The sequence below is a fragment of the Amycolatopsis sp. NPDC058278 genome (assembly GCF_042881395.1).
Classification (GTDB): domain Bacteria; phylum Actinomycetota; class Actinomycetes; order Mycobacteriales; family Pseudonocardiaceae; genus Amycolatopsis.
Genome location: NZ_JBHVXZ010000073.1, coordinates 1 through 50,166, shown reverse-complemented (window position 1 = coordinate 50,166; position 50,166 = coordinate 1). Strand labels below are relative to the sequence as shown.

General features: G+C 69.3%; 30 protein-coding genes and 2 pseudogenes. 11 read left to right on the top strand and 21 right to left on the bottom strand.

From position 1 onward, the window contains the following. From ACFVYA_RS31710 to ACFVYA_RS31695, 4 genes are all read right to left on the bottom strand, one after another. The coding region (locus ACFVYA_RS31710) for an SDR family NAD(P)-dependent oxidoreductase (RefSeq protein WP_387050221.1) at positions 1 to 13,011 on the bottom strand (13,011 nt) is incomplete at its 3' end. 33 nt (positions 13,012 to 13,044) lie between these two features. Continuing rightward, the gene (locus ACFVYA_RS31705) at positions 13,045 to 18,525 is read right to left on the bottom strand and encodes an SDR family NAD(P)-dependent oxidoreductase (protein ID WP_387050220.1); all 5,481 of its coding nucleotides are present in this window, start codon (positions 18,523 to 18,525) and stop codon (positions 13,045 to 13,047) included. Positions 18,526 to 18,769: 244 nt separating this feature from the next. Then, entirely contained in the window at positions 18,770 to 19,513 is a 744-nt protein-coding gene (locus tag ACFVYA_RS31700; RefSeq protein ID WP_387050218.1) for a thioesterase II family protein, read from the bottom strand. A gap of 84 nt (positions 19,514 to 19,597) precedes the next feature. Beyond that, the gene (locus ACFVYA_RS31695) at positions 19,598 to 20,983 is read right to left on the bottom strand and encodes an FAD-binding protein (protein WP_387050216.1); all 1,386 of its coding nucleotides are present in this window, start codon (positions 20,981 to 20,983) and stop codon (positions 19,598 to 19,600) included. Positions 20,984 to 21,369: 386 nt separating this feature from the next. Here ACFVYA_RS31695 and ACFVYA_RS31690 point away from each other — a divergent pair, with 386 nt between their 5' ends. Continuing rightward, a complete protein-coding gene (locus tag ACFVYA_RS31690) occupies positions 21,370 to 22,617 on the top strand; it encodes a cytochrome P450 (RefSeq protein WP_387050214.1) in 1,248 nt (415 codons plus the stop codon). Positions 22,618 to 22,668: 51 nt separating this feature from the next. On the opposite strand, the gene ACFVYA_RS31685 is transcribed toward ACFVYA_RS31690, so the two are convergent. From ACFVYA_RS31685 to ACFVYA_RS31660, 6 genes are all read right to left on the bottom strand, one after another. Continuing rightward, positions 22,669 to 23,322 (bottom strand): TetR/AcrR family transcriptional regulator, encoded by a 654-nt coding sequence (locus ACFVYA_RS31685; RefSeq protein WP_387050223.1) that lies wholly within the window; start codon positions 23,320 to 23,322, stop codon positions 22,669 to 22,671. A gap of 577 nt (positions 23,323 to 23,899) precedes the next feature. After that, positions 23,900 to 24,109: a hypothetical protein gene (locus ACFVYA_RS31680; protein WP_387050212.1), complete on the bottom strand. Its 210-nt coding sequence runs from the start codon at positions 24,107 to 24,109 to the stop codon at positions 23,900 to 23,902. Further along, positions 24,106 to 30,042, bottom strand: a complete 5,937-nt coding sequence (locus ACFVYA_RS31675; RefSeq protein ID WP_387050210.1) for a PA14 domain-containing protein — start codon at positions 30,040 to 30,042, stop codon at positions 24,106 to 24,108. The genes ACFVYA_RS31680 and ACFVYA_RS31675 overlap by 4 nt, the downstream gene beginning before the upstream one ends. Positions 30,043 to 31,799: 1,757 nt before the next feature. Then, complete coding sequence (locus tag ACFVYA_RS31670) at positions 31,800 to 31,934, bottom strand: hypothetical protein (RefSeq protein WP_387050209.1); 135 nt, start codon at positions 31,932 to 31,934, stop codon at positions 31,800 to 31,802. Beyond that, positions 31,935 to 32,249 (bottom strand): hypothetical protein, encoded by a 315-nt coding sequence (locus tag ACFVYA_RS31665; RefSeq protein ID WP_387050207.1) that lies wholly within the window; start codon positions 32,247 to 32,249, stop codon positions 31,935 to 31,937. 13 nt (positions 32,250 to 32,262) lie between these two features. Next, positions 32,263 to 32,775, bottom strand: coding sequence for a DinB family protein (locus ACFVYA_RS31660; protein ID WP_387050206.1), 513 nt, complete (start codon positions 32,773 to 32,775; stop codon positions 32,263 to 32,265). A gap of 119 nt (positions 32,776 to 32,894) precedes the next feature. Between ACFVYA_RS31660 and ACFVYA_RS31655 the strand changes: the two genes are divergently transcribed. Further along, positions 32,895 to 34,133 carry an MFS transporter gene (locus ACFVYA_RS31655; protein ID WP_387050205.1) on the top strand — a complete coding sequence of 413 codons (1,239 nt, stop codon included), beginning with the start codon at positions 32,895 to 32,897 and terminating at the stop codon, positions 34,131 to 34,133. Between the two features lie 4 nt (positions 34,134 to 34,137). Here ACFVYA_RS31655 and ACFVYA_RS31650 read toward each other — a convergent pair whose 3' ends face one another. The 3 genes from ACFVYA_RS31650 to ACFVYA_RS31640 form a co-directional block, all read right to left on the bottom strand. Further along, a complete protein-coding gene (locus ACFVYA_RS31650) occupies positions 34,138 to 34,842 on the bottom strand; it encodes a cation transporter (RefSeq protein ID WP_387050204.1) in 705 nt (234 codons plus the stop codon). Further along, positions 34,839 to 35,180 (bottom strand): ArsR/SmtB family transcription factor, encoded by a 342-nt coding sequence (locus ACFVYA_RS31645; RefSeq protein ID WP_387050202.1) that lies wholly within the window; start codon positions 35,178 to 35,180, stop codon positions 34,839 to 34,841. The genes ACFVYA_RS31650 and ACFVYA_RS31645 overlap by 4 nt, the downstream gene beginning before the upstream one ends. A gap of 180 nt (positions 35,181 to 35,360) precedes the next feature. After that, positions 35,361 to 37,496, bottom strand: coding sequence for an FAD-dependent oxidoreductase (locus ACFVYA_RS31640; protein WP_387050201.1), 2,136 nt, complete (start codon positions 37,494 to 37,496; stop codon positions 35,361 to 35,363). A 96-nt stretch (positions 37,497 to 37,592) separates the two neighbouring features. Here ACFVYA_RS31640 and ACFVYA_RS31635 point away from each other — a divergent pair, with 96 nt between their 5' ends. The 4 genes and pseudogenes from ACFVYA_RS31635 to ACFVYA_RS31620 all read left to right on the top strand — a co-directional run. Further along, positions 37,593 to 38,288, top strand: a complete 696-nt coding sequence (locus tag ACFVYA_RS31635; RefSeq protein WP_387050199.1) for a helix-turn-helix domain-containing protein — start codon at positions 37,593 to 37,595, stop codon at positions 38,286 to 38,288. Beyond that, the gene (locus ACFVYA_RS31630; RefSeq protein ID WP_387050197.1) at positions 38,281 to 38,937 is read left to right on the top strand and encodes an arsenate reductase ArsC; all 657 of its coding nucleotides are present in this window, start codon (positions 38,281 to 38,283) and stop codon (positions 38,935 to 38,937) included. The genes ACFVYA_RS31635 and ACFVYA_RS31630 overlap by 8 nt, the downstream gene beginning before the upstream one ends. 31 nt (positions 38,938 to 38,968) lie before the next feature. Then, positions 38,969 to 39,688, top strand: coding sequence for an aquaporin (locus ACFVYA_RS31625; protein ID WP_387050195.1), 720 nt, complete (start codon positions 38,969 to 38,971; stop codon positions 39,686 to 39,688). A 94-nt stretch (positions 39,689 to 39,782) separates the two neighbouring features. Next, positions 39,783 to 40,148: pseudogene (locus tag ACFVYA_RS31620) on the top strand (low molecular weight phosphatase family protein); the annotation flags it as partial. A gap of 111 nt (positions 40,149 to 40,259) precedes the next feature. On the opposite strand, the pseudogene ACFVYA_RS31615 reads toward ACFVYA_RS31620, so the two are convergent. Both ACFVYA_RS31615 and ACFVYA_RS31610 read right to left on the bottom strand, forming a co-directional pair. Further along, positions 40,260 to 40,685 (bottom strand): annotated as a pseudogene (locus tag ACFVYA_RS31615) (arsenic resistance protein); the annotation flags it as partial. Between the two features lie 15 nt (positions 40,686 to 40,700). Beyond that, positions 40,701 to 41,117 carry a hypothetical protein gene (locus ACFVYA_RS31610; RefSeq protein WP_387050192.1) on the bottom strand — a complete coding sequence of 139 codons (417 nt, stop codon included), beginning with the start codon at positions 41,115 to 41,117 and terminating at the stop codon, positions 40,701 to 40,703. A 218-nt stretch (positions 41,118 to 41,335) separates the two neighbouring features. On the opposite strand from ACFVYA_RS31610, the gene ACFVYA_RS31605 reads away from it, so the two are divergent. Then, positions 41,336 to 41,629 carry a hypothetical protein gene (locus tag ACFVYA_RS31605; protein ID WP_387050190.1) on the top strand — a complete coding sequence of 98 codons (294 nt, stop codon included), beginning with the start codon at positions 41,336 to 41,338 and terminating at the stop codon, positions 41,627 to 41,629. Between the two features lie 64 nt (positions 41,630 to 41,693). On the opposite strand, the gene ACFVYA_RS31600 is transcribed toward ACFVYA_RS31605, so the two are convergent. The 6 genes from ACFVYA_RS31600 to ACFVYA_RS31575 all read right to left on the bottom strand — a co-directional run bounded on the left by ACFVYA_RS31600 (position 41,694) and on the right by ACFVYA_RS31575 (position 46,023). Continuing rightward, entirely contained in the window at positions 41,694 to 42,098 is a 405-nt protein-coding gene (locus ACFVYA_RS31600; protein ID WP_387050188.1) for a ribonuclease domain-containing protein, read from the bottom strand. A gap of 124 nt (positions 42,099 to 42,222) precedes the next feature. Then, the gene (locus ACFVYA_RS31595) at positions 42,223 to 42,954 is read right to left on the bottom strand and encodes a sulfite exporter TauE/SafE family protein (RefSeq protein WP_387050186.1); all 732 of its coding nucleotides are present in this window, start codon (positions 42,952 to 42,954) and stop codon (positions 42,223 to 42,225) included. 184 nt (positions 42,955 to 43,138) lie between these two features. After that, positions 43,139 to 44,548, bottom strand: a complete 1,410-nt coding sequence (locus tag ACFVYA_RS31590) for an ATP-binding protein (protein ID WP_387050184.1) — start codon at positions 44,546 to 44,548, stop codon at positions 43,139 to 43,141. Continuing rightward, complete coding sequence (locus tag ACFVYA_RS31585) at positions 44,545 to 45,216, bottom strand: response regulator transcription factor (protein WP_387050182.1); 672 nt, start codon at positions 45,214 to 45,216, stop codon at positions 44,545 to 44,547. Before ACFVYA_RS31585 ends, ACFVYA_RS31590 begins: the two co-directional genes overlap by 4 nt. A 106-nt stretch (positions 45,217 to 45,322) precedes the next feature. After that, positions 45,323 to 45,715: a PepSY domain-containing protein gene (locus ACFVYA_RS31580; RefSeq protein ID WP_387050181.1), complete on the bottom strand. Its 393-nt coding sequence runs from the start codon at positions 45,713 to 45,715 to the stop codon at positions 45,323 to 45,325. An 86-nt stretch (positions 45,716 to 45,801) separates the two neighbouring features. Then, a complete protein-coding gene (locus tag ACFVYA_RS31575) occupies positions 45,802 to 46,023 on the bottom strand; it encodes a hypothetical protein (protein ID WP_387050180.1) in 222 nt (73 codons plus the stop codon). 307 nt (positions 46,024 to 46,330) lie between these two features. On the opposite strand from ACFVYA_RS31575, the gene ACFVYA_RS31570 reads away from it, so the two are divergent. The 4 genes from ACFVYA_RS31570 to ACFVYA_RS31555 all read left to right on the top strand — a co-directional run bounded on the left by ACFVYA_RS31570 (position 46,331) and on the right by ACFVYA_RS31555 (position 50,044). Beyond that, entirely contained in the window at positions 46,331 to 46,918 is a 588-nt protein-coding gene (locus ACFVYA_RS31570; RefSeq protein WP_387050178.1) for a Chromate resistance protein ChrB, read from the top strand. Further along, positions 46,915 to 47,337 (top strand): YkvA family protein, encoded by a 423-nt coding sequence (locus ACFVYA_RS31565; RefSeq protein WP_387050177.1) that lies wholly within the window; start codon positions 46,915 to 46,917, stop codon positions 47,335 to 47,337. Before ACFVYA_RS31570 ends, ACFVYA_RS31565 begins: the two co-directional genes overlap by 4 nt. A 568-nt stretch (positions 47,338 to 47,905) precedes the next feature. Further along, positions 47,906 to 49,489: a hypothetical protein gene (locus ACFVYA_RS31560; RefSeq protein WP_387050175.1), complete on the top strand. Its 1,584-nt coding sequence runs from the start codon at positions 47,906 to 47,908 to the stop codon at positions 49,487 to 49,489. 84 nt (positions 49,490 to 49,573) lie between these two features. Further along, the gene (locus ACFVYA_RS31555; RefSeq protein WP_387050173.1) at positions 49,574 to 50,044 is read left to right on the top strand and encodes a hypothetical protein; all 471 of its coding nucleotides are present in this window, start codon (positions 49,574 to 49,576) and stop codon (positions 50,042 to 50,044) included. The last annotated feature ends 122 nt before the right edge of the window (positions 50,045 to 50,166 follow it).

The window sequence follows — 50,166 nt, the reverse complement described above, 5'->3', positions numbered from 1 at the left end:
ATACGTCGCCAAAACCGCCTGCGCCTCAATCGGATCACCCAACCGAGTCCCCGTCCCATGCGCCTCCACAACATCCACATCGGACGCCGACAGGCCCGAGTTCTCCAGTGCCCGCAGGATCACTCGTTGCTGGGACGGTCCGCTGGGCGCGGTCAGCCCGTTCGAAGCACCGTCGGAGTTCACCGCCGAACCACGCACCACGGCCAGCACCGGATGTCCGTCCCGGCGAGCACGCGACAGTCGTTCGACCGCCACCACCGCAACGCCCTCCGAGAGCCCCGTGCCGTCGGCGGTGCCGGCGAAAGCCTTGCACCGGCCGTCCGGAGCGAGCCCGCCCTGACGGGAGATCTCGATCAGCCCGGCCGGCGTGGACATCACCGTCACGCCGCCCGCCAGTGCCAGATCGCATTCGCCCGACCGCAGTGCCTGGGCCGCCAGGTGCAGGGCCACCAGCGACGACGAACACGCCGTGTCCACCGTGACTGCCGGCCCCTCCAGGCCGAGCAGATACGCCACCCGGCCCGACAGCACGCTCGCCGAGTTGGTCGCGAGGTAACCGCTTCCCTGCTCCGGGTTCTGCATGACCATCGTGGCGTAGTCCTGGCTGCTGAGCCCGGCGAAGACGCCGGTGGCGCTTCCCTTGAGCGCCGACGGGTCGATGCCGGCCCGCTCGAACGCCTCCCAGGAGGCCTCCAGCAGGAGCCGCTGCTGCGGATCCATCGCGGCGGCCTCGCGCGGGGAAATGCCGAAGAAACTCGCGTCGAAGTACGCCGCGTCCGCCAGGAACCCGCCGTGCCGGGTGGTGGCTGTACCGACGCGGCCGGAGTCGGGGTCGAACAGCGCCGGCAGATTCCAACCGCGGTCGGCCGGGAACGGCGAGATCACGTCTCCGCTGTCAAGGAGCAGTGCCCAGAGCTCATCGGGAGTGCTCACCCCGCCGGGGAGCCGGCACGCCATGCCGACCACCACCACGGGATCGTCGTCGAACGCCTCGGCCCTGACCTCTGCCACCGCGGCGGCCGCGGCGCTCCGGCCGGTGAACCGTTCCGTCAGGTGGCCGGCCAGATCGGCCACCGTGGGGTGGTCGAACACCGCGGTCGCGGGGAGCTTCAGGCCGGTCGCGGCACTCAACCGGTTGCGGAGTTCCACTGCGGTCAGGGAATCGAACCCGAGGTCCTTGAAGGCCCGCCGCGGGTCGATCGCGTCCGCCGATTCGTAACCCAGCACGGTGGCGACGTGAGTGCGAACGAGTTCGACCGCACTCCGCGAGTCCCAGCGGGCCGGCCTCGCCCCGGCGGACCCGCCGGGCTGCCCGGCGAACGCCCGCCTCCGGTCCGGCCGGACGAGGCCACGCAGCAACGGTGGCACCTTCCCGCCGGCTGTGCGGCTCATCGGGGCCGGCACCAGTACCGCGGCCCCCTCCTCCTGCGCCGCGTCGAACAGCGCGAGGCCCTCGTCTGTGCTCATCGGCCGGAAACCGAACTCGTTGACCCTGGCCAAGTTCCGGCCGGTCACCTGCCCGGTCATCGCGCTGCGGTCGGCCCAGAGACCCCAGGCGAGCGAGACCCCCGGACGACCTTCGGCCCGGCGGCGGCGCGCGAGGGCGTCGAGGAAGGCGTTGGCAGCGGCGTAGCCGGTTTGGCCGGGGCTCCCGAGCGTCCCGGCAACCGACGAGAACAGCACTAAGGCGGCAAGATCCATCTCGCGTGTGAGCTCGTCGAGCACGAGTGCCGCGTCCACCTTCGGCCGCAAGACCGCTTCGAAGCGCTCCGGGGTCTGCGCCTCCAGCACACCGTCATCGACTACGCCTGCCGCGTGCACCACGCCGGTCAGTGAGAGACCGTCGAGCACGGTGGCGGCCGCCTGTCGGTCCGCCATGTCTGCGGCGACCACCCTCACCGTCGCCCCCAGCCCGGTCAGCTCTTCCTGAAGAGCTGACGCGCCGGGCGCCGCCGGCCCCTGCCGGCTCACCAGCACCAGATCGGTCACGCCGCGGCGCACCAGGTGCCGGGCCACGTGGCTACCCAGCACCCCGGTGCCCCCGGTGATCAGGACGGTGCCGCCGGCCATCGCGCGCGGAACCGTCAGCACCACCTTCCCGATGTGCCGGGCCTGCGCCACGTACCGGAACGCGTCCCGGATCCGGCGGATGTCCCAGGCCTTCACCGGCAACGGCCGCACCGCCCCCTGCGCGAACAGCTGCAGCAGTTCGCGCAGGATCTCGCCGATCCGGTCCGGTCCGGCCTCGCTCAGCTCGAAAGCCCGGTAGCGCACCGATTCCGGCGCCCTGACATCGGTCTTCCCCATCTCGATGAAGCGTCCGCCCGGCCGCAGCAACCGCAGGGAGGCATCGATGAACTCCCCCGACAGGGAGTTCAACACCACGTCCACCGGGGCAAAGACCGACGCGAACTCCGTCGTGCGCGAGGACGCGATCCGGGCGGTCTCCACGCCCAGCTCCGCCACGGCAGAGTGTTTGGCCGGGCTCGCCGTCGCGAAGACCTCACACCCCCAGTGCCGCGCCAGCTGCACTGCAGCCATCCCCACCCCGCCCGCGGCGGCGTGGATCAGCACCGATTCGCCCCTGCCGGCACCACCGAGATCACGGAGCCCGTAGAACGCCGTCAGGAACACGACCGGTACCGAAGCCGCCTCGGCGAAGGTCCACCCACCGGGCATCCGCGCCACCAACCGCGCATCGGCGACGGCCCGGGCACCGAAGGCCCCGCCGAACAGGCCGAAGACCCGATCGCCCGGGCGGAGCCCATCGACGCCGGCACCCACTTCGAGGACGACACCGGCACCCTCGCTGCCCAGCGGGCCCGGGTCCCCCGGATACATCCCGAGCACGCTGAGCGGATCCCGGAAGTTCACCCCGCACGCCCGGACCTCGATCCTGACTTCACCGGGTTCCAGCGCGCGCTCGGCTTCGGGAGCGGGCACCACCTCGAGGTTCTCGAGTGTTCCCTTGCCGGTCGCCTCCACCCGCCACGGCTCGCTCGGCGGGATCCGCAGGCCGGTGCGTACGCCGGCGAGCCGCGGCAGCAGAAGGTCCCCGCCGCGGACTGCGACCTCCGGTTCACCGACGCCGAGCGCCCGCGGCAGCGCAGCCACCGAATCCGCACGGTCATCCAGGTCCACCAAGGCGAACCGGCCGGGATGCTCGTTCGCCGCCGAACGCACGAAGCCCGCTACGGCAGCGTGCGCGAGCTCCCGCATCTCGTCACCTTCGGTCGCCGAGACCGCCCCTCGGGTGAGCACGACGAGACGGCCGCGCGCGGATCCGGCCAGCCACGACTGCGCCAGCTTGAGCACTCGGACGGTCTCGTCGGCTGCCGCAACACCGGTGCGGAGGCCGACCAGCACATCGCCGTCGCCATCGTCGCCGATGCGTTGCGTCGCCACGTCGATCCCCGCGGACCGGAGCAAGCCGGCCACAGCCGAATCGCCCTCGAGCACGACGCATCGATCCGGTTGGGCGGCCCCGGCTCCGGTGGCGATCCAGTCCACTGCGTACAGGCCGTCGCTGTTCCGGGTGGCGGCGAATCGCGCCAGGTCCGCCGGGCGCAGCGCGAGTGACGCCACCGAGAGCACCTCGAACCCGTCGCTGTCCGCCGCAGTCATGCCGAGCGTGCCGCCGGGTCCGGGCCGGAGCCGCACCCGCAGTTCCGATGCCCCCACCGCGTGCACGGTCACCCCGCTCCACGAGAACGGCAACCGCACCTCCTTCTCCTCGACCGCGAGAAGCAGGGGTTGCAAAGCGGCGTCCAGCAAGGCGGGGTGCACGGTGAACCCGTCGACGCCGACGTTCGCCGGCAGCGCCACCTCGGCGAAGATCTCCTCGCCGCGCCGCCACACGGCACGCACCCCCTGGAAGGCGGGACCGTACCGGTAGCCGGCGTCATCGAAGCGTTCGTAGGCGGTGGACACGTCGACCGGTTCGGCCGCGGGTGGCCAGTCCGCTGCCCACTCGGCGGGACTGCTGCCGTCCTGGCCGGGCGCCAGCTGCCCGTCCGCAAGGCGATGCCAATCACCGCCCGCGCCGGTTGCCGCATAGAAGGTGCAGGCCCGCTCTCCGGAGTCGTTCGGAGAGCCGAGGGTCACCAGCAACTCGTGGGCTTCCCCCTCCGCCAGAACCAGCGGGGCGTGCAGATTCAGCTCGGTAAGGTGCCGGCATCCCGCGCTTTCGCCGGCCCGCAGCGCCAGTTCGACGAACAGAGCTCCCGGCACCAGCACGGTGCCCGCGACCATGTGGTCGGCAAGCCACGGCTGTGCTGCCGTGGACACGCGCCCGGTGAACACCCAAGCACCGGTGCCGGGATCGGTCACCCCGCGATCGAGGAGGTCCGCGCCGGCCGTGGCCGGTTCGAGCCAGAACCTGGTGCGCTCGAACGGGTACGTGGGCAGCTCGACGTGCCTGCCGCCTTCGGTGACCCGGCTCCAGTCGACGACGCAGCCTGCGGCGCACACCTCGGCGAGCGAAGTCAGCAGCCGGGTGTGGTCGTCCTCGTCCCGGCGGAGGGTACCGACGGTGGTGACCGCGGCACCGGCGGTATCGGCGGTCTGCTCGACTCCGGTGAGCAGGACCGGATGCGGGGACGATTCCACGAACACCGAGTGCCCGTCGTCCAACGCCGCGGAGACCGCCCGTTCGAACAGGACCGTCTCACGCAGGTTGCGGTACCAGTAGTCCTCGTCGAGGCCATCGGTGTCGAACAGCGCGCCGGTCACCGTCGAGTAGAACGGAATCGAGCTTCGGCGCGGCCGGACCTCGGCCAACGCCGTCCGCAACTGCTCTTCGAGTGCCCCGACCTGAGGTGAATGCGAGGCGTAGTCCACCGCGATCCGCCGCGCCCGCACACCGTCCGCCGTCCAGCCGGCCAGCAGCTCGTCCAACACCTCGTCCGCTCCGGATACGACGACGGTTTCAGGGCCGTTCACGGCCGCAACCGAAACCCGCTCCGGTACGGCGGTCACGGGCAGCGAGACCGACAACATCCCACCCTTGCCCGACAACGACTCCGCCACGAGACGACTGCGGACAGTGACGATCCGGACCGCATCTTCCAGGCCGAGCGCACCCGCGACGTACGCCGCCGCGACCTCCCCTTGTGAATGCCCGATCACTCCGTGGATCACGACGCCCGCGGCACGCCACACCGCGGCCAGCGACACCATCACCGCGAACAGAACCGGTTGCAGCACCTCCACCCGGTCCAGGTCGGCCCGGGTACGCAGGATCTCCCGCACCGAGAAGGAAACGTGCTCGGACAGGGCCTTGTCACATGCCGCGAGCTCCTCGGCGAAGACCGGCGATCTGTCCACCAGCCCCGCCGCCATTCCGATCCACTGCGAGCCCTGACCGGGGAAAACCAGGACCACGCCCGGCGCGGTGGCCGCCGCGCCGGTCACGACCCGAGGTGCCGGAACGCCTGCAGCGACCGCCGCGAGGCCCTTCAGCAGCGGGGCCCGGTCGTCACCCAGCACCACCGCCCGGTGCTCGAAGACCGGCCGCGCACCGAGGGCGCGCCCCACATCGGCGGGCGTCAGCTCCTCGTGCGCCGCCACGTACTCCTTCAGGCGCCGAGCGAGTTCCCGGGTTCGCTCGGCCGACTTCGTCGACAGAACCCAGGGCACCGCCCGTGACGGCGTTGCTTCGGCGACCGGCTCCTCGTCGGCCGCCTCCAAGATCAGGTGAGCGTTCGTCCCGCTGATCCCGAACGCCGAGACCGCCGCCCGACGGCGGCGGCCCGCCGGCCACGCCACCGCTTCCGTCGCCAGCTCGACGGAGCCTGCGGACCAGTCGACCTCGGGCGTCGGCTCGTCCACGTGCAGCGTGCGCGGGATGACCCCGTGCCGCATCGCCAGTAGCACCTTGATCACGCCGGCGATCCCGGCGGCAGCCTGCGTGTGCCCTATGTTCGACTTGACCGACCCCAGCAACAGCGGGGTTTCCCGGTCGCGTCCGTAGGTCGCCAGCAGTGCCTCGGCCTCGATCGGGTCACCCAGCCGTGTACCGGTACCGTGCGCCTCCACGACATCGACATCGGCCGGTGAGAGCCCGGCGTCGGCCAGCGCCCGCCGGATTACCCGCTGCTGGGACGGGCCGTTCGGCGCCGTGAGCCCGTTCGACGCACCGTCGGAGTTCACCGCCGAACCGCGCACCACGGCCAGTACCCGGTGGCCGAGCCGCCGGGCGTCGGAAAGCCGCTCGACCACCACGACGCCGGCTCCTTCGCCCCAGCCCGTCCCGTCCGCTGCCGCCGCGAACGGCTTGCACCGGCCGTCGGCGGCCAAACCGCGCTGACGCGAAAACTCCACGAAGCCCATCGGGGTCGACATCACCGTTACGCCACCGGCGAGTGCGAGGTCGCATTCGCCCGCTCGCAGTGCGCGCACGGCCAGGTGCAGCGCAACCAGCGACGACGAACACGCCGTGTCCACCGTGACGGCCGGTCCTTCGAAGCCGAGGGTGTAGGCCACCCGGCCGGACACCACACTCGCGGAGTTGGTGGCCAGGTACCCGTCACTGCGCGCGGGATTGCCGGCGAGCACAGCGGAATAGTCCTGGCTGCTCAGGCCAGCGAAGACACCGGTGTCGCTGCCTTTCAGCGACGCCGGGTCGATCCCCGCGCGCTCGAGGGCCTCCCAAGACGTCTCGAGCAGAAGTCGCTGTTGCGGATCCATCAGGGTGGCTTCGCGGGGCGAGATGCCGAAGAAAGCCGCGTCGAATTCGGTGGCCCGGTCGACGAAACCACCCACCCGGACGTAGGACTTGCCCACGCTGTCCGGATCGGCGTCGTACAGGCCGTCGAGGTCCCAGCCGCGGTCGTCCGGGAAGCCGGACATCGCGTCACGGCCGTCCGCCAGCAGCTGCCAGAACCCTTCCGGATCGGACACCCCGCCGGGGAAGCGGCAGGCCATGCCGACCAAGACCACTGGATCTTCCTCGGGCGGCGGCGCTGTCACCGCCGGGGCGAGCTCGTCCGCGCCACCGGCGATCCGGTCGACGAGGTAGGCCGCGAGCCGGGCGACCGACGGGTGGTCGAAGACGATCCCCGCCGGGAGCCTCAGCGACGTGGCATCGGCGAGGCGGTTGCGCAACTCGACCGCGGTGAGCGAGTCGAATCCGAGTTCCTTGAACGCCTTCTCGGACGAGAGCTCCTCGTCGGCACCGTGGCCCAGCACCGTGGCCGCGTGTTCGCGCACCAGATCCAGCGCCCAGCGCAACTGCTCCGCGCGGGACAGCCCGGACAGACGCGGCTGTGCGCCGCCTGCGCGGGCGCGCGACGCGCGGGTCCGTGTCGGTGCTCGGCGGAGGAGGTCCCGTACCAGCGGGTGGTCCCCGGCCGGGTCGATCCGGCCTGCGACGAGAACCGGCCGACCGCCGGCCAGCGCCCGGTCGAACGACCTCAGCCCTTCCGCGGCACTCATCGGGCGAAACCCGGTACCGGCCAACCGGGCCAGGTCCTGGCCCGCGAGCCCGCCGGTCATCTCGCTACGGTCGTCCCAGAGCCCCCACGCCAGGGACAGCGCCGGCGCTCCGGCAGCCCGCCGCCGCTCTGCCAGCCCGTCGAGTAACGCGTTGGCGGCCGCGTAGTTGGCCTGTCCGGGGGCGCCGAAGGTCCCGGCGGCCGAGGAAAAGACCACGAACATGGCGAGATCCAGCCCGCGGGTGAGCTCGTCGAGCAGCACGGCGGCGTCGACCTTGGGCCGGAAGACCCGGTCGACCCGCTCTGCGGTCAGCGACCCCAGCACCCCGTCGTCGAGCACCCCTGCCGCGTGCACCACCCCGGCCGGCGAGTACGCGGCCAGGACCTCGGTGACCGTCTTCCGGTCGGCCATGTCCGCCGCGACGACGCGGACCCGGGCGCCGAGACCGGTCAGCTCGTCCCGCAGCGCCGCGGCGCTGGGCGCGTCGGAGCCGCGACGACTCACCAGGACGAGGTCGGTTGCGCCGCAGCCCACCAGGTGCCGGGCCACGTGACCGCCCAACACGCCCGTCCCGCCGGTGATCAGCACTGGACCACCCGGCAGCGCCGCCGGCACCGTGAGCACGATCTTGCCGATGTGCTTCGCCTGTGAGAGGTACCGCAGCGCTTCCACCGTCTGCCGGACGTCCCACACCGTGATCGGCGTCAGTTCGAGGACGCCCTGCTCGAAGAGGTCGAGCACCTCGTCCAGGAGCTCCCCGATCCGGTCCGGCCCCGCCTCTCCGAGGTCGAACGCCCGGTACCGGATCGAAGAACCGGGGCTACGGACGTCGGTCTTGCCCATCTCCACGAACCGCCCACCGGGACGCAGCAGCCGCATCGACGCGTCGACGAACTCCCCCGAAAGCGAGTTCAGGACCACGTCCACCGGGGAGAAGGCGGCCTCGAACTCCAACGTCCGCGACGAAGCGATGCGTTCCCCCGCGACGCCCAGGCCGACAACGGCCGGCTGCTTCGGCGGGCTCGCCGTCGCATACACTTCGCATCCCCAGTGGCGCGCGAGCTGCACCGCGGCCATGCCGACGCCACCGGCCGCGGCATGGATCAGAACCGACTCACCGGCCTGCACACCCGCAAGATCCTGCAGGGCGTAGTACGCCGTGAGGAACGCCACCGGCACAGAGGCCGCTTCCGCGAACGACCACCGATCCGGGATCGGCGCGACCATGCGAGCGTCGGCGATCACGCAGTCGCCGAACGCCCCGGTGAAGACACCGAAGATCCGGTCGCCCACCGCGAAGCCCGTGACGCCGGGACCGACCTCGGCCACGATTCCGGCGCCCTCGCTGCCGATCACCTTTTCCCCGGCGACGAGGCCGAGCCCGACGATGGCGTCCCGGAAGTTCACTCCGGCTGCCCGCACCTCGATCCGCACCTCGCCGTCCGCGAGCGGCCGCGCGGACTCCGGCGCCGGTAGGACCGCCAGGTTCTCCAAGGTCCCGTGCCCGGTGACGTCGACCCGCCAGTGCCGGTGCGCCGGCAGCCGGAGGGCGGGCGCCGGACGGGCCAGCCGCGGGGTCAGCACCTTCCCCGCCCGGACGGCGAACTGCGGTTCGCCCGACTGCACGGCCGCGCGCAACGATCGCGCAGAATCCGGGTGAGCGTCCACGTCGGCCAGCACGAACCGGCCCGGGTGCTCGCTCTGCGCGGATCGCACCAGCCCCCAGATCGCGCTCCCGGCAAGATCGCCCACCACGTCCCCGGGTGCGGTCGCCACCGCACCGCGGGTGACGATGACGAGGCGCCCGGCCTCGGTGTCCGCCCACGTCTGCAGCAGTTCCAGCACCCGCGCCGTTTCACCATGCACGGACGCGGCGCCGGCGGAACACACGACCACGGCTTCCGCGTCCCTGGGTGCCGCCACCGGCTCCGCCTTCAGGCCCGCTGCCACGAGGCCGAGCACATCGGCACCCGCGAGAAGCCACTTGCCGGAGTCACCGCCGGGTACGTCGACCGGCCGCCACACGAGTTCGAACAAGGTGTCCGCAGCCGAGGAGTCCGTCGCGGCACGGATCTGTGCCGGGTCGAGCGGGCGTGCCAGCACGGAATCCACCGTGATCACCAGCGAGCCGCCCGGATCGGCGGCGGCGAGGGAAAGCGTGCCATCGGCGGTGGGAGCCAACCGGACCCGGAGCTCGTCCGCGCCGAGAGCGTGCACCGAAACCCCGCTCCACGAAAACGGCAGCCGCACGGACTCCGGGCGGTCCACCGAATCGAGCAGGACCGGGTGGAACGCGGCGTCGAACAGAGCGGGGTGAACCAGCTCGCCGGCCTCCCGGACGCCGTCCGGCAAAGCAACGTCGGCGAAAGTTTCCGTTCCCCGGCGCCAAACAGCGCGCATGCCCCGGAACTGCGGGCCGTAGTCGTAGCCAGCTTCCGCGAACCGATCGTAGGCGTCCTGGACTTCTACCGGCTCCGCACCGGCGGGCGGCCAGCTCACGGCCCAGTCCGGCGCCCCGGGTGCTGCGAGCCCGGGCGCCAGCACGCCTTCCGCATGGCAGGTCCAGCCACCACGACCGGAATGGATGGTGACCGGCCGGCGGCCGGTTTCATCGGCGCCGCCCACTTCGACCCGCACATCCAGCGTCTCGCCCTCGCGCACGATCACCGGTGCCCGCAGGGTCAGCTCCGCCAGTTCACCGCAGCCCGCGTGGGCGCCGGCCCGCAGCGCCAGCTCCACCAGCGCTGTCCCGGGCACGAGCACCGTGCCCAGCACGGCGTGATCGGCCAGCCAGGGCTGTGCTTGCGGCGAGATCCGGCCGGTGCAGAGCCAGCCCCCGGAGCCGGGAAGCTCGACCGCGGACTCGAAAAGCTCACCACCACCGCCGTCGCGGGACAGCCAGTACCGCTTGCGCTGGAACGAATACGTCGGAAGCTCGACGCGCGCGCCCCCGCCCGTGACCCGCGCCCAGGCCACCGTCGCCCCGGCTGCGAACACCGCTCCCAGCGAGGTCAGGAACTGGGTGGCATCGTCGTGGTCCCGCCGCAGCGTGCCGACCACCGTGGCCATTACCCCGGCCACGTCGAGTGTCTCCAGCATCGCCGGCACGAGCACCGGGTGCGGGGACACCTCGACGAAGATCTGCTCCCCGAGCGCGCGGACGGCGTCGGCGAAGCGGACGGGCTCACGCAGGTTCCGGAACCAGTAGTCCGCACCGAGCTCGGCCGTGTCCAGCAAGCCGCCCGTCACCGTCGACGCGAACGGGATGGATCCCGGTCGCGGCCGCAGGACGCCCAGCGCTTCTTGGAGCCGTCCGGCCAGGACGTCCACCTGATCGGAATGCGATGCGTAGTCCACGGCGATCCGGCGGGCGCGTACGCCTTCGGCCACCCAGTGCGCGAGCAGTTCGTCCAGTGCCGGGTCCGCCCCGGACACCACCACCGACTCGGGACCGTTCACCGCCGCGACGCACGTACCGTCGGGCAGCGCGGCGCGCACGGCTTCGACTGGCAGCGCGACGGAAACCATCCCACCCCGGCCGGACAGCTCCGCGCCGACCAGCCGGCTGCGCACGGCCACGATCCGCGCCGCATCCGCCAAGGACAACGCACCCGCCACGTAGGCTGCCGCGACTTCACCCTGCGAATGGCCCACCACGCCGGTGACGCGGACGCCGGACTCCCGCCAGAGCGCAGCGAGCGACACCATCACGGCGAACAGCACCGGCTGCACGACGTCGACCCGGTCGAGGCTGGCGCCGTCCCGGATCACCTGCAGCACGGAAAACGGGAAATGCGCCGACAAAGCCGCGTCACACGCCGCCAGCTCGGCGGCGAAGACCTCGGAGGAATCCAGCAACCCGGCCGCCATACCCGGCCACTGCGAGCCCTGCCCGGGGAACACCAGCACAACCCCATCGCGGGCGGTGTGCCGCGGTGTTGCCACCGCAAGGCCTTCGAGGCCCTGCAGCAATGTCTTCCGTCCCGTGCCGAGCACCACGGCCCGGGACTCGAACACTGCCCGAGTCGAGGCCAAGGAGAAGGCGACGTCCTCGGGACGCAGCCCGGGATGCGCCGCGGCGTGGTCCCGGAGCCGATCGGCCTGGGCGCGCAAAGCTTCGGCGGACTTCGCCGACAGGACCCAGGGAACGACACCGGTCACGAGCGGGGCTGAGACGCTCGCTTCGGCGTCGATGGACGGCGCTTCCTCGAGCACCACATGAGCGTTGGTCCCGCTGATCCCGAACGACGAGACCGCCGCTCGCCGCGGCTGTCCCGTCCGGGGCCACGACAGGTGCTCGCGGGCCAGCTCGACCGCGCCGGCCGACCACTCGACGTGTGAGGTCGGCTCGTCGACGTGCAGGGTTCGCGGCACCTCTCCGTGGCGCATCGCCATGACCATCTTGATCACGCCTGCCACCCCGGCGGCAGCCTGAGCGTGTCCGATGTTCGACTTCAGCGAGCCGAGCAGCAGCGGGTGCCGTCGCTCCTGCCCGTAGGTGGCGAGCAAAGCCTGAGCCTCGATGGGGTCCCCGAGCCGTGTTCCGGTCCCGTGGGCTTCGACGACGTCGACGTCGGATGCCGCCAGCCGAGCGTCTGCCAGCGCCTGCCGGATCACCCGTTCCTGCGCCAGGTCGTTCGGTGCGGTCAGTCCGCTGGAGGCCCCGTCTTGGTTGACGGCCGTGCCCCGGACCATCGCCAGCACCGGGTGCCCGTGCCGGACCGCGTCGGAAAGCCGCTCGAGCAGCAGCAGCCCGACGCCTTCACTCCACGCCGTGCCGTCCGCCGCCTCAGCGAAGGACTTGCACCGGCCGTCGGGCGCCAGTCCGCGCTGCCGCGAGAACTCCACGAACGTCGACGGCGACGTCATCACCGACGCCCCGCCGGCCAGCGCCAGATCGCTTTCGCCGGACCGCAGCGAACGCACCGCCAGGTGCAGCGCCACCAGCGACGAGGAGCAGGCGGTGTCGACTGTGACGGCCGGGCCTTCGAGGCCCAGTGTGTAGGCCACCCGTCCCGATGCCACGCTCCCCGCGTTCCCGCTGACGAGGAGCCCCTCCAGGTCTGCGGGACGTTCGGGGAGCCCGGCCGCGTAGTCGTAGTACATGATTCCGGTGAAGACGCCCGTGGAGCTGCCGCGCAACGACCGCGGATCGATCCCGGCCCGCTCCAGCGTCTCCCAGGAGACCTCCAGCAGCAGCCGCTGCTGCGGGTCCATCGCCGTGGCCTCGCGTGGCGAGATGCCGAAGAAGCCGGCGTCGAAATCTCCCGCGTCGTGGAGGAAGCCACCCTCGCGAACATAGGACTTGCCCACACGGTCGGGGTCCGGATCGAACAGTCCCTCGAGGTCCCAGCCCCGGTCGGTGGGGAAACCCGAGATCGCGTCCCGCCCGGCAGCGACCAGGTCCCACAGTTCGCCGGCGGAACCGACCCCGCCCGGCAGCCGGCAGCCCATACCGACGATCGCCACCGGCTCGGCGGCGGCGTCGACCGCGTGCTGGTGCAGTTCGCGCAGCCGCTCGTTCTCTTTGAGCGACGCGCGCAAGGCCTCGACAAGGCGGCCGTCTGCTTCGGTCACTGCTCCCCCAGTTCTTGCCTCAGCAGGTGTCTGTCATCTCTCCAGCGCCGCGCGAATGAGTTCGTCGGCGCTCATCTCGTCCAGCTCGTTCGGTCCGGCCGCAGGGCTGCCGGTCCGGCCCGCAAGCGCGAGGAGCGTGTCCAGCAGCCCGGCTCGGCGCAGCCGGTCCACCGGAATGTCCGCGAGGAAGCCGGCCAGCTCCTCGTCCTGCGCGGCGGGACCGGCGGCCGGCCCCAGCTCTTCCGCGAGGTGCGCGGCCAGGTGCGTCGGCGAGGGGTAGGTGAATACCACCGTCACCGGCAGCCGGATCCCGGCCGCGGCGGCCAGCCGGTTGCGCAGCTCCACGGCCTTCAGCGAGTCGAACCCGAGGTCCTGGAAGCCTCGGTCGGCGCCGATCAGCGTGGGTTCCGCATAGCCGAGCACAGCGGCCACGTGCTCGCGCACCAGATTCACCAGCACGGGCTCTCGTTCGGCCTCGGGCAGTGCCGCCAGGCGAGCACGCAGGTCCGGACCGCTGCCGCCGACCGTACGCGGTGCCGCCGTGGCCCGGCGGGTCAGCGGGCCTGGCGCCATCCGAGGGAGCGCCAGGAGATCCAGTCTCGCCGGTACCACGAGAGACCGCGTTACCGAGTGCGCCCGATCCAGCAGCCGAAGGCCGTCTTCGGTTGACAGCGGGGTCACCCCGGAGCGGGTAAGGCGTGCGACATCCTCGTCTCCGAGATGACGAGTCAGCTCGCCACGTCTTGCCCAAAAGCCCCAGGCGAGGCTGGAGCCGGCGAGACCACGGGCACGCCGATGTGCGGCGAGCGCGTCCAGGAACGCGTTGGCCGCCGCGTAGTTGCCCTGCCCGGCGGTGCCGAGCAGGCCCGCGAGCGAGGAGAACAACACGAACGCGGAGAGCTGGCGCCCGGCCGTCAGTTCGTGCAAGTTGACCGCGACGTCCACCTTGGCTCTGAAGACACCGCGGATCCGCTCCGGAGTCAGGGAGTCGAGTGTTCCGTCATCGAGCAGACCCGCGGCGTGCACCACGCCGGTCAGCGGGTGCTCGGCCGGGATCTCCCCGAGCACGCGCGCGAGCGCCGCCCGGTCGGCCGCGTCACAGGACGCGAGGCGGACCGATTCGGCTCCGGCCGCGACCAGTTCGTCCCGCAGTTCCCCGGCGTCCCCTGCCCGGCGGCCGACGAGCACCAGGTGGGGCACGGCATGTTCGGCGACGAGATGCCGGGCGACTTCGGCTCCCAGCGCACCGGTACCGCCGACGATGAGGACCGTGCCCTGCTTCGGCCAAACCGGCGGTGAGCTCTCCCCGACGGGCAGTCGCCGGAGCCTGGGCACCAGCGGGACGCCGCGCCGGAGCGCCAGCTGGGGTTCGCCGGCGTGGAGGGCGGCGGGCAGGGCACGAACCGAGGCGTCATCGTGATCGACGTCGGCTAGCAGGAAGCGGCCGGGGTGCTCGGTCTGCGCCGTGCGGATCAGGCCCCACGCAACGGCTTGTGCAGGATTCTCGACGCTGTCGTCGGCTGAAGCCGCCACTGCACCCCGGGTCACGACCAGCAGCCTCGCCGACGGGGGGTGGTCCCCACACCACTGCTGGACGAGTTCCAGCACTCGTTCGCCGACATCCTGTGCGGTGTCCGAGCCGAAAACCGGCGCCGTGGTAAGGGAAACGATCGTTAAGTCAGCCGACACCGACGTGACCTCGGCTCCGGCGTGGACGATGGCTTGTGCTACTCCGAACGGGTCGCTGCCCACGACCTCCCACCGCGTGAAGACTTTGTCGGCGGCCCCGTGTTCGAGCCATTCGACGGCGTACAGGTCCTCTGTTCCGGACGTTCCGAGTGCGGCGGTGTCGATTTCCCTTGCTACCAGCGAATCCACGGACAGTACCGGGCGACCCGAACCGTCCGCTGCTTCCACTGCGCAACCGTCCCCGCCGCCGGGGATCAGCCGCACGCGAAGTGCTTTGGCGCCGACCGCATGCAGGGAAACGCCTGTCCAGGTGAACGGCAGGCGGATCGGCCCCCCGTCGAGCATGCCCATCGTCCAGGCGTGCAAGGCGGCATCCAGCAGCGCCGGGTGGACGCCGAACCCGTCCGAACCCGAGACGGGCAGCGCCACCTCGGCGAAGATCTCCCCACCGCGTCGCCAAGCCGTCCGCAACCCGCGGAACGCAGGACCGTATTCGTAGCCGCCTGCCGCGAACCGCTCGTACACGTCAGCGACTTCGACGACCTCTGCGCCAGGCGGTGGCCACGTCATCGCCCAGCTGTGCTGGGCCGCCGGCGTTGTCGCGCCGAGCGTGGCACTAGCGTGCTCAACCCAATCTGGCTCTTCGCCCTCGACGCCGGAGTAAACGGTGGCTCGTCGTTCTCTCGTCACCACCACGCAGATCTCACGCGTTTCGTCCTCGCGCAGCACCATCGGTGTGTGGAGGACCAGTTCTTCAACTCGCGGCCATCCCGCTCGTTCACCTGCCCGGAGCACCAGCTCGGCCACCATGGATCCGGCCGCGAAGACCGTTCCCCGCACCGCGTGGCCGACGAGCCAAAGGTGTGTTGCCCAGGAGACACGGCCCCGGAAGACCCATTCACCGGAGGCCGGCGAGCGCACGCCTCTGTCCAGCAGAGGACCCGCTTCTCGGTGCTCAAGCCAGAACCTGGTGCGCTGAAAGGCATAGGTCGGCAGGTCGACGACGTTCGCCGGGGGCAACACGGCGTCCCACCGGATCCGCTGGCCGCTGACGTGCACGGTAGCAAGCGCTTGCTGGAATGCGGCGACGTCTTCTACGTTCCGGCGCAGCGATCCGACGACCGTCGCCGGCACTGGGGTCTCGGCGAGGATCTGTTCGATCGGCATGACCAGCACCGGATGAGGGCTCACCTCGATGAAGGTGCCGAACCCCTGATCCGCGAGCGCTCGAACCGCGCGGTGGAAGGCGACGGGCTCGCGGAGGTTGCGGAACCAGTAATCCGCATCCAGTGCTTCGGTGTCGAGGAGGTCGCCGGTCACCGTCGACCAAAACGGAAGCACGCCTCGCCGGGGCTTCACCGCCGCCAGTGCCCGACGCAGACGATCCTCCAGCGCGTCCACCTGGACAGAATGGGAGGCGTAGTCGACCGCGATCCGGCGTGCCCTGACTCCCTCGGTCTCCCATTGCGCCAGCAACTCCGCCAGTGCTTCGTCCGTACCGGAAACGACCACCGAATCCGGGCCGTTCACCGCGGCGACGCCGGCTCCGGGCCAACCCGCGAGCCTGCCCCGAACAGCGGCTTCGGGGAGCGAGACGGACACCATCCCGCCCTTGCCGGACAACGACTCCGCCACCAGGCGACTTCGCACGGCGACGATCCGCGCCGCATCTCCCAGGCCGAGCGCCCCGGCGACGTACGCCGCCGCGACCTCGCCCTGCGAATGCCCCACCACACCGGCGACACGCATCCCGGCCGCGCGCCACATCGCCGCCAAGGAGACCATCACTGCGAACAGGACCGGCTGCAGTACCTCCACCCGCTCCAGTTCCAACCTGCGCTGGAGCACGTCCCGCACCGAAAACGGCACGTACCGGGCCAGCGCCTCGTCACACGCGGCAAGCTCGCCTGCGAAGACCTCCGAGTCCTCCAGCAGACCCGCCGCCATGCCCGCCCATTGCGACCCCTGCCCCGGAAACACCAGCACGGCCCCGTGCCGTTGCGGCAGGGCGGCTCCGAGAACGACCGCGGCGTCGGGTACGCCAGCCTCGATCGAGGTCAAGCCGTTCAGTAACGACTCCTTGTCGTGCCCCAGCACCACCGCGCGATGTTCGAAGTCACTGCGGGTGGTGGTCAGGGACAACGCGATATCCGCCGGCAGGAGCTCCGGCCGGTCCCGCACGAATTCCCCGAGGCGTGCAGCCTGGGCGCGCAGAGCCTCGGCCGAGCGCCCGGACAGCACCCAGGGCAGAACACCGCCGGGTCCCGTCGATGGTGGCGAAGCCGGCGTGTCGTCCGGTGCCTGCTCCAGCACCACGTGCACGTTGGTACCGCCCGCCCCGAAGGAGGAAACCGCCGACCGGCGTGGCCGCCCTGTCTCCGGCCACGCCTTGCCCGCGGTCAGGAGCCGGGCCGATCCTGCCGTCCAGTCCACCTTGGGCGTCGGCTCGTCGACGTGCAGGGTCTTCGGCGCCCAGCCGTGGCGCATGGCGAGGATCATCTTGATCACGCCGGCCACGCCGGCCGCCGCCTGGGTGTGTCCGATGTTCGACTTCACCGATCCCAGGAGGAACGGTGTGGTCCGGTCTTGCCCGTAAACGGCCAGCAGCGCCTGTGCCTCGATCGGGTCGCCCAGCTTCGTGCCGGTGCCGTGCGCTTCCACGACGTCGACGTCCGAACCCGACAGCCCCGCGTTGGCCAGTGCCTGCCGGATCACGCGCTGTTGGGCCGGGCCGTTGGGAGCGGTCAGCCCGTTGGACGCGCCGTCCTGGTTGATCGCCGACCCACGGACCACAGCGAGGATCCGATGCCCCAGCCGACGGGCGTCGGAAAGCTTCTCCAGCAGGAGGAAACCGGCCCCTTCGCTCCACCCGGTTCCGTTCGCAGTTGCGGCAAATGCCCTGCACCGTCCGTCCTCGGCGGTCGCCCGCATTTCGCTGAACGCGATCGGCAGCGCCGGGGTGCACATGACGGCGACACCGCCGGCCAGCGCCAGCTCGCATTCGCCGGAGCGGAGTGACCGTGCCGCCCAGTGCAGGGCCACCAGTGAGGAGGAGCAAGCGGTGTCCACGGTGACGGTCGGCCCCTCGAGGCCGAGGGTGTACGCCACCCTGCCGGACGCCACGCTGTTCACAGTGCCCAGGAAGAGAGAGCCCGCGGTGTCTTCCGGCGCATTGACGACGCCCGGCCCGTAGTCCTGGGTGGAGACTCCGGCGTAGACCGCGGTACGACTGCCTCGCAGAGCTCGCGGATCGATGCGCGCGCTTTCGACGGCCTCCCAGGCAGTCTCGAGCAGCAACCGCTGCTGCGGGTCCATAGTGAGCGCTTCCGATGGGCCGATTCCGAAGAAGGGTGCGTCGAAGTCGGCGCAGGAGTGCAGGAACCCACCCATACCCGAGTACGGCTTGCCGGCCAGTTCCCAGCCGCGATCAGCTGGTGGTCCCGAGATCGCGTCCACTTCACCGGCCACGAGCCGCCAGAACTCGTCAGGCGACGCGACCCCGCCGGGGAGGCGACAGGACATACCGATGATCGCGACTGGCTCGCCACTGTCCATCTGAACGGTAGTGGCAGCGCTGCTTTCCAGACCGGACAACCGCCGGCCCAGGTACCTGGCGACGCCCGCGGGAGTCGGGTAGTCGAACACGAGGCTGGCGGGCAAGGACACTCCCGACCTGGACGACAACCGCGCGACGAGTTCAGCCGCCCGCCGGCCGCGGATTCCGAAGTCTTGGAAGCTCTTGTCCACGTCGACTACGACGGAGTCCCGCCCCCCAAGAAGAGCCGCTACCTCCGCACACACCAAGTCGAGCTCGGCGGTGGGCATATCCCCATCGTCTGCGCGTGCCATGATCGCCCTCCCCCTCGATACGAATGCCGGCGGCTCAAGACCACCGGTTCAGCTCGTCATCGAGCACGGGGCCGAACACCGTTTGCACAGCTGCTCGCGCGAGTTCCCTCCCTGGTTGGCGCAGTCGCCACACTAGCGGCCAGGTCGTCGTACATCAACCAACTTGGGGCGACCTGTCATCCGCCCCGCGATCGAACGTATCCGAACCCAGCCCGCCACATCAAGCCTTGGCCACCCTGGAAAGGAGCTGAACGACGGCCTCTTGGTTGTCCGTGAGGTAGAAATGGCCCCCAGGAAATACATTCAATTCGAATCCCGCGGCGCTGAAATTTCTCCAGTCCCGCATATCGTCGACCGCAACCTTCGGGTCACGGTCGCCAACCAGAGCAAATATCGGGCAAGCCAGGGGGCGGTGTGGACGATGGCGATACGTCTCCACTGCGCGGTAATCGTTGCGCAACACCGGTAGAATCATTTCGACGATCTCGGGATCGTCGAACATCCAAGATTCGGTTCCGCTCAGCCCTTTGACTTCATCCAGCAACCCTCGGTCGTCACGAAGATGGACGAGTTCGACCGGAACCGCATTAGGTGAACGTCGGCTCGAGACAAACAGCGCGGTCGGCCCGGCCCCGACTGGTTCGAGACGCAAAGCGGTTTCATAAGCCAAGGTGGCACCCATGCTGTGCCCGAAGAAGATCAGGGGCCGGTCAGTCCAGCGGCACAGCACCTTCGCGACTCGATCCGCCAACACGTGGATGTCGTCGATAAACGGTTCCGATCGCCGATCTTGCCGCCCTGGATACTGCAAGGACAGCACTTCGAAATCACCCGAGAGCGCCTGGGACAACGAGTGAAAGAAGGGCGCGGCCCCGCCGGCGTGCGGAAAACAGACGATGCGGAGTGCAGCGTCCGGATTGGGATGGAACACCCGCACCCACGACGCCGCGTCGTTACCTGTCACGACAGCCGAACCCGCAACGACAACCGGAACCCTTCCTGCCATCGGACCCGCGGGACGTCAGTACGGTCCGACTGTTCACCCACGTCAGAGTTCGAGCCGTCGGCTCATATCGGAGGCGAACACGCCCTCCGGATCAACAGACTGACGAACCTTGCGCCACTCTTCGAGTCGCGGATACATCTGCCGAATGGTTTCCGCCGACGCGCGGGATTCCTTGGCGAGGTAAAGCCGACCGCCCATGTCGAGCACTCGTTCGTCCAAATCGATGCAAAGGCGGTCTAGCCCGGCCTTGATCGGAAAATCGACCGCGATCGTCCAACCGGGAGCCGGAAAAGACATGGGTGCACGATTACCGTCGCCAAATCGCTTGAAGACATTCAAGGCGGAATACTGGCCGGATTTCGAGATGTGACGAATCAAGTCGCAGAATTTGGCTTCCTCGCCAAAAGGAACAATAAATTGGTATTGCAGGAAGCCCTTCGCTCCGTACGCACGGTTCCACTCCCCGAACAAGTCCAAAGGATGGTAGAAGGCAGTGAGGTTTTGCACCTTACCCCTTCCTCGCTTCGGGGTGGTGTAGTAGTAGAACTCGCCAAGCGCGGCAAAGGAGAGTTTGTTCATTGCCGCACCGCTGGGGAAGATGTCGGGCACTTTCATCAGCTGCGGTGCGTCGAACTTCAACGGGTTCGCCCGCAGTTTTTTCGGCAACTCATCCAGCTTCGCCAACGAGGCACGTCCGATGGCGGCGCGCCCCAGCTTGGCTCCGGTGGACATGACGTCGAACCACGCGGCCGAGTAGCCGTAGTTGGCGTCGGAACCATCGGAGAAGAAGGCGACCGTCTCTTCCAGGCTCTCCGTGCGGTCGTGGTCGGCGATGAAGTAAGCGGTCTCGGTCTTGGTCATCCGGATTGTCACCCGAAGGATCACCCCGGTCAGCCCCATGCCACCGACCGTGCACCAGAACAACTCCGACTGCGGGCCGTCTGGAGTCAAGGTGCGGACCTCGCCATCGGCCGTGAGCAAGTCCATCGACACCACGTGGTTGCCAAAACTACCGGCGGTGTGGTGGTTCTTGCCGTGGATGTCGGACGCGATCGCACCCCCCACGGTCACCTGCCGGGTTCCCGGTAGCGCCGGCACCCACAAGCCGAAGGGCAACGCTGCACGCATCAACTGATCAAGGTCCACCCCGGCGTCGAGCGTGGCCAGGCCGGTGTCCGCATCGATCGAGTGAATGCGCCGCAGCCCGGACATGTCGAGCACGAGACCGCCGGCGTTCTGCGCAGGATCGCCGTACGAACGCCCCAGCCCACGGGCGATCACTCCGCGCCGACCAGCCTCACGAACCGCGCGGACGATCAGATCGAGATTCTCCGTACGCAACACATCGGCTGTGGTCGGCGCAGTGCGCCCCCAGCCGGTCAGCTTGCGTCGTGCAACGGGCAAAGTGTTAGCGGTCGAAGTGTGCACGACGGCATGGTACCGGTCGAGTCGGCTCGTTCGCCGAAAGGTTGACCGACCACGCCAGCCGGGGCAACCCGCTCGGCGACGTGCAAGCCGTCGAGCGGTACAGCCCACCAGGCATTTAGTGTGATGTTCACCTCACACCTTGACGTGACGACCGCACGAGTGTGGCGGTGATACCGTCGCCTTCACGAGCAACGCACGTACGCGGTCTCGTCATGACTGGGGGGTCGACTGATGTCAAGCGTTGAACCGGTTGCGGCTCGCCCACGCTCGCCCTTGTGGCTGGACCTGCTTATCAGCGGCTGTCCGGAGGACTGCGATGGAGTAATCGGCACGCACCGGAACGGAGCCACGGCATGTCGCCGATGAGAATCGATGCATGGCGAAGCATGACTGAACTCGCCAGGAATCCCCATCAGGGGATCATGGGCATCTATCGCAGGTTCGGGCCGGTGTGCACGCTCGGCGTCGGTCCACTGCGTTACACCTATATGCTCGGCCCGGAAGCCAACCGCTTCGTCCTGGCGAACTCTCAGCTCTTCCGCTGGCGGGAGGCTTTCCAGTCCTTGATGGCCGTCGATGGCGAGAATGCGCTGATAGTCAGCGACGGTGAGCAACACCAGCGCCTCCGACGGCTTGTCACACCAGCATTCGGGCAGCGCCGTATCCGGGACTACGCCGCCACGATGCGCCGTCACGCCGATGCCGCGATCGACTCCTGGCGCCCCGGCCAGGTCATCGACCTCTATCAGCAGCTGGGTCGGGTGATTCGCCGCAGCACGATTGAGATCTTGTTCGGAGCACGCTTGGCCGCCGACGAGCCCGAGCTCGGCAGACTACTGGAGGACGCGCTCAAGGTAGCCCATCGGCAACCTCCGTGGCAGCAGTTGCAACGTCTAGGCAGTCCGGCATGGCGCCGAGCGATCGCAGGCCGGGAAGTAGTGGCACAGCGAATTATCACAGAGATAGAGCACCGTCGTCGGGAGCCCGATGTCGATGGCCACGACGTTCTCAGCGCCTTGGTCGCAGCGCGTGATGACGACAACTCCCGACTGACCGACACCGAGATCGTCGACCAAGTGATTAGCTTGATCGCCGCCGGTTACGAAACGACCAGCGCAGCCAGCGCCTGGGCAGCCTACGAACTGCTAGCCGAGCCCGACCGCTGGAAGCAGGCCCGCGAGGACAGCACGGACGGGACGTGGCGCTACTTGGACGGTGTTGTGTCGGAAACGCTGCGACTGCACCCTCCCGGCGCAGTCATCCCCCGGCGGGCGGCAACCGCCTTCGACTTCCACGACACGCATGTGGCCGCGAGTAGCACAATTGTGATTAGCCCATACGTCACTCATCGGCTACCGGAACTGTGGGAGGATCCGCTCCGGTTCGAGCCCCTGCGCTGGGACCCGAACCGGCCTGGCCACCGTAAACCCGCACTGCACGAATATCTTCCCTTCGGCGGCGGGCCACACCGCTGCGTCGGCGCCGTGTTCGCCACCACGGAGTTGGCAGTCCTGTTGGAACGAGTGCTCGCTCGCACCGAACTCGATCTCGATACCGTCGATCTCCGCCCGGTCAGCCTGGCCATGATGCGGCCACAGCGTGGACCGTTCGCCACTGTCCGCACCGTGGAATGAAAGTTCCGTACCAGAACGAGCCGGCTAGCGGGCCTTGACAAGGCTGACGCGCTATCGATCGCCCACATTGGGCACATCGAGGTCGTCACCCGTGAGCGGGTGTCCCGGCAGCGGAGCGCCGTCGCGCGTTCGGAGTCCGTCGATCATGATCGCGATGCATCGAGTCGCCCCGAGTCGGGCTGTTTCCGCCGATTTGGCGTGCATCTGACGCAGCGACATCGCGCACATCATCGCGATGTCACCGGCTCCGACGTCGGTCCGGAGCGTGCCCTCTTCTTGTGCGCGACACACCAACTCCCCCAGGAGGTCGATCAACTGGGCACGATGCTCGCGGACCTGTGAGTCCGTCTTGAGTATTTCCCTTACCCTCGGCGACACCATCGCCAACTGGATGCTCAATTGCAACTCGACCGAGTGCCGCATTAGCCACACGAGAGCCTCCCATGCAGTCGGCTCCGCCGCGGCCGCGGCCTTCGCGTCGGAGAGGACACGTTCAAAGCTCTCCACAGCGACGGCCTTGATCAGGGCTTCCCGATCCGGAAAGCGGCGGTAGAGTGTGCCGACGCCGACTCCGGCGGTACGAGCGATCTCCTCCATCGGCGATTCTAGGCCACTGCTGGCAAAAATGGCGCGTGCAGCATTGATGATCTTGTCTCGATTGCGGCGCGCGTCAGCTCGCAAGGTAACATCGCGGTCGACGGTCACACGCACGCCCCTCTCATCTTGTGTACGTGATCGTATCCGAACTGCACGCTAGCTCGGATTAGCTTGCATTTATCGGCAAAATCATGAGGGACGCTTTCCTTCGATCGCCTGACCACTCCGAGCGACCTACCATGTCGGCTCCCATCCTCCATCAGACCGGGGTGCCGTCCAACCCGGGCCACCCTGGCATGTCCTTCCGACAAACCACACGACCGCGCGCGTCCTGGCTGCCTTTGCTCGGCTGGCCCGGATCGCACCGAGGACGCCCTAGTGGATCTGGGCTTGGATCAACCCACTGACAAGTTGGGCAAGCCAGCACTGCCTGCTACCTGGGCAGCCAGCGCGAATGCGTCACCGACCACGCACACGACGCTGATGCCACACGCAATGGCTGCAGCGACACCTGCTACCCGATGTTGGTCTGTCCGGTGATCGATGTTTCGGTCTACTGGCACGAGCGGCCGGGTTCGTGGTGGTCAGCACGGCACCGCGAAAATGTCAATCGGGCAGAGGTTGCGAGCGTCCCTCGGCACCCTCTGCCCGATTCAACGGGTTCGGCGACGAACACCGGGGCTGCTTATCGCCTCTTCAGCGCGTCCCAGCCTCGCTTGATCAGCCGTCCGACACCGACCAGGAGGACGGTCACCGCTGTCAGTGCAGTCGCGAAGATCAGGGAAAACCCGAGATCACTGAGACCGAACGGCAAGGTCATCAGAAAACAGGCACCCCACATGATGGCCAGCGCGACGGCCACGTTCGCAGCTCGCTTCACCAGCGCACCACTCACCTGAAGAACCTCCAATTGTGCCGGGTCCTGGCCAGGTGCCAGCTTACCTTGGCATGGTGGCTCCACTTGGCGCCGTTGAGGCGGAACCGCCACGCCTGGCGGGCGTAACCCAGGCCCGAGTACCCCAGCCGTCCCATAAAGCCGGCCCGAGCGCCACCGACAGCACCCGATGCCATCCAGCCGAAGATCCTACGCGGTGTCACCGGCTCGTGACGTGCCGACGCCAGAGCTGTCTGAGCCGCGCCGTTGCCGGCCGCGCCGATGATCGCGCCGGCGATGACGACACACCCGAACCCTGCTGTCCCGGCACAAATCGCGCCCGCGGCGATTCCCGCGGCGATACCGACCCCGATTGAAATGAGGGTGGAGGCATGGTTGTCGACGAAGTTGGTGACCGCCTTGGGCAGCCACGACCACCATTGACCGTTGAGGTCCAACCGGTTGATGGGGTCGGCGAGGACGTAGTCGTAGTCATTCGCCGAACCGCCCTCGACCGGATCGACCGAGAGGAACCGGCCCAGCAGCGGGCTGTACGGCCGCGCTCCCATCTGCACCAGCGACAGCGCACCCGCGTGTTCGTAAGGACGCTGGTACTGGCCGAGCCATCCGTAGTCGGCCTGGCCCGGCTGGTTGTCCGGCACAGCGTCGGGGTTGACCGTTCCGGCGGGGTCGAGGGGCTCGCCGTAGGGCGTGTACACGCGAAGAGGACCAGCCTGCTTTCCCGTGCTGTCGCAGGTCAGAACGATATCGCCGCGGACGTTCGGCAAGTCCCAGACCACGGTGCCACCCGTCCCGCCGGGCACGGTGTAGAGAACACCACCGGGAAGACTGAGGGTCCGGGTCAGAATCCGCTTGTCGGTGCCGAGCGTGAGGTCGGCGGTGTCACCGCTCGAGGTGTAGCCGATCAGGACGTCACTGCCCGCGTCGCCCTGCGTGGTGGTCCGGCGGACGATCCGGTCCGTGGCGTCACGGACGTAGCCGACGTCGGCCGGATCGGTTCCGGTGGTCCGCGCGGTCAGGTTGCGATCGGCCGCATCCCAGCCGAGCGACGTCGTGGCTCCACCCACGGTGTATTGGGTGGTGTTGCCGTGCGAGTCGTAGGTGAGGCCGGCAACCGCGGTGGCACCCGTGGTGGCCAGGAGCCGGTCGGCGTTGTCGTAGCAGTAGCCGGTTTCCGCCGTGCCGCTGCCTGTCTGGTCGAGCAGCCGCACCCGGTTGGTGTTGAGCCCGGCGTTGCCGCGCGATCCTGCGGGGCACGTCGACGGCGCCGTCGACGTGAAGTCGTACGTGTAGTGGTGCCCGGTCACGTACGCCTCGGTCATCCTCCCGGCCGCGTCATAAAGGTAGTTCGGCCCGTCCGGACGAGCATCGGTGCCGGCGAGGGACTCGTCGGTGATGGTGCCGGCCCTGGTCCGGGCGACCTGGGAAACGACGGACTTGTTGTCACTCGTCGTCCACGTCAGCGAAGTGGCCCGGCCGGCGGCGTCCTTGCCGATGGCGCTGAGCGAAGCTCCGTTGGCGTAGCTGACGGTGGCAGGCTCACCCGCGGCGTCGTAGGTCGAGGTGGCCAACACGGTACTGCCCAGCTTGACGGCCAGCAGGCGGCCGGCGTCGTCGTAGGTGTAGGTGGTGACCTGAGCCGGGTCGGCGGCGTTGGGCGGGACGACCTTCTCCTGGACGACGCGGCCGGCCAGGTCGTAGGTGGTTTCGGTGCGGGTTCCGTGGACGTCGGTGTAGGAAACCGTGCGACCGAGGAAGTCAGTCCCGGTGGTGACCGTCCCGGCGGCGTCGGTGATCGACGTGACCAACGGGTCGCCGCCGACCGCGTAGTTCTTCGTCACGGTCCGTTCGCCGGCGGTCGCATTGGCCGGAACCTTGATCGCCACGACGCGGCTGCGAGCGTCATAGGTCGTGCATGTCCAGTCCCCTGACGTGGCATCGGCCACGACACGTCCCGAGGCATCGTAGACCAGCTCCCTGGTGCGCGCGGCACCGGTCGCCGGTGTGGCGGTGGTGTTCGACCGGGTCATGCCACCCTGGTTGACCGCCGGACTGCCGGCGACACACGGGTTGGCCCGGGTCTCGGTGTCCCCGTAGTGCACCGTCGTCGCCGCCGCACCACTGGGCGCTGTCCTGGACAATTCGCGCTGATAGCCCGTACCCGGCGTCTCGTAGGTGGTCGCGCTGGTCACCTGGGTTCCACCCGAACCGGTCGTGGTGCTCGTCGCCAAGCCGTAAACCGGATCGACGCCGTTCTGGCCGAACTGGGTGGTGGTGACCTTGTCGGGAACCCCGTCGGACTCGGAGGTCGTAGTCGACGTGGTCAGTCCGTAACGCGGGTGCAGCTGAGTGCCGGGGACGAGTTCCTGGGTGCCACTGGGAGTGGTCCAGTTCAAGTCGAGTTTGGCGTAGCCGCCGTTGTCGTAATAGTCGATACGGATCTTCTTGACCTGGCCCGGGGTGTCGCTGTGAACGGTGGCCTGACGCTCGGTGGCGTTGCTGATCTGCCAGTAGTCCATGACGAGCTGGTCATCGATCCACATGCGGATGCCGTCGTCGACGAAGGCACGCAACGTGTAGTCCCCGGAGGCCGGGAACGCGATCTCGCCGGTCAGCCGCAGCGAGAACCCGTCGCTGGAGAGGCCGGGGGTGACGTCATTGCTGTACTCCCACCCGCTCTTGACCGTGCCGTCTGCCGTCCCGATACCCGTGGCGAGAACTTTCGGTACACCGGTCAGGCTCAAGTTGTCGTAGTACGCCGCCGACAGGCCCTTCATCCCTTCGTCATACCCAGTGCTGGTGCGGGGCACCGTCGCGGCGCAAGCCGCCGTCGGGGTCTGCCCGCTGAAGCAGGAAGCCGGAGCTGGCCCGTACTTGACGACCGGACGGTCGGCGTAGTCGTAGACCGTGGTCGACACCCGACCGGCCGGATCGGTCGAACTCAGCGGCTGGTCTTTGACGTTCCAGGTCCTACTGGCGACCTTGCCGGTTGCGTCCGTGGTGGACAGTGTGCGATCGGCGTCGTCGTAGGTGACCTTCGAGGAGAACCCGATGGCCGGGTTGAGGCCGAGGACGTCGACGAAGGTCTGCCGGTTGGCCGGGTCGTAGCGGTACGCCCGGCCGGGATGCGGCTGGCCGACGGCGGGTGGTGGCAAGGTGACCCCGGTGACCTTCGGCTTGCCCGCGGTGTCGTAACCGATTGACGTGATCAGGTCGCCCGCGTTGGCCTGACGGTTCGCGGGGTCGGCGGCGATCCACTCGTTGGCCAGGCTGTCGCGCGTTGCGCCGAGCAGACCCTGGGCGTTGTAGCCGTAGTCGGTGATCTCCGAACCCGGGTCCTCGATCCGCCCCAGCTGGAGCGATCCCGTTCCGAAATACCAAAGGCGCGTCTCGGTGCCGTCCCAGTAGGTGATCCGGCACAGCATCTGTGACGGCGGGAGCGTCGCTGCGCCGGGCGGCGGGGTGACACTGCCGTAGCAGTCATCGCCTGGTCGGTTGTAGTGCAGCACGTGCGAACGCTGCGAGACCGGGTCCTTGATCTCCCGCAGCCGCGACGGCGTCCCGTCGTAGACGTACTGCAGGCTCGCCGGTTTACGGCTGTCGAGGACGCTCGACTGACTTTCCAATTTGCCGTCGGGGCGGAACACGAACACGGCGGTGCCCTCGTTGAGGGTGACCTTGCCCGCGGTGTCGAGCGCGATGATCCCGTTTTCGTTGTCCGGTGCGGCGTAGCCGCCGGTGCTCTTCTTGGTCCAGGTGTGCTTGGCGCCGGAGGCGTCGGTCAGCACGATGTTCTGATCGGTCACCTTGGCCTCGGTATAGCTCGACCCGTCACCATCCAGATCCGCCGACAGCGTCCAGCCCTGAGGCAGCACCGGCAGGTCCGAAGTGAACAACCAATCGGCGGGCACGATCTGCGGGGCGACCGTGGTGTTGTCGGTGGTGCGGACGAACAGGCGCATCTTCGCCGCGCCCATCGCCTCGGCGTTCTCCACCTTGATCGGCACCCGCTGCCCCGCCGTCAGCGAGACATTCGTCGACTGCGTCCAGTTCAAGTCACTGGCGTTGTTGACCTCGTAGACCTTGGCGTTGTTGATCCACACCGTGCCACCGTCGTCATGCACCCCGGCGAACTGGTAGGTCCCGGTCACTGGGGCCTGGAAGAACCCCTCCCAACGGACCACGAACCAGTCCGCGGGCAACGCCGGCGCGAACGGCGAATCCGTACCCCAGTCGACGTTCACCTGCGGCTCGGGCCGCACCAGCACCGGCTGCTGCGCGTCGTTGATGATTCCGTTGTGCGACAGGTCGGCGAAGTAGGACGCCTTGAGGCCCTTGTTCTCCACCTGCTGCGAGTTGTAGGTGAAAGACAGGCCCGCGTTACCGCCGACGGTGGTGAACGACGGCGTCTGCTCGGCGGTGGACACGTTGCCGTTGGCCAGGTTGACACTCACCGGCCCCGCAGTATCGACCGGTGAGGGACCGTGGTTGCCGATCCGCTGGTCGATCTTGAGGTGGCCGATCCAGGTCGGGGTGATCGTGGTGGCGCCGCTGTAGGTCATCGCCTGCCAGGTGTAGGCGACCCCGTCCTGCAAAACCCCCGCCGGCACCGTCCATGTCGGCGTGCTCAGGCACCCGGACTCGACCACGACACCGGACTTGCCGTCGGCACCGGTCGCTATCCGGAAGCAGTACTTCACCGCATCGCCGTCCGGGTCCGTCACCGGCGCGACCGACAAGGTCGGCGTCAGCGACGTCGACACCGTCCCATCAGCCGGCGCCACCAGTGTCGTCGCTGGAGCCGGGGTGCCGGTGTCGACGGTGAGGGTGGCGTTGAGGTTCTTGTACGTCCACGTGCCCGCATTTTCCGCGCCGATCAGCATGAACGACACGTTGTCGTCGCGGGCGTTGACCCGGGCTCGCAGGAAGTCCGTGAAGGCCTGGCTGGAGAACGAGCCCACGTCCCCGACCAGCGCGCTGGCCAGGAACGGGCCGACACCGTTGAAGTCGTTGTTCGATGCGTGATAGAGGTTCGTGTTCCAGGTCTTCACCGACCCGACCACGCTGGTATTGCGGGTGACGTCCACAGTCGCGCCCACGACGGTCTTGCCCCACAACGGCGAATAGTCGAAATGCGCCACCGACCGGTTGTAGGTGTCCCCGCTGGCCTGGCTGTTGCCGACCCTCAGTCCGCAGTTGGTGCAGTTGGTGCCGTCCGAGCGGTAAGCGAAGGAGTACTGCACTCCAAACGTCACCGTCGGGTCCACAAACACCGGATACACCCGCTTGGGGTCCCGCAGCCAATTGGCGTCGACGGCGACGGTGAGCCACCAGTCGTTGCCGGCCTTGTCGAGGGTGTAGGTGCCGCCGGTCATCGCCGGCGCCGTCACACCGCCACCCGTGGAGTCCCAGGTCTCGATCGGCGGCAGCACGAACTTCGCCTCACCAGCGTGATCCGCCAAGGTCACCGACCCGTTTTTCTCGAGTTTCGGTGTCAGATCCCTGGCAGTGAGCTTGAACCGCCAGGACGACCGGCCAGCGGCCGGCGGCCTCTTGAGCTTGATGGATTCCTTGACCGCGCCCGGGGTGATCTCGTAGTCCAGGTCGGTCCCGGTGGCGACGTCGGGGTAGGTGACCGAGTCACCCTTCACCACCGCTGACGTCGGCGCAGCCTGGTCGAACGCCAGCCCCGCGGTGTGGCCGCTGGACTCGACCTGAAGCACCTCCGCGTCGTTGGCTTTGGTGGCCAGCGAAGGGCTGAGCGGATGGTGGTCGACGTCGGCGCGCTTGGTTGCGGGATCAGTCTCGAGCGTGGTCTGGACCGGCTGCCAGTTCCCGGCGCCGTCCTGAACGTTCAGCGGCTGGGTCGACTGCCGCACCGAATGCGTGCCATCGACGTTGACGTACTCGGTGGCGAACATCGACCGCGACACGGGCCTCGACCGCTGCGGATCGAAGTGCGCTCCCGCACCTCCGTCCAACCGGCTCTGAGCGGCGAAATCCGCCTCGGACGGCGCCGTCGACGCGACCGGTACCGGCTGCGCAGGCGGCAGAAGCCCGACGTCACGCGGGTCTACCGGCCTCGGCGCTTCGGTCAGCCGCGGCGGTGCTGCGATCGCTTCGGCGCTGCCGACCAAAAGGGTCATCGTCAAGGCGAGTGCGAGTGCTCTGACCCAACGGATCAAATGGACATGACGCGGTAACCGGACCACGGCCAGTTCCTCCCCCGGCGACCCACCACGGCCGCCCCCGATGGCCCGCGGGCACAGCTGCAGCCGCGGGTCTCGCTGGGCTCATCGCAATCGTGCACGATGCACCCAGATAGGTGTTTCCTCCCCTATCCGCATGTCGCATCGCCAGAACCTCACACCACCGTTACACCGACGAGTGAGATGAATGACACAGTTGACATCGGCGATTTGATGCGCTAAGAGTCGCGGCCAGTGATCGAGCAGGCATCGACGAGACGATCGACAACCAGGCTCGCTTCGACCACGCGCAGTGGCTGACTTTAGTCTGACGCGGATCGACCCGCGCTCACCCCGCCTCGACAACAACCGGCGCCGGTGATCGTTACTGGTCACCGGTGCCAGCCTGCGCCTCCCGCGCACCACCATCCCACACGCTCAGCCGAGGCCGATCTTCGCCGTCGCTCAGTTGGCGGCATCGCCAACTAAGCAACCATGAGAGTGAGATCGAGGAATCCGTTGCGCCGCCGGAGGGGATGTTAGTAATCCATTGTATGGATCGACTCGGCGGCCGGCGCCCGCGAGTAGTGGCCGAATAACTATGTCAGGGCACAGCTCTCCGCTCCTGAGCGCCGGACGCATTCGTTGGCATCGAAGTTATCCCTAGCATTTCAGTTGGCAAGATCGCCATCCACACCCGGCAGGCAGCAGGACTGGTACAGAGCATCGCCGCATAGGGCGTTATACAGGCTCAGACGACACGGCGCGACTGCGCCGATCGGATGAACGGCTCGAAGCGCGCCGTCATGGCCCAACGGCTGCGACATCCGTCCAACGTGATCCCACCGCACCCCACGCTCGCATCACGTGGCCGCACCCACCTGCCGGCCCGGCCGACCTGCTGGCGCAGTGGATGAACGGACAGACGGCGACAACCACTACCCGCCCCGACCACGGCAGTGGCTTGCGGTTCGCCTTGCAGGTCATCGCCTCAACGGCCGCACGCCGCAAGCTGGCCCCGCTCGGCCTCGACACGATCCTCCCCTTACACCCCCCGGCCTGACCGCCCTGCGGACCGGCGTCCTCCCCACCCAGCACTCCCCAAACGGGGGATTGAGGCTTTCAAGGGCTTTCGCCCCTGGTAGACCGGCGGCCGCAGCGACAGACTGAGGCCAAGTCGCCAGAGTGGGCATCGGGCCGCACTCGGATGGCCCAGGTCCGCGGCCGGTTCAAACCAGAGCCACCGCAGACCGCCCAACCCAGAACGCCGCACTGCCCCGCGCCTATCGCCAGGACACCAGTACGTCAGGTCGATCCTCGGCGGTGACCCGATCAGCGCGGTGTACTTGCGCGAGAGCGCCGCACGAACAGCGCCCGCTGCGGCTCCCCGCTCCCGGTTCCTCCGCTGTCCGCTGGCGCGTCGGATCGTCGTGGACGCAGCGCAGGGCTCGCCGGCTGCCGGATCGATCAACGTCGCGTGTCCCCTTCCCACGCCGTCGTCGTCACCGCCGTTCTCGCCGCGTCGTCCGCGCCGACACCGAAGGCGGCATCGCCGAACCGTTACCCGACGGATCGGCGAGCGGCAACTGCTTGCGGATCTGTGAACTTTCGCCCAGTCGATCCTCCATCCAGGTCATTTACCGCAATAGCGATCCGTGCGAGCCATCCGATGCGGGGGGGGTCACCAGCCAGCCGCAACGACTGCCGCTTCCGGTCCAATCAGTTCCAGACCGGAAATTCGTGAAAATAATGTCGCCGCCGGCGACGATGGTCAGGCCGAGTCCGCTGCCTTCGCTTCGGTCGTCGGCCGGGTTGCGCGAGAAGCGTTCGCAGGCGCGGGCGCGTTCCGTGCCGGCCGGGGTGGCGCGCAGGGCGTTGGGGAGCAGATCGTCGACGATCTGCTCGGCACCCTCGTCGCCGCGACCCGCTTGGTCATCGCCACGGTCCGGCACCTGGCGGCTCCGGTCACCGGCCGAGAGCAAGCTGGCGCTGGTGGAAGGCGAAATGCTGGGCCGGATAGCGGTAGATGTCGGCGAGCGTCATGTACGGCTGGAAGAACGGATCCCAGCGCGTCGGGTAATGCATTCCGCGCGACAAATCCGCCTCACCGGCCCGGTCCAGGCTGCGGTGCAGGGACGCGATGATGTGGTCGAGCCAGCGCGCTGCCCGGACCGGCCCGATCAGTCCGCCGCCGCACGAACCGAGGTAGTTGATCACATGGAAAGGGCGGGTCGCCGCGTTCAGCGCCGCGGCGAACACGCGGCTCACCGGGTCCGGCAGCCGCCCGAACACCCAGACCAGCACCAGCAGGGCACGCACGATCTGATAGCCGAACACCAAGTGGAACAACAACTGCTGATTGGTCCACCGCGTGCCCGCGGACCGGCGATGCAGGTCCGCGGTCGTCGCGGCGGCCACCAGCTCATGGAAGGCGACGCGGTCACGTTCCCACTGCTCGTGCACCGCCTGACGGTCCATGGCACAGCCTTCCGTTTGTCCTGGTCAAGCGTCTCACCGGTCAGCTGAGATCGACCTCAGCCCACTGGGGCTCGTCGGCCGATCTTGTCCTCAAGGCTGTCGAGCTGGAAGGTCATGGAGTGACCGAGCAGCACGCAGAGCCGGACAGCGACCAGACCGCGCCGCGGCGGGAGTGGATGACCCGCGGCGTCGGCGGGATCGGCACCGCCAGCTTCCTGTCCGACGTCGGCCACGAAGTCCCCACTGCCCTGATGGCCAGCCTGGTCACCGGCACTCTCGGCGCCCCCGCATCGGCGCTCGGACTGATCGAAGGCCTCTCCGACGGTCTCGCCGGAGCCGGACGCTTCCTCGGCGGCCCGCTCGCCGACGACCCCCGCCGCCGCCGTCGCATCGCCGTCGGCGGCTACACCGCCACCGCCGTGCTGTCCTCCCTCATCGGCACCGCCGGAAACGTCCTCACCGCCGGACTGCTGCGCGGCGGCGCCTGGGCCGCCCGCGGCCTGCGCGTCCCGGCCCGCAACGCGCTGCTGGCCGACGTCGTCCCACCCACCGCCTACGGGCGGGCCTACGGCTTCGAACGGACCATGGACAACCTCGGCGCCATCGTCGGCCCGCTGCTCGCCCTCGGCCTGGTCGCGGTGTTCTCCGTCCGGACCGCGATCCTGATCTCCGTCGTCCCCGGACTCCTCGCCGCCGCGGCGATCGGCTACGCCATCCGCCAAGCGCGCCTGCCGGCCAGCCGGGAGCACCGGAAGCTGCGGTTCCAGGTCCGCCCGCTGCTGCACGGCCGGCTCGGACGGCTGCTCGGCGCGTTCGCCTTGTTCGAGATCGGCAACCTCGCCGCCACCCTGCTGATCCTGCGGGCCACCGACCTGCTCGTCCCCGGTCACGGGCTCCAGGCCGCCACGCAGATCGCGCTGGTGCTCTACACCGCCTACAACGCTGCCGCCACCGTGGTGTCCTTCCCTGCCGGCAAGATCTCCGACCGGCTCGGCGCCCGCGGCCCCCTGCTGGTCATCGGCGCCGGCGTCCTGATGTTCCTGCTCGCCTACCTCGTGTTCGCCGCCACCGGACCGGTCATCTGGGTGCTCGGGGTCGCGTTCGTCGCCGCCGGGATCGGGATCGGCTGCGCCGAAACCGCCGAACACGCCGCCGTCGCCGCCCTCGCCCCGGAGCACCTGCGGGGCTCGGCGTTCGGGCTGCTCGCCACCGGCCAAGCGGCCGGAAACCTCATCGCCAGCACGGTCGCCGGACTGCTCTACACCCTCGCCTCACCCGCGGCCGCCTTCGCCTACGTCGCCGCGTGCATGGCTCTTGCGTTGCTCGCCCTTGCGTGGGCCGGGAAATCTGCGCAGTGATGGTTCAGCAGCAGTGCTCGCCGCGCCAGGCTTCCCGGCCTTCCTTCACCGCGACCGCGGCGATGACGAGCGCGACGATCGGGTCGGCCCACGACCAGCCGAACAACGAGTTCAGCAGCAACCCGACCAGCAGGACACCGGAAAGGTAGGTGCACAACAGGGTCTGCTTCGAGTCCGCGACCGCGCTCGCCGACCCCAGTTCCCGGCCGGCGCGGCGCTGCGCGTAGGACAGGAACGGCATCACCAGCAGCGACACCGCGGCGAGCACGATCCCGACCGTCGAGTGTTCCGCCGGCTCCACGCCGAACAGCGACCGCACCGACTCGGCCGTGACGTAGGCGGCCAGCGCGAAGAACGACACCGCGATCACCTTCAACGCCGTCCGCTCCCGGGCTTCCGGGTCTTTGCCGGAGAACTGCCACGCCACCGCGGCCGCCGAGGCGACCTCGATCACCGAGTCCAGCCCGAACCCGATCAGCGCCGTCGACGATGCCACCGAGCCGGCCGAGAGCGCGATGATCGCTTCGAGGACGTTGTAGGTGATGGTCGCGCCGACCAGCAGCCGCACACGTCGAGAGAGGACTGCCCGCCGCGGCGCATCGACTCGTGTGGCCGCTTCGGGTGCGCAGCAGCCGTCGGTGCAGCCGTCCTGCGCGGTGGCCGGGGTCGTCAACGGCAACTCCGTGCGCCTGCCAGTGTCTCCGTTCATCGGCCGGCTACCGCGGGCTGCTCGTCGTCGACGCAGGGCTGCGCGGTGTCGACCGCGAGCACCACCTGCACGAGTTCGGTCAGCGCGCGGGCCAGGTGGGCGTCCGCCAATTCGTAGCGCACCTGACGACCCTCGTACGTCGCCACGACCAAACCGCAGCCGCGCAAGCATGCCAGGTGGTTCGACACGTTCGATCGGGTCAACTCGAGTTCCGTCGCGAGCTGACCGGGGTAGCTCACGCCGTCCAGCAACGACACCAGGATCTTGCATCGGGTCGGGTCGGCCAGTGCGCGGCCGAGCCGGGCCAGCGCCGCGCCCCGCGTTTCACACGTCAGCATGCGCCGAACAGTACAGCGTCAACTATTATATCAGCAAGGGCTGAACAGTTCAGCCTGTGTCCCGCGGCGAGGCGCCGACGGTGTCGGCGACGGTGGTCCACGCGGGCATACAGACGCCGAGGGCCGCCTCGACGCCGTAACGCCGGGAGCAAGGCGGTCGTTTGATCTCGTATGAGTGGATCACCGGCACCCGAGCAGATCACGCTCGAGCCGGGAGAAGGATTCCGGTTCGCGGTCGGCGCTGCGGACGGCCCGAAGTCGACGGTGTGGAAGATCCTGTCGGCGAAGACCCGCTCCGACGTCTACCTGGTGTCGCTGCCGACCGCCCACAGCATGAAGATCAGTTTCCACGAATCCGGGCAGTGGCAGCATTCCTACCTCTCGAACGTCGCGATGCAGTACGTCGAGGTCAACGCCGACCGGCACGTCGACCAGTGGGACAAGCCCGAGCCCTTCGTGGCGGGCCTGCGCCGCGGATACCGCCTCACCGTGCCCCACACCGAGCTGCGGCCCACCGCTCCCCAGGTCGGCGACCAGGACGTGCGGTGGATCCCGAAGCCAGGCGCGGGCTACTGGGTGGACATCCACATCATGTTCCAGGACCCGGACCTCGCGGCCGCAGTGGTGTGGGACGAGGGGCTGCTCGTCGGCGAGCTGCAGCTGAACGGCGGCGGCAAAGCGATCGTGGTCGCGCAACGCCGGAAACCGGATCCGGCGTACGCCGTCGTCCTGGCGCAGTTCCGGGACATGGTGCTGCAGAATCTGCGCGAGCAGGGCCTCGCCGACCAGTTGCCGGACCCGGTGGCCCTGATGTACGGCTGCGACGACGACGGAACCCGGTCCGTTACCGAAGTAGCGCTGACGCCGCCGCAGGTAGGTTTCACCCCGATCTGTTCCGGACGGTACGCCGCGCTCGACGGCATCGGCATCCAGTTCCGCCGGCCCCGGGAGCACCCCTCGAACTAGCGGAAGTCGTTGCGCCCAGTCGTGGGCAGCCGTCTGCACCGCGTCGTACGGGCTGCCCAGCGGCGGGGTGTAGGACAAGTCGAGATCCTCGATCCCGGCGACGGTCATGCCGTGATGGATCGCGGTCGCGTAGATGTCGACCCGCTTGTGCACCGCACTTTCGCGGTGCCCGACCAGCTGGGCACCGAGCAGGCGCCCGCTGTCGGCGTCACCGGTGAGCCGAATGTGGATCGGGCGTGCGCCGGGGTAGTACGCCTTGTGGTCGTCGGCGACCGTTTCGACCGTCACCGACCGGAAGCCGGTTGCTTCGTGGTCGCGCAGGCCGGTGCGTGCGATGGCGAGGTCGAAGACCTTCAGCACCTGGGTGCCGAGCGAGCCGGCGAACTGCCGGTCGCCGCCGAGGGCGTTCTCTCCGGCGACCCGGCCCTGCTTGTGCGCTGTTGTCCCGAGTGGCAGGTAGACGTCCTGGCCGAGCAGCCGGTGGTAGGTGTGCACGCAGTCGCCCGCGGCGAAGATCCCGTCGACGCTGGTGCGCATGCCGCGGTCCACGGCGATGGCCCCGCGGGCGCCGAGTTTCACGCCGGCAGTTTCGGCGAGCACAGTGTCCGGGCGGACCCCCACCACGACGAGCACAACGTCCGCGCGCTTCTCGAAGCCGTCGCTTCCGCTCACGGTCAGCCCCGCCTGATTACGCTCGATGCGGTGCACCAGCGTCCCGGTACGGACGTCGACGTCGTGCGCGCGCAACTCCTCAGCGACGAGCACACCGAGTTCAGGATCCACTGTGGACAGGACTTGCGGAAGCTGCTCGACGAGCGTGACCTCGATGCCGCGGGTGCGCAGGGCGTCGACCATCTCCAGCCCGATGTACCCCGCTCCGACCACGACCGCCGACGCCAGCTGGCGCTCGAGCGTGGCGGTGAGGGCGAAGGTGTCGTCCATCGTGTGCAGCAGGTGCACGCCGTCCTCCGCGCCGAGCGTGTCGAGACCCTCAATCGGCGGCCGGACGGGAACCGCGCCGGTGCCGATGACGAGCTGGTCGTAGCCGAGTTCCTCGGCGCCGTGCTCGCCGGTGACGGTGACGGTCCGTGCGTCCGGGTCGATCGCGAGAGCGCGGGTGTTCAGCCGCAGGTCGAGGCCGGCATTCTCCAGGTCTGCGCAGGTGCGGTGCGCGAGGTTGTGCCAGTCCTCGACCTCGCCGGAGACGTGGTACGGGATCCCGCAGATGGAGAAGTTCGGGTAGGCGTCGGCGACGACCAGCAGCGGCCGCACGTCCGGGGCGAGCTCGTGGACGCGCAGGCCGGCGCTGATCCCGGCGTCGCTGCCTCCGATCACCAGTACACGGGTCATGACCTGGTCCCCCTTCGTTCGGCAGCGCCGCGTTGCACGAGGCCGTGGCGCGGACGCCGTTGACATCCGCCACTTCATTCAATCACCATTGAGTCAATGAACGCTGAGTGGTCTTCGGAGCTGCGGGCGCGTGCCCAGGTGCACGCCGCCCTCGGCGAGCCCGCGCGCCTGGCGATCGTGGACCGCCTCGTACTCGGGGATGCCTCGCCCACCGAGCTCGGGCGGGACCTCGGCCTGCCCGGCAACCTGCTGGCCCACCACCTCAAGCTGCTGGAGCAGGCCGGCATGGTCGAGCGGTCCCGCTCCGAAGGCGACCGCCGACGCACCTACCTGCGGCTGCTACCGGCCTCGCTCGCCGGCCTGCAGCCCGCCGGGTCCCTGGCGGCGCCGCGGGTGGTGTTCGTGTGCACGCACAACTCGGCGCGTTCCCAGCTGGCCGCGGCGCTCTGGGCGCGGCACAGCACGGTGCCCGCCGCTTCGGCGGGCACTCACCCGGCTGATCGGGTCCATCCCCGGGCCGTGGCCCTCGCCCGTGCCCGCGGCCTGTCCCTGGCACGAGCGCACACTTCCCGCGTCGAGGAGGTCCTGCACGAGGACGACCTGGTCGTCGCGGTGTGCGACAACGCCCACGAAGAACTCGGGACCCACGCCGGGCGCCTGCACTGGTCGGTCCCGGATCCCGCTCGCGTCGACACCGACAAAGCCTTCGACCGCGCCTTCCGCGATCTCGCCGACCGGATCGACCGGCTCACCCCCGGCGTCCACCTCCCTGGAGAGCAGAACGATGACTGACCTGCAGCCCCCGCGCCACACCCTGAGCATCGACCAGCAGCTCGCGCTGCGCACCGCCGCGACCCGCCTGCACGGGGAGTTCGACGGCATCTTCGGCACCGAGACAATCGAGCAGTTCCTGCACTCCAGCTACGACCAGTTCGCTGGCCACAGCACCGTCCCCAACTTCCTGCCGCTGCTGGCCGAGCGGTTCGCCCGCCAGCGCCTGCACGCCTTGGCGAAGATCGAGGGGCACCACGACGGCAAGCCGACCGTGCTGTTCCTGTGCGTGCACAACGCCGGCCGCAGCCAGATGGCCATGGGGTTCTTCCAGTACCTGGCCGGCAACCAAGCGCTGGCGTGGTCCGGTGGGTCCGAACCCGGGCATGAAATCAACCCCTCGGCGATCGCGGCGATGCGCGAACGCGGCATCAGCATCGCCACCGAGTTCCCGAAGCCGTGGACCGACGAAGTCGTCCGCGCCGCCGACGTCGTGATCACCATGGGCTGCGGCGACGCCTGCCCGATCTTCCCCGGCAAGCGCTACCTGGACTGGGAACTCGAGGACCCGGCAGGCAAGAGCGTCGAAGACGTCCGCCCGGTGCGCGACGAGATCGAACGCCGCGTGCGCGGACTGCTCGACGAACTCGGCGTTCCCGCCCTCGCTTGACCGACATCCGTTGCCTGTCAAGGAGTACCGCATGGAACAGCCGTTGCCCCGCAAGCTGGCCGCCGAATTCCTCGGCAGCCTGCTGCTGGCCGCGCTGGTGATCGGCTCGGGCATCGCCGCGCAGCGGCTCTCGCCCGGCGACACCGGCCTGCAGCTGACCGAGAACGCGGCCGCGACGGCCGCCGGCCTGTTCGCGCTCATCCTGATGTTCGGGCCCGTCAGCGGCGCCCACTTCAATCCGGTCGTGTCCTTCGTGGACGCCGTGTTCGGCGGGCTGCCCTGGCGGCACGCACTGGCCTACCTCCCGGCGCAGGTCGCCGGATGCGTCGGCGGCGCGGTCCTGGCCAACCTGATGTTCTCCACCGGCGCCGTCTCGATCAGCACCACCCATCGCGCCACCGCGGCGCACGGGCTCGCCGAAGTCGTCGCCACCGCCGGCCTGATCCTGATGATCTTCTCCCTCGCCCGCTCCGGACGCGCCGAGCGCGCCCCCGCGGCGGTCGGCGCCTACATCGGCGCCGCCTACTGGTTCACCAGCTCCACCAGCTTCGCCAACCCCGCCATCACCATCGGCCGCATGTTCAGCGACACCTTCGCCGGCATCGCCCCTGCGTCCGTGCCGCTATACCTCGCCGCACAGATCCTCGGCGGCGCGCTCGCCCTGCTCGGCGTCCGCGCGCTCTACCCCGACGTCACCCCCGCCGCCGCGGCCGACGTCGTCGTACCCCAGATCGCCACCACCAGCCGGTAAGCGCCCCGGCAAGGGAGCCCGCCGCGCCCCACCCCGCCGACCCGACACCGGCGCCGACCGCATCGTCAACCAGCTCGCCTACCGCTACGACGGCTTGTTCACCCGCGACCGCATCGACGCGCTGTTCCACGACAGCTACGACCGGCTGGCCGAGACCGCCCGCGTGACCGTCTTCCTGCCCACCCTGGCCGAGAAACTCACCGTCCAGCGACTGGACGCGCTCGCCCAGGCCGAAGGCAAGATCGCCAAGCGGGTGCCGGAAGTGCTGTTCGTCTGCGTGGGCAACGCCGGCCGCTCCCAGATGGCCGCGGCACTGGCTCGCCACCACGCCGGCACCCGGCTGCACATCCGCGCCGGAGGATCGGCTCCGCACGAGGCGATCTACCCCGAGGTCGAGCAGATCATGACCGAGTCCGGGTTGTCGCTGGCCGAGGAATTCCCCAAGCCCCTCACCAACGAGGTTCTCGCCGCCGCCGACGTCGTCGTCACCATGGGCTGTGGCGAGCACTGCCCGGTCCTGCTCGGCCGCCGCTACGAAGACTGGTCCATCGACGACCCAGCCGGCCAACCGGCCGGTCCAGCGCTTGCGCAGCCACAGGCTGACGTAGACCAAGCCGACCAGCACGGGCACGTCGATCAGCGGCCCCACGACTCCGGCCAGCGCCTGCCCGGAGGTCACGCCGATCGCGACGGCGATCGCGAGCTCGAAGTTGTTGCCCGCCGCGGTGAAGGCCAGGGTCGTCGTGCCCGTGTAGGACAGCCCGGAGGCTTTGCCGAGGAGGTAGCCGCCGCCCCAGATGATCGCGAAGTAGGCCAGCAGCGGCAGGGCGATCCGGGCGACGTACAGCGGCCGGGAGGTGATCGTCTCGCCTTGCAGCGCGAACAGCACGATGATGGTGAACAGCAGCCCGTAGAGCGCGATCGGGCCGATCTTCGGCAGGAACTTCCCCTCGTACCACTCGCGGCCCTTGCGGGCCTCGCCGATCCGCCGGGACAGTTCGTCGACACGCGGTCAGCGGCGGCTGGAAGTCGCCCGGTAAGCGGCGATCCTGATCCGCAGGCCGCGCAGGTGGACCAGGTCGATGACGAAAGTTGATGCGGGCCGGTAGCCCGCGGTCGGCTGCCCGGTCCGGCAGGGTCCGCTCAGGTAGACGAACTCGTCTTCCGGGTCATACCGCGGCTGAGACCAGACCGCCGGTTCGCCGGCGTTGGCGTCCCGGCGACGGGCACGGGCCAGCCAGTAGACCGGCAACTTCATCACCTCGCCGAGCGCCTTGTCGAAAGCCGCGAGGTCACCCTCGGCGATCGCCAGTCCGCGCCCGCTCCACACGCGGGGCGCCCAGTAGGCGCCAGCGGAGGCGTGCGTGAAGCTGGCGGTGTCGCCAGCCGCGGTGATCGTCCAGTTGGCCACCGTGGTGATGGTGGACATGAGGGCTCCTTGCGGTTGCGGCCCCCAGGTCCCGGCCCACCGTAGTGGATCATGTCCGAGTGGTGACACCGGCGGCGGCACGAGGGTGGTGCACCGTTCGAGGGGCAGGACGCCGACGACCGAGGTCAGCGACACGCTGAGGACCTCAGATCAGGCGTTGTTCATCTCAGATTCACCCAGAGATCATCAAAGGGCGCGGACCGTGCGAGGCTGAGGGCATGCCCGAACAGCCAGATAGGGCCGCCCCACGGTCGGTGGCCGAACTCGCCTCGGATCCCACGTGGACGGTCACCCGCACCGGGACGAGCGGCCAGTGGCTGACCGCGGAACGGGTCGTCGACCAGAACGGGCACCGACGGCTCGTCGGGCTCACTCCAATCCGACCTGGGACCGTCGCCGTCATGCTGTGGTCCGACGGCGACGTCGTAGAGCACGTCCGCGGCAGCGAACCCGAAGCCTGCGCGATCGCGCATCGCTGGGTCGCGAGGCTCCTGGTGGGCGAACAGCCCTGAGCAGGAGCCGACCGTGCTCGGCGCAGGAACCGCGGACACCGAGCACGGCCCGGCCTCAGGAGACTCAGATTTTGTAGAAGTCCGTGTAGTGGTTAGGTGAGAACCACACCACGCCGGTGGTCAGGTCGACGACGATCCGGTAGGCGTCGCGGGCCGCGCCGCACGTGCGCGGGTAGACGTCGAACTCGCGGAAGGAGTGGCCGGCCGGCAGCTCACCTTCGCGGTTGGAGTAGGTGCCGCCGGCGTAGTTGCACTTGCCGCTGGGCCAGTCGTACCAGCCGCGGGTGCCGGGGTAGCCCTTGCTCTGCCAGGTCGTGTTGGCCAAGCGGGCAGCCGAGCAGCGGGACTGCGTGCAGGAGCTGTACACGGTGGCGTCGGCGACCGTGGTGCTGACACCGAGCGTGGCAGCGACCGCGGTGACGGTCACGGCGAGCCGCTGCGCGGTCCGGGAAAGCATCGAAGCGGGCACGGAACCTCCTCGTCTCGTACGGGCACCGGAATGGTGGCTGACGCGCGTCGCCGGAAGGCGACCGGCAACGTGCCGATCCGGTGAACATCCCGCGACGGACCCGGGATCGGCTGACCGTTGCCGATCAGAGTCCGGCGAGGAAGAGCACGCCGGCTGCGACGAGGCCGAGCTCGACGAACAGGACGAAGACTCGCTCGCTGATGCGGCCGACGATCTTCTTGCCTACCCAGGTGCCGAGCAGGGTTGCCGGGGTGAGTGCGAGGCCGAAGAGGAGGACCCGGCCGGTGAGCAGGTCGCCGGCACCGTAGGTGGCGATCTTGGTGAGGTGCATGGTGAGTGCACTGGCGGCTTCGGTGCCGATGTAGGCGCCGCGGGTCAGGCCGAGGGCGAGAAAGAACGGGGCCGTCAGGGGGCCGACCGAACCCAGAAGCGCGGATCCGAGGCCGGAAGCAGCACCGACCAGCGCGAACGAGGGCTGCGCGGGCGGCCGGGGGCGGTGTTGCAGATGTCGCCAGAGGACGACGCCGATGAGGAAAAGACCGAGGACGCGCTTGAGCGGCACGAGCGGGGCGTGAGCGAGCAGCAGGCCACCGGCGACGGCGCAAGGTATTGCGCCTAGTGAGAACCAGCCGATCAGAGGCCAGCGCAGTTCTCGGCGGTTGAGCCAGACACGGGCGCTGTTGGAGGACAGCTGGGTCAGGGTGAGCATGGGGACGGCGACGCGGAGGCCGAAGAGCGCGGTGAAGATCGGCAGCAGGAGCACGCCACCGCCGAATCCCGCGATCGCGGAGAGCACGGCGAGCACGAAGGCGGCGAGCGACGCGACCAGCAGAGCGGGCGGCAGTTCGACCGGCACGGGCTTCAGCCTGCCAAGTGCCGCCGCACCCGGTGACCAGCGGGGGTGGGGAACGCGACCGAGGCTCGGCCTCAATCGGCATGAAACAGACCCGATCGCCGGGTCGCACGTCAGGAAGATCTACCTCGAGCGGTCGTGGCGAGGTAAGCGGCGATCCGGTCGTGGAGATTCTGAACGTTGGCGGCTACCGCGGAACCAATGCCCGGTGTTGTCGTTGCGGGGTTCCGAACGCCGGTGGAGCGGGGGCCCGGCGGAGACGGACGGTGGCGTCGAGGCCACCGCCTGCGGCGGATTCGAGGGTGATGTCACCACCGGCGGCCCGGGCGAGCTGCGCGACGATGGTCAGGCCCAGGCCGCTGCCTTCGCCGGCGTGGGCGTCGCCAGGGTTGCGCCAGACGCGGTCGCACGCACGAGCCCGCTGCTCGGCGGTCATCCCGGGCCCCTGGTCAATGACGTGCAGTTCGACGTCGCCGGTGGGTCCGCGCGTGGTCGCGAGAGCGATCGTGGTGCCGGGTGGGGTGGCGCGCAGGGCGTTGGCGAGCAGGTTGTCGATGATCTGCTCGAGTCCGCCGGGCACGGTCAGAACCCATCCGGCAGGAATGCCCTGCCGGGAGAGCCGGACGTGGTGTTCGGCGGCGAAGGCGGTCCAGGTTTCGACGCGGTCGGCCAGTGTCGCGTCGAGGTCGGCGGGTTCGGGTGTGGTGGCCTCGTCGTCGAGGCGGGCCAGGGCGAGCAGGCCGGTGATCAAGTGGGTGAGGCGGTCGATTTCCCCGAGTGCGGTGTCGAGGCTGGGCCGGGCGTCGGGACGCAGGTCGGGTTCGAGGTTTTCCAAGCGGAGCCGTAACGCGGTGAGCGGGGTCTTGAGCTGATGGGAGGCGTCGGCGGCGAACGCGCGCTGCGCGCCGAGCAGGTGCTGCAACCGGGTCGCGGTCCGGGTGAAGCGGGCCGCGAGGCGGCGGAGTTCGGGCGGGCCGCGGTGGGTGCTGGGCGGGTCGGTCAGGACGCCGTCGGCGAACTGGGCGGTGGCGTGCTCCAGCGACCGGATGGGACGGGTGATCCAGCGGGCGATGCCGAACCCGAGGAACGCGGCGGCCGCCAGCACGGCCGCGCCGATGGCGGCGAGGGTCCACCAGGCGTCCCGGACCCGATCGTCCACGGCGGTGGTCGGGACCACGAAGGAGAGAGCACCGCGGATCAGCGAGCCGGACGCGGCGGGCAAGGTCAGAGTGATCGCGCCGGGGCCGGTGGCGATGGTGGCGTGGGCGGCCAGCGCGGCGGCGATCGCGGGGTCGGCGGCTCGGGTGGTGCCGGCGCCCGGGTCGGTGGTGGTGAGGACGACGCCGCGGCGGTCGACCACGGTGACGTGACTGCCGGTCCGGGCAGCGTATTCGCCGATGAGTTCGGGCAGGGCTTCGGTGGCGCCCTCCTCGATGTGTTCCTCGGCGAGTTCGGTGATCATCGCCGCGTCGCGCTGCACGGTCGTGGTGAACCCGGCGAGTTCGGCCCGGGCGTAGGCGAGCCCGAACGGGATCTCCAGGCCCAGCAGGACCAGCAGCGTGATCGCCAGATAGCTGAACAGCAGCCGCCGGGTCACGGCGCCGGGTCCGGTGGGACGAAGCGGTAGCCGACGCCGCGGACGGTGTCGATCCATTCCGGCGCGCCGAGCTTGCGGCGCAGTGCGGCGACGTGGACGTCGAGGGTCTTGGTGGGGCCGAAGAAGTGCGGGTCCCACACGGTGTCGAGGATCTGCTGCCGGGTGCAGACGGCGCCGGGATCCTCGGTGAGCAGGGCGAGCAGGTCGAACTCCTTGGGCGCCAGGCTGACCAGTTCATCGCGTACCCGGACCTGGCGGGTGCGGGTGTCGATGGTGACCGGCCCGAAGCGGCGCACCCCGGACTCGGCCGCCGGTGCGGGCCCGCTGCGGCGCGAGACAGCGCGGATGCGCGCGACCAGTTCCCGCAGCCCGAACGGTTTCGCGAGGTAGTCGTCGGCGCCGAGCTCCAGGCCGACCACCCGGTCGGACTCCGTATCCCTGGCCGTGATCATGATGATCGGGGTGTCGGCCTCGCGACGCAGCCGCTGGCACAGGTCGATGCCGTCGATGTCCGGCAGGCCGAGGTCGAGCAGGATCATGTCCGCCGGAGCCGCGGACAGGGCCGCGGCGCCGGTCGGGGCGTGGTCGGTGGTGAAGCCGTAGCGGCCGAGCCCTTCACGCAGTGGCTGGGCGATCCGCTCGTCGTCCTCGATGATCAGTACCCGCATCTCACCTGCCTCTCCTTCCCCAAGCACGGAAGGAGAGGTGGCAGGGTTCAGCTCGGCGGAGATCACGCCCGGGCCGGGCGTGATCTCCCCGCGGGCGGCGGACATGTCAGCCGTCGCCGTCGGTGTCACCGCCCGCGTCCTTGCTCTCGTCCTTGGTGCCGGACACCGTGAAGCTCTGGTCGATGTAGACCTCGACGCTCTTCCCGTTGGCCTGCTTGACTTCCACCGCGTACATGCCCGGTTTTTCCGCGTCGTGCTCGGACTTGACCACCGTGCCCGGGTACTGCGCTAGCGCCGCGGCTTCGGCCTTCTGCTTGAGCTCGCCGGACAGCGGCTCCTCGGTCTTCTTGCCGCCTTGCGCCGGCGCCTGCTGTTGCTGGGCGGGTGCAGCGGCCGGGGCCTGCTGAGCGACTGAGGGGGTGTTGCCGCTGGTGCCGCACGCGGTCAGCACCGCGAACAACGCCGCCGCCGGAATCGTCATGACCAGACCGGATCGCATCGTCGGAACTCCTCAGTGTCGGGGTTTTGTGCTGTCTCCGACGCTAGGAACCCGCACGGAAAGTCCCGGCCAGGGCAATCCCAAGATCAGGCCAAGTTCTCCTCGGCCGTGGGCTTACCTCGGGCTGACCGGTGGCGCAGCAGCACATGCCCGGCGATCAAGGTCAGCACCCACGCCGCGCCCAGCCCGGCGGCGGCGGTGACGTCGGTGGCCCAATGCACACCCAGGTAGACCTGGCTGGCCACGGCCAGCCCCGCCGGCACCGGCGGCGCCCACGACCTCGCCCGCACGCCGACGACCACCGCCACTATGAGGACAGCACGGCACGCGGCACCTCTGCCACGGTCGACACCCGCCTCAAAGAAACCCGGTCCACGGGCCCGACCAGTGCTCGACCGCCTCCGCCAGCACACCGTGATCCCGCAGCACGCTCTCACGGTCGTACACCAGATCGGCGACCGCGCCGAAAGCCCTGCCGCGGCGAACGCCGCCACAGCGGTGGCTCCGGCGCGCAGCAGCAGGCCATCCGCTCGAGCGTGGCAGGGCGATGAACGGTCGTGCACGTCAGCTCGTTACAACTGGACCATCGCTATGTTACGGGCGTAACATAGCGATGTGAGCATCGAACCCGGCAAGCAGGGCTGGCTGGTCATCAGCGTCTCGACCGCGGGCGCACCCGACTCGCTGCGGGTGCAGGTGTGGCGGAAACTCCGCTCGCTCGGCGCTCTGTACCTGCAGCAGTCGGTGTGCCTGCTGCCCGCCCGGCCGGAGGTCGTGCGCGAGATCCGGCGCCTGGTCGACCGGGTCCGCCACCAGGGCGGCACGGCACGGATGCTGCCGATGGCCTTCACCGAACCGGCCGAGGAACACGCGGTGATCGCCGAGCTCAACGCCGCTCGCGACACCGAGTACACCGAGGTCCTCGAACGGTTGCCCCAGCTACGGCAGGAGCTCGCCGACGAGCAGGCCCGTGGCAACACCACCTACGCCGAAGTCGAGGAGTCCGAGGCCGACTTGCAGCGGTTCCGCACCTGGATGGACAAGATCGCCGCACGGGACTACTTCGACGCTCCAGCAGGCCAGGATGCTCGCGACGCAGTCGCGCAGGCCGCCACCGAACTCGCCGCCTTCGAGGAAGCCGCGCTGCACGCCGAAGCTCCCGCCCACCTCACCCCTCGTTTGCGGGCGGTGAAGGAGCGATGACCGGCTCGTTCTGGTGGGACCTGCTCATCGGCATCGCCGCCGCGCTGCTACTGGCCTGGCTCGCCCTCGTCGTAGCGCTGATGGTGATCCGGCCGCGTGGCGGCCTGCTGCGGGAGGCGCTGCGACTGCTGCCCGACGTCCTGCGGCTCATCCGCCGCCTGGCCGCCGACAAGACCCTCCCCCGCGGCGTCCGGGTCCGGCTCTGGCTGCTCCTGGCCTACCTCGCGCTGCCCATCGACCTGGTGCCGGATTTCATTCCCGTCCTCGGCTACGCCGACGACGCCATCATCGTCACCGCCGTCCTGCGCAGCGTCGTCCGCCGCGCCGGGGTCGACGCCGTGCGCGCCCACTGGCCCGGCACCGACGACGGCTTCGCCGCGCTCGCCCGCCTGACCGGGATCCGGGCCTCCGCGGCCTGACCGACCAAGGCCCGAACACTCCACGCCAGGGGTTTCTCTGCCGAACCGTTACCGGCGAGTCGGCGAGCGGCAACTGACTGCGGAGCCGTGAACGTTCGCCCAGCCGGTCCACCGTTCGGACTATTTACCGTAGTGCCGCTCCGTGCTAGCCACCCAGGCCCAGAGTCCGCCGGTCAGCGGCGTTGACTGCCCTTTCCGGTCCAATCGGTTCCGGGGCGGAAATTCGTGGAGCAGAGAACGTGCAAACGAGAATAAATCACCACACTTTCCTTTTAGGACAACCTTCATTGACAGCACAAAGTCATCCGAGAACGCTGACCCAGCGGGAAAATCCGGTCCAGCACGCGAGGGGGTCCACTTTCCGAATCCAGGCGATCAATGTAACGCTGAGCTGCCAACCTGGCGGGACCTGCACGCCCACCAGCAACGCCGATCATAGGCGTCTATGCAGCTCAGTCTCTGACACTTGGAAACAGATCACAATTTTCTTCGGGTGCGGTGAATTCTACACGCAATCCAACCGAGGTCGTGTACGGAAATCTTGCGCCCACGTTTCCTAGGAGGGCATGTGAAACTCAGACATTGGCCGGTCGCCGTCGTGGCCGGCTTGATCACAAGCATTCTGGTCGTCCCGGTCAGCAGTGCCGCGCCGGCCGCGCAGTCGAGCGGGACGGCAATCGCCCCCGGCGGGACCGGCGCCGCGGCGCCCCGCGTGGCCCAGGCTCGCGGGGCCGCCGGGCTGGTGGCGCCTCCGGCGGGACGCGACCATGCCCCGCTGGGCCTCAACGGCCGGCCGGCCACCGAGGGGCTGCCCGCGGCCGTGCCGAAGGTCGCCAAGCCTGCGCCGAGCGCGATCGGCAAGAGCGCGGGTGCCCCGAACTCGGTCACGGCGCCGCGGCCGCTGACACCGCCGGGCACGACCAACGCGAACTTCAACGGCATCAACCAGTCCGCCGGTGGCGGCGCCCAGCCGTCCGATGTCAACGCCGCGTCCGGCGCGACGCAGATCGTCGAGACCGTGAACCGCCGGTTCACCGTCTACAACAAGACCGGCACCCAACAGTGCACCAACACCCTCGCCGGGTTCCTCGGCGCCACCGAGGACGTCTTCGACCCGCGGGTGCAGTACGACAACGTCAACGACCGATTCAGCATGGTCGTCACCCTGACCCCGACCTCCGGCACCGCGGCCGCCGCCCTGTACGTCGCGGCCAGCCAGACCGGGGACGCGTGCGGCGGCTGGTGGGTCTACCGGCTGACCTTCAACGGCAGCCTGTACCCGGCCGGCACCCTGCTCGACTACCCGCAGCTCGGCCAGGACCGGGTCGCGCTGCTGCTGTCGTCGAACAACTTCCACCCCAGCTTCATCAACGCGGCGGCGTTCTCCATCTCCAAGGCGCAGGTGTACGCCGGTGCCTCGGTGAGCTTCCCGGCCTTCTCCGTCAGCCCCACCACCCAGCCGGCGACCGTCGGCGGCAACCCGATGCCGGCGACGACCAACAGCTACTTCCTCGCCTCGGTGGCGGGCACCGGTTACCGGCTCTACCGCATGACCAACTCCGCCGGGCCGGGCACGACGCTGACCCTGCAGGCCACCGTCAGCTCCACGTTCGCCGTGCCACCACGGCAGGTCAACCAGCCGGGTGTCACCACGAAGCTCGACCCGAGTGACGGCCGGATCGTGTGGTCGCCGTATCAGGTCGGCAACTTCATCTGGTTCACCCACGGCATCGCCATCGGCAGTTTCCCCGGCATCCGCTACGGCGCGATCCGGCTCAGCGACAACGCCCCGTTCGTCGCGAACGCCTTCCGCAGCGGCACCAGCGACGACTTCAACCCCTCCATCGGGGTCTCGGACGCCGACGGGGGTGGCGCGAGTAACTACATCTGGCTCAACTGGGCCTACACCGATACCACCAACAACATCGCCACCTCGGTCACCGTCGACGGTGTCCTGCCCGGTGGTGGCGTGCCGAACCTGGTCGGCACCGGAACGGTCCTGGTCAACGGCGCGGCCACCACGACCAACACCCGCTTCGGCGACTACTCCTCGGTGTCGGTGGAGAACACCTGCACTGCCGTCGTCGCCCAGCAGTACTTCGCCACCGGCGGCAACTGGGCCACCCGCATCGGCCGGCTCAGCTTCTGCTGACCCCGGCCCTGTCACCCGATGGGACGCCTCCGCCCGGAGGCGTCCCATCCGTCTACCCTGCGAACCCTGCTGAGGAGGCTCGAGATGTACCCCAGGTGGCTGCTGTCGCTGACCGTGCTCCTGCTCCTCGGCGGCTGCGGCACCGGCCCACCGGCCGGGGAGCAACCGGCACCTCCCGGCGGCCAGGGAACCGGCACGGCGGCCAGTGGCAGCGCTTCGGCCAGCCCCTCCTCCTCACCTGGCAAGGGCGGTTGTGGACCGCGCAGCCTGGTCGCGACGGTCCGGCAACAGCCTGCGCCGCAATGCCTGGCCGTCGGCGACGTCCTGCACATCACGACGGAGACCTCGCCGCAGCAGCCGTGGAGCCTTCCGGTCAGCTCCGACGAATCGGTCCTGCAGTGCGAGGCACGGCCGCTCACCGACGGCGCCACCACCGCGACCTGCACCGCCCGGCGCCGCGGCAACGCCACCGTGACCACCACGACCGCCGCCTTCGCAGGCGACCCGCACGGCCCGCCGCAGACCCAGTGGGAAGTTCGCGTCCAGGTCACGTGAACAACCGGTGGGGGGCCGGCGCGGGCCCCGGGGGCCCCCCCGCGCGCGTCGTGAGCGGGTGGGGACCGGGGGGGGGTTTGTGGTGGGGGGGGTTGGGGTGGGCGCGGTGGGTGGGGCGGGCC

What these genes read in the sequence shown, in the direction of transcription:
- ACFVYA_RS31705 (WP_387050220.1), bottom strand. Translation starts at nt 18,525, where the DNA reads ATGCCCACCGCCGAGCTCGACTTGGTGTGTGCGGAGGTAGCGGCTCTT.
- ACFVYA_RS31645 (WP_387050202.1), bottom strand. Translation starts at nt 35,180, where the DNA reads ATGCTGACGTGTGAAACGCGGGGCGCGGCGCTGGCCCGGCTCGGCCGC.
- ACFVYA_RS31670 (WP_387050209.1), bottom strand. Translation starts at nt 31,934, where the DNA reads ATGACCTGGATGGAGGATCGACTGGGCGAAAGTTCACAGATCCGCAAG.
- ACFVYA_RS31610 (WP_387050192.1), bottom strand. Translation starts at nt 41,117, where the DNA reads ATGTCCACCATCACCACGGTGGCCAACTGGACGATCACCGCGGCTGGC.
- ACFVYA_RS31580 (WP_387050181.1), bottom strand. Translation starts at nt 45,715, where the DNA reads ATGCGATCCGGTCTGGTCATGACGATTCCGGCGGCGGCGTTGTTCGCG.
- ACFVYA_RS31650 (WP_387050204.1), bottom strand. Translation starts at nt 34,842, where the DNA reads ATGAACGGAGACACTGGCAGGCGCACGGAGTTGCCGTTGACGACCCCG.
- ACFVYA_RS31585 (WP_387050182.1), bottom strand. Translation starts at nt 45,216, where the DNA reads ATGCGGGTACTGATCATCGAGGACGACGAGCGGATCGCCCAGCCACTG.
- ACFVYA_RS31605 (WP_387050190.1), top strand. Translation starts at nt 41,336, where the DNA reads ATGCCCGAACAGCCAGATAGGGCCGCCCCACGGTCGGTGGCCGAACTC.
- ACFVYA_RS31555 (WP_387050173.1), top strand. Translation starts at nt 49,574, where the DNA reads ATGTACCCCAGGTGGCTGCTGTCGCTGACCGTGCTCCTGCTCCTCGGC.
- ACFVYA_RS31630 (WP_387050197.1), top strand. Translation starts at nt 38,281, where the DNA reads ATGACTGACCTGCAGCCCCCGCGCCACACCCTGAGCATCGACCAGCAG.
- ACFVYA_RS31660 (WP_387050206.1), bottom strand. Translation starts at nt 32,775, where the DNA reads ATGGACCGTCAGGCGGTGCACGAGCAGTGGGAACGTGACCGCGTCGCC.
- ACFVYA_RS31635 (WP_387050199.1), top strand. Translation starts at nt 37,593, where the DNA reads ATGAACGCTGAGTGGTCTTCGGAGCTGCGGGCGCGTGCCCAGGTGCAC.
- ACFVYA_RS31640 (WP_387050201.1), bottom strand. Translation starts at nt 37,496, where the DNA reads ATGACCCGTGTACTGGTGATCGGAGGCAGCGACGCCGGGATCAGCGCC.
- ACFVYA_RS31690 (WP_387050214.1), top strand. Translation starts at nt 21,370, where the DNA reads ATGACTGAACTCGCCAGGAATCCCCATCAGGGGATCATGGGCATCTAT.
- ACFVYA_RS31565 (WP_387050177.1), top strand. Translation starts at nt 46,915, where the DNA reads ATGACCGGCTCGTTCTGGTGGGACCTGCTCATCGGCATCGCCGCCGCG.
- ACFVYA_RS31625 (WP_387050195.1), top strand. Translation starts at nt 38,969, where the DNA reads ATGGAACAGCCGTTGCCCCGCAAGCTGGCCGCCGAATTCCTCGGCAGC.